39 protein-coding genes and 2 pseudogenes are annotated in these 40,396 nt (G+C 59.3%); 22 read left to right on the plus strand and 19 right to left on the minus strand.

Features of this window, described 5'->3' with window-relative positions:
- From QN399_RS24580 to QN399_RS24590, 3 genes and pseudogenes are all read left to right on the plus strand, one after another.
- Positions 1-777 (plus strand): annotated as a pseudogene (locus QN399_RS24580) (hypothetical protein); the annotation flags it as partial.
- Positions 774-1,160 carry a hypothetical protein gene (locus QN399_RS24585; protein ID WP_322182264.1) on the plus strand — a complete coding sequence of 129 codons (387 nt, stop codon included), beginning with the start codon at positions 774-776 and terminating at the stop codon, positions 1,158-1,160. The pseudogene QN399_RS24580 and the gene QN399_RS24585, both read left to right, overlap by 4 nt.
- Complete coding sequence (locus QN399_RS24590; protein WP_322182266.1) at positions 1,160-1,777, plus strand: hypothetical protein; 618 nt, start codon at positions 1,160-1,162, stop codon at positions 1,775-1,777. The genes QN399_RS24585 and QN399_RS24590 overlap by 1 nt, the downstream gene beginning before the upstream one ends.
- Before the next feature lie 304 nt (positions 1,778-2,081).
- On the opposite strand, the gene QN399_RS24595 is transcribed toward QN399_RS24590, so the two are convergent.
- From QN399_RS24595 to nrdR, 11 genes are all read right to left on the minus strand, one after another.
- A complete protein-coding gene (locus tag QN399_RS24595) occupies positions 2,082-2,894 on the minus strand; it encodes a cobalamin-binding protein (protein WP_330201814.1) in 813 nt (270 codons plus the stop codon).
- Positions 2,894-3,313 carry an MFS transporter gene (locus QN399_RS24600; protein ID WP_322182270.1) on the minus strand — a complete coding sequence of 140 codons (420 nt, stop codon included), beginning with the start codon at positions 3,311-3,313 and terminating at the stop codon, positions 2,894-2,896. Before QN399_RS24600 ends, QN399_RS24595 begins: the two co-directional genes overlap by 1 nt.
- The gene (gene ribA, locus QN399_RS24605; protein WP_322182272.1) at positions 3,310-3,927 is read right to left on the minus strand and encodes a GTP cyclohydrolase II; all 618 of its coding nucleotides are present in this window, start codon (positions 3,925-3,927) and stop codon (positions 3,310-3,312) included. The genes QN399_RS24600 and ribA overlap by 4 nt, the downstream gene beginning before the upstream one ends.
- Positions 3,928-4,067: 140 nt before the next feature.
- Entirely contained in the window at positions 4,068-4,571 is a 504-nt protein-coding gene (locus tag QN399_RS24610) for a phosphatidylglycerophosphatase A (protein ID WP_322182274.1), read from the minus strand.
- Positions 4,568-5,533, minus strand: a complete 966-nt coding sequence (gene thiL, locus QN399_RS24615; RefSeq protein WP_322182276.1) for a thiamine-phosphate kinase — start codon at positions 5,531-5,533, stop codon at positions 4,568-4,570. The genes QN399_RS24610 and thiL overlap by 4 nt, the downstream gene beginning before the upstream one ends.
- A 72-nt stretch (positions 5,534-5,605) precedes the next feature.
- The gene (gene nusB / locus QN399_RS24620; RefSeq protein WP_322182278.1) at positions 5,606-6,103 is read right to left on the minus strand and encodes a transcription antitermination factor NusB; all 498 of its coding nucleotides are present in this window, start codon (positions 6,101-6,103) and stop codon (positions 5,606-5,608) included.
- Entirely contained in the window at positions 6,100-6,576 is a 477-nt protein-coding gene (ribE, locus tag QN399_RS24625) for a 6,7-dimethyl-8-ribityllumazine synthase (protein WP_322182280.1), read from the minus strand. Before ribE ends, nusB begins: the two co-directional genes overlap by 4 nt.
- A gap of 133 nt (positions 6,577-6,709) precedes the next feature.
- Positions 6,710-7,801 (minus strand): bifunctional 3,4-dihydroxy-2-butanone-4-phosphate synthase/GTP cyclohydrolase II, encoded by a 1,092-nt coding sequence (gene ribBA / locus QN399_RS24630; protein WP_322182282.1) that lies wholly within the window; start codon positions 7,799-7,801, stop codon positions 6,710-6,712.
- Between the two features lie 18 nt (positions 7,802-7,819).
- A complete protein-coding gene (locus QN399_RS24635; protein WP_322182284.1) occupies positions 7,820-8,488 on the minus strand; it encodes a riboflavin synthase in 669 nt (222 codons plus the stop codon).
- Positions 8,489-8,534: 46 nt separating this feature from the next.
- A complete protein-coding gene (gene ribD / locus QN399_RS24640) occupies positions 8,535-9,635 on the minus strand; it encodes a bifunctional diaminohydroxyphosphoribosylaminopyrimidine deaminase/5-amino-6-(5-phosphoribosylamino)uracil reductase RibD (protein WP_322182892.1) in 1,101 nt (366 codons plus the stop codon).
- A 41-nt stretch (positions 9,636-9,676) separates the two neighbouring features.
- Positions 9,677-10,141, minus strand: coding sequence for a transcriptional regulator NrdR (nrdR, locus tag QN399_RS24645; protein ID WP_322182286.1), 465 nt, complete (start codon positions 10,139-10,141; stop codon positions 9,677-9,679).
- Positions 10,142-10,368: 227 nt separating this feature from the next.
- Here nrdR and QN399_RS24650 point away from each other — a divergent pair, with 227 nt between their 5' ends.
- The 3 genes from QN399_RS24650 (at position 10,369) to trxA (ending at position 12,420) form a co-directional block, all read left to right on the plus strand.
- Complete coding sequence (locus tag QN399_RS24650) at positions 10,369-10,818, plus strand: hypothetical protein (protein ID WP_330201815.1); 450 nt, start codon at positions 10,369-10,371, stop codon at positions 10,816-10,818.
- The gene (locus tag QN399_RS24655; RefSeq protein WP_330201816.1) at positions 10,815-11,477 is read left to right on the plus strand and encodes a 50S ribosomal protein L11 methyltransferase; all 663 of its coding nucleotides are present in this window, start codon (positions 10,815-10,817) and stop codon (positions 11,475-11,477) included. The genes QN399_RS24650 and QN399_RS24655 overlap by 4 nt, the downstream gene beginning before the upstream one ends.
- Positions 11,478-11,547: 70 nt before the next feature.
- Entirely contained in the window at positions 11,548-12,420 is an 873-nt protein-coding gene (gene trxA, locus QN399_RS24660) for a thioredoxin (RefSeq protein WP_330201817.1), read from the plus strand.
- Here the strand turns inward: trxA and QN399_RS24665 are convergent.
- Entirely contained in the window at positions 12,417-12,758 is a 342-nt protein-coding gene (locus QN399_RS24665) for a hypothetical protein (RefSeq protein ID WP_330201818.1), read from the minus strand. The two genes, trxA and QN399_RS24665, sit on opposite strands and share 4 nt — an antisense overlap.
- Before the next feature lie 143 nt (positions 12,759-12,901).
- Between QN399_RS24665 and QN399_RS24670 the strand changes: the two genes are divergently transcribed.
- The 5 genes from QN399_RS24670 to QN399_RS24690 all read left to right on the plus strand — a co-directional run bounded on the left by QN399_RS24670 (position 12,902) and on the right by QN399_RS24690 (position 16,824).
- A complete protein-coding gene (locus tag QN399_RS24670; protein WP_330201819.1) occupies positions 12,902-13,501 on the plus strand; it encodes a DUF2796 domain-containing protein in 600 nt (199 codons plus the stop codon).
- A gap of 24 nt (positions 13,502-13,525) precedes the next feature.
- On the plus strand, positions 13,526-14,236 hold the full coding sequence (locus QN399_RS24675) for an ABC transporter ATP-binding protein (protein ID WP_322182298.1): 711 nt from the start codon (positions 13,526-13,528) through the stop codon (positions 14,234-14,236).
- Between the two features lies 1 nt (position 14,237).
- Complete coding sequence (locus QN399_RS24680; RefSeq protein ID WP_322182300.1) at positions 14,238-15,503, plus strand: ABC transporter permease; 1,266 nt, start codon at positions 14,238-14,240, stop codon at positions 15,501-15,503.
- An 11-nt stretch (positions 15,504-15,514) separates the two neighbouring features.
- Complete coding sequence (locus QN399_RS24685) at positions 15,515-16,051, plus strand: DUF3299 domain-containing protein (RefSeq protein ID WP_322182302.1); 537 nt, start codon at positions 15,515-15,517, stop codon at positions 16,049-16,051.
- Positions 16,052-16,155: 104 nt separating this feature from the next.
- Positions 16,156-16,824, plus strand: a complete 669-nt coding sequence (locus QN399_RS24690) for an OmpW family outer membrane protein (RefSeq protein ID WP_322182304.1) — start codon at positions 16,156-16,158, stop codon at positions 16,822-16,824.
- A 61-nt stretch (positions 16,825-16,885) separates the two neighbouring features.
- Here the strand turns inward: QN399_RS24690 and QN399_RS24695 are convergent, their stop codons facing one another.
- Together QN399_RS24695 and QN399_RS24700 are read right to left on the minus strand one after the other, a co-directional pair.
- On the minus strand, positions 16,886-17,815 hold the full coding sequence (locus tag QN399_RS24695; RefSeq protein WP_322182307.1) for an NAD-dependent epimerase/dehydratase family protein: 930 nt from the start codon (positions 17,813-17,815) through the stop codon (positions 16,886-16,888).
- Positions 17,808-18,692, minus strand: a complete 885-nt coding sequence (locus tag QN399_RS24700) for a sugar nucleotide-binding protein (RefSeq protein ID WP_322182309.1) — start codon at positions 18,690-18,692, stop codon at positions 17,808-17,810. Before QN399_RS24700 ends, QN399_RS24695 begins: the two co-directional genes overlap by 8 nt.
- A gap of 200 nt (positions 18,693-18,892) precedes the next feature.
- On the opposite strand from QN399_RS24700, the gene QN399_RS24705 reads away from it, so the two are divergent.
- Positions 18,893-23,218 carry a DEAD/DEAH box helicase gene (locus tag QN399_RS24705; protein WP_330201820.1) on the plus strand — a complete coding sequence of 1,442 codons (4,326 nt, stop codon included), beginning with the start codon at positions 18,893-18,895 and terminating at the stop codon, positions 23,216-23,218.
- A gap of 9 nt (positions 23,219-23,227) precedes the next feature.
- Here the strand turns inward: QN399_RS24705 and QN399_RS24710 are convergent, their stop codons facing one another.
- On the minus strand, positions 23,228-25,423 hold the full coding sequence (locus tag QN399_RS24710) for a mechanosensitive ion channel domain-containing protein (protein ID WP_330201821.1): 2,196 nt from the start codon (positions 25,421-25,423) through the stop codon (positions 23,228-23,230).
- A 247-nt stretch (positions 25,424-25,670) separates the two neighbouring features.
- Here QN399_RS24710 and moaA point away from each other — a divergent pair, with 247 nt between their 5' ends.
- The 3 genes from moaA to mobA are packed head-to-tail and all read left to right on the plus strand — an operon-like array spanning position 25,671 to position 28,271.
- Positions 25,671-26,669 carry a GTP 3',8-cyclase MoaA gene (moaA, locus tag QN399_RS24715; protein WP_322182313.1) on the plus strand — a complete coding sequence of 333 codons (999 nt, stop codon included), beginning with the start codon at positions 25,671-25,673 and terminating at the stop codon, positions 26,667-26,669.
- 50 nt (positions 26,670-26,719) lie between these two features.
- On the plus strand, positions 26,720-27,619 hold the full coding sequence (locus tag QN399_RS24720) for a bestrophin family protein (protein WP_322182316.1): 900 nt from the start codon (positions 26,720-26,722) through the stop codon (positions 27,617-27,619).
- A gap of 58 nt (positions 27,620-27,677) precedes the next feature.
- Positions 27,678-28,271 (plus strand): molybdenum cofactor guanylyltransferase MobA, encoded by a 594-nt coding sequence (gene mobA / locus QN399_RS24725; protein ID WP_322182318.1) that lies wholly within the window; start codon positions 27,678-27,680, stop codon positions 28,269-28,271.
- A gap of 20 nt (positions 28,272-28,291) precedes the next feature.
- On the opposite strand, the gene QN399_RS24730 is transcribed toward mobA, so the two are convergent.
- Positions 28,292-29,542, minus strand: coding sequence for an aspartate aminotransferase family protein (locus QN399_RS24730; protein WP_322218231.1), 1,251 nt, complete (start codon positions 29,540-29,542; stop codon positions 28,292-28,294).
- Positions 29,543-29,693: 151 nt separating this feature from the next.
- Positions 29,694-30,524, minus strand: a complete 831-nt coding sequence (locus tag QN399_RS24735) for an IclR family transcriptional regulator (protein ID WP_330201822.1) — start codon at positions 30,522-30,524, stop codon at positions 29,694-29,696.
- A gap of 242 nt (positions 30,525-30,766) precedes the next feature.
- On the opposite strand from QN399_RS24735, the gene QN399_RS24740 reads away from it, so the two are divergent.
- Genes QN399_RS24740 through QN399_RS24770 form a run of 7 tightly spaced genes read left to right on the plus strand, consistent with a single transcriptional unit; the run spans position 30,767 to position 37,346 of the window.
- A complete protein-coding gene (locus QN399_RS24740; RefSeq protein WP_330201823.1) occupies positions 30,767-31,795 on the plus strand; it encodes an ABC transporter ATP-binding protein in 1,029 nt (342 codons plus the stop codon).
- A complete protein-coding gene (locus QN399_RS24745) occupies positions 31,792-32,664 on the plus strand; it encodes an ABC transporter permease (protein ID WP_330201824.1) in 873 nt (290 codons plus the stop codon). The genes QN399_RS24740 and QN399_RS24745 overlap by 4 nt, the downstream gene beginning before the upstream one ends.
- A gap of 3 nt (positions 32,665-32,667) precedes the next feature.
- Positions 32,668-33,462 (plus strand): ABC transporter permease, encoded by a 795-nt coding sequence (locus QN399_RS24750; RefSeq protein ID WP_330201825.1) that lies wholly within the window; start codon positions 32,668-32,670, stop codon positions 33,460-33,462.
- A gap of 14 nt (positions 33,463-33,476) precedes the next feature.
- Entirely contained in the window at positions 33,477-33,767 is a 291-nt protein-coding gene (locus QN399_RS24755) for a (2Fe-2S)-binding protein (protein WP_322182331.1), read from the plus strand.
- On the plus strand, positions 33,764-35,125 hold the full coding sequence (locus QN399_RS24760) for an FAD/NAD(P)-binding oxidoreductase (RefSeq protein WP_322182335.1): 1,362 nt from the start codon (positions 33,764-33,766) through the stop codon (positions 35,123-35,125). Before QN399_RS24755 ends, QN399_RS24760 begins: the two co-directional genes overlap by 4 nt.
- Positions 35,122-36,306: an FAD-dependent oxidoreductase gene (locus QN399_RS24765; RefSeq protein ID WP_322218242.1), complete on the plus strand. Its 1,185-nt coding sequence runs from the start codon at positions 35,122-35,124 to the stop codon at positions 36,304-36,306. The genes QN399_RS24760 and QN399_RS24765 overlap by 4 nt, the downstream gene beginning before the upstream one ends.
- Positions 36,303-37,346: an ABC transporter substrate-binding protein gene (locus QN399_RS24770; protein WP_322182339.1), complete on the plus strand. Its 1,044-nt coding sequence runs from the start codon at positions 36,303-36,305 to the stop codon at positions 37,344-37,346. The genes QN399_RS24765 and QN399_RS24770 overlap by 4 nt, the downstream gene beginning before the upstream one ends.
- A gap of 253 nt (positions 37,347-37,599) precedes the next feature.
- Here QN399_RS24770 and QN399_RS24775 read toward each other — a convergent pair whose 3' ends face one another.
- Together QN399_RS24775 and QN399_RS24780 are read right to left on the minus strand one after the other, a co-directional pair.
- Entirely contained in the window at positions 37,600-38,088 is a 489-nt protein-coding gene (locus QN399_RS24775) for a hypothetical protein (RefSeq protein ID WP_322182341.1), read from the minus strand.
- A 796-nt stretch (positions 38,089-38,884) separates the two neighbouring features.
- A pseudogene (locus QN399_RS24780) lies at positions 38,885-40,396 on the minus strand (IS66 family transposase); the annotation flags it as partial.

Consider the following 40,396-nt stretch of genomic DNA (forward strand, 5'->3'; position numbering starts at 1 on the left):
GCGTTGGCGGACCTTAGCCCGGAAGAGGCCGATTTCATGGCCCGCCACCGTGACGAAATCGAATCCTTCCTCACGCATGGCGCCACTGCGGTCGGCGTAGGAACGGCGGTTTTCGCCAAGAATCTGGACGAAGTGAAACTTCTGCTGAAAAAGATAGAAGCCTTGCATACGCGCACCTTTGAGCAGCATGGACACCTGCGTTCACCCGAGTTTTTTGCCAAGCGCAAGGAGCTGTTTGCTCAGCTCAATACCCAACTCACCTCGCTGACCAAGAAAAGCATCGGCTTCCCCGACCACCCGAAGCTGAAAACTGCTCTGGGTATTTCCAGCCGCAGCCTGGTGCATCGCGCAGGAAGAGCGGGCGGGTTCGGCCAGAACCCCGGCTATGCCACTCGCATTACCGCCGTGGCCAAGGCCTCCAAGTACGTCCAATACGGAGGCTGGGTCGGCACCGCTGTCGGCGGTGGCGCCTCGTACATGAAGGTTCAAGACGTGTGTAGAGCGGGTGATGCCGAGGCTTGTGAAAAGGTGAAATACACCGAAGGTGGGGGCTTTGCAGGTGGGGTCGCGGGTGGTGTTGCCGCTGGTGCGGCTTTAGGCGCTGTTGGGACTGGCGCTATCTGCGCCGCTATCGGGCCGCCCACTGCCGGGGTAGGAACTCTTATGTGTGGCCTTGTGGTCGTCGTAGGAGTCGGCGGAGTTTCTTTTGCAGCAGGTGCTCTTGGAGGGAAGGGCGGTGACGCAATAGGTGAAGTAATCTACGAGGCCACCAAATGAGCGTGAGTACCGCTGACAAAATTTTCCTCTGCGTCGGTTTAATCGATTTTGGAGGGCTTTTCATTTGGATTGGTATAGCGCTGCATCTGGCCTACACCAGGATGGACCTGATGTTGGTTCACCTGAAAAACTGCCCCGCGGTTATGATTCGCGTGTTTTTAATAGATACGGGCCCTTGGGGGCGCCTGCATGTATTTGGGTTAATAATGGGGCTGATGGTCGTGCCTAGTGTTTTTCTCCGCAATGGAGCGGCAAGCGCCGAGGACCTAAAAAATTTCCCGGCTGCCTTAAAACACAAACTGGTTGTTATGCAGTGGGTCAGTTGGGCGCTCCTATTGGTAATGTGTGGACTTGGGGTATACGCCATGTTCGGTCGTGGCTAGTGCTTCAGTCCTTACATACAAGCACCTTTGAGAAGCATGGACATCTGCGTTCACCAGAGTTTTTTGCCAAGCGCAAGGAGCTGTTTGCTCCGCTCAATACCCAACTCACCTCGCTGACCAAAAAAAGCATCGGCTTCCCCGACCACCCGAAGCTAAAAACTGCCTTGGGTATTTCCAGCCGCAGCCTGGTAAATCGCGCGGGGCGAGCGGGCGGATTCGGCCAGAATCCCGGCTACGCCACCCGCATAGGCGCCGTCGCCAAGGCTTCCCAGTACGTCAAATACGGTGGCTGGGTCGGCACCGCCGTCGGCGGCGGCGCCTCGTACATGAAAGTTCAAGACGTGTGCACGGCGGGCAATACCGAGGCCTGCGAAAAAGTGAAATACACCGAAGGCGGAGGTTTTATCGGCGGGGTTACAGGGGGTGCTGCCGTTGGTGCGTATTTAGGCGCTGCTGGGACTGGCGCTATCTGTGTTGCTCTCGGGGTGCCCACTGCTTGGGTAGGAACGCTTGTATGCGGCATTGTGGTAATCGGAGGAGGCTCTTTCGCAGCGGGTGCTATCGGAGGGATGGGAGGTGAACTAATAGGAGAAGCAATTTACGAGGTCATTCAATGAGCGTAAGTACTGCTGACAAAATCTTCCTCCGTGTCGGTTTAATCGATTTTGGAGGGGCTAGCGCGGAGGATCTAAAGAACTGTCCTACCGACCTTAAACGCAAACTGATCATTTTGCATCGGACCGGCTGGGGACTGCTATTGGTGATGTGTGGGCTCGCAGCGGTAGCCAAATCTGGTCTTGTTTAACACTTCGGGTACATGGCTGTTTACCGGCGCTGGGTTCGTTCAACCGAGTCGAGATTGCGGCACTGGTTGGGAACAATGATTGCGGCACAAAAACGGGACGGGATCTCCTGCGGGGATCAGCGCTTGGTTCCGTTGGTGTAGAGCGCCATGCTTTCGCAAAGCTTTTCGATGGCATCGAGCATCTGCCCGCTGGGTCGCTCCAGGCCGTTGTCCGGAATCTGTAACAGTTGCCCATGAGCAACGGCTGCGATCTGCGGCCACACGCGCCAGGCATCGAGCTGTGCGGTGCTGCTTGCCAGGATGACATCGGGATTGCGTTGCAACACCGACTCCAGGCTGATCTGCGGTGCCGCCAGCGGCAGGTCGGCGAACACGTTTTCACCCCCGCACACCTTCAGCGCATCGCTGATGATCTGCCCGCCGCCAACGGTGTACAGCGGGCGATCCCACACTTGGTAGAACACCCGCAACGGCACCTCTCGTCGGTAACGCTGACGCAGTGCGTTCAACCGGGTGCTGAACACCTGAGCCATTCCTTGTCCGGCTTCCGCGCGCCCCAACTGCGCCGCGACGTGCTCAAACTGAGCCGCCAACTGGTCGAGACTTTGCGGTTCGACGGTATAGGTCGGGATACCCAGGTGCGTTAATTGCGTGCGCTGGGCAACCCCGACACTGCCGGGCCAGAGCAACAACAAATCAGGCTTGAGGCTGAGCAGACGCTCCATTTCCAACTGGCCGTAGCGACCGACTGATGGCAGCCCGGCCACCTCGGGCGGACGTTCGCCGCCATCGAGCACGCCGACCAGCAGGTCGCTTGCGCCCAGTTCGACAACGATTTCAGTGAGTGATGGTGCGAGGCTGACCACACGTTCGACAGCCTGTGCCGGACTGACGAACGCCAGCAGCAGGCAAGCGAAGAGCCGGTTCATCAGCCCAATTGGCGGGGGATGCGATAGAGGTACAGCAGCACCACGCTGGAAAACGCCAGCAGGAACAACGGCACCGCCTCCAGCCCGACGAATACTGCCAAGGCGGAGATCCATGCCGGCAGGCCGGCAGCAAGAAATGCGGTGCGACGACGGGCGGCGAGTTCGATCCAGGCAGCAGGTTCTTCAGGGCTATTCAGGGATTTTTCTGTGGCGATCAAGGCGCGTTTGTAGGCGCCAAAGAAGCGCAAACTGACAAACATCGATGCGATGCCGGCAATAAAAATCGGCATTGCCAACACCGGAATAATGGCTTCGTTGCGGCCGAAAAACCCGTTGACCACCACCAGCGGCGCCAGCGTCAGGAACAGTTGCCACCACCAGGCCAGTGCCAGGCGACGACGCACATTACTGCGCGTCACGCGCGATCTGCCTCGTCCAGATGCTCGTTGCCCATCATGTGGCCGAGCTTGCCGGCCTTGGTCGCCAGGTAGACTTTGTTGTGCGGGTTATGCCCGGTGTGCAGCGGCACGCGCTCGGCAACGGTAATCCCCATGTCGGTCAAGGCTTTGACCTTACGCGGGTTGTTCGTCATCAAGCGCAGGGATTTGACACCCATGTGTTCGAGCATCGGCAGGCAGATCGCGTAATCACGCTGATCGGCGGCGAAGCCCAGACGTTCGTTGGCTTCAACGGTGTCGGCGCCGCCGTCCTGCAACTCATAGGCGCGGATTTTGTTCAGCAAACCAATGCCGCGGCCTTCCTGTCGCAGATACAGCAACACGCCGCGACCTTCAGCAGCAATGGCACGCAACGCAGCTTCCAGTTGCGAGCCGCAGTCGCAGCGCTGACTGAACAGGGCATCACCGGTCAGGCACTCGGAATGCAATCGGCCCAGCACTGGCTCGCCATCAGCCACATCACCGAGGCTGAGTACGAGGTGCTCACGCCCGGTTGCCTGCTCGAGAAAACCGTGCATGGTAAATTGCGCAAAAGGGGTGGGTAGCTTGGAAGCGGCAACAAAGACGACGGGCACCGTTGTGCTCCTGATCATATTGAGGACTGGAGATTCGCAGAGACAGCATTGTAACAGCAGCGTCTGACACACGCTTAGGCTGAATTATCACCTATCAAGATCGATAGACTCGATCAGTCATTCGCAGACGCCTGAGACGTTTAAGCGAATGCCCACATGAGCGCCTGCATCCCCAGCCAGGCAAAAACGCCGGCCAGCACATCGTCGAGCATGATTCCCACGCCGCCGTGTACGTTTTGATCGATCCAGCGAATCGGCCACGGCTTGAGAATGTCGAAGAAGCGGAACATCAAAAACCCCGCCAACAACCAGTACCATCCTTCCGGTACCAGCCAAAGGGTTATCCACATTCCGACCATTTCGTCCCAGACGATGCCTTCGTGGTCGTGCACACGCAGGTCATCGGCGACCTTGCCGCACAGCCAGAAGCCGAACAGCATGGTGATGCCCAGCATCAGCCAATAGCCCCAATCGGGCAGCATTTGCCACAGAGGAATGAACGGCAGGGCGACCAGGGAGCCCCAGGTACCTGGCGCCTTGGGCAGCGTACCGGAGCCGAAACCGAACGCCAGAAAATGCCAGGGATTGGTCCACACCGAGGGTGGAACCTGATCCGCAGGGACCTGCTTTGGATGATCTGTCACGGAGTCTCCCGAAAATGTTGATAGCCCCGTGTCGACGGAGTGACGTCCTGCCCAGCGCCATCGATCAAGGCCACACCCTGCCCCGCCACAACCCGACCGACCACATGCACCGAAAATCCGGCGGCGAGCAGCCCGGCCAGTTGCGACGCTGGCAGCGTAAACGCCAGGACATAATCATCGCCCCCGCTAAGCGCCGCGTTCCGAGCTGCTTCCAGCCCAAGAAACGTTGTGAGGGGGGCTGACAGAGGCAACGCATCGCGCTCGACCACCACACGCACGCCGGAGGCCAAGGCAATATGCCCACAATCGGCCAATAGCCCATCGGAGATATCCAGCGCCGCCGTGGCCTTGCCGCGCAAGGCCAGACCCAGCGCCAACTGTGGCTGCGGCGACCAGTATTGCGCCAGCAACGCGTGAGCGATAGAGGCCTCGGCACTGCGCTGGTTCAACACCAATGGCAAAGCTCCCGCCGCATCGCCCAGTGGACCACCGACACACAGTAGATCACCCGGTCGAGCGCCACTGCGGGTCAGCGCCTGACCCGCAGGAACGCGTCCAAACACGGTCATGGTCAGGCTCAATGGCCCACGGGTGGTGTCGCCACCCACCAGGCTCAGCGAGCAGCTCTGCGCCATCAGGTTCAGACCGTGCGCAAAGGCTTGCAGCCAGTCAGGATCGACGTCGGGCAGTGTCAGGGCGAGGGTGAATGCCAGTGGGGTTGCGCCCATGGCGGCCAGATCGCTGGCAGCCACCGCGAGGGCACGTTGACCTAGCAGGAAGGGATCGCAGGCCTCGGGGAAGTGCACCCCGACAACCAGGGTGTCGGTAGAAATCGCTAGCTGTTCGCCGGGCGGCACCGCCAGCAAGGCGCAGTCGTCGCCGATCCCCAATACGACTCCCTCACCCGTCTGCGCACACGGCGCAGCGGCGAAAAAATTGCGGATCAGCTCGAACTCACCCATAGGATGCAGGCGCCGGGGATCTGGAATAGAAAGGTACCAAGCAAGGCTCAGGCACTTCTCATCCAGAGCCTCTTAGCGCTTGTAAGCCTTCACTTCGGCTTCGCGCAAGCGAGGAGCCAGTTTGTCCAGAACGCCATTGACGAATTTGTGGCCGTCAGTGGAGCCGTAGACTTTCGCCAGCTCGATGCCTTCGTTGATCACAACGCGATACGGCACGTCGACACGCTTGAGCAGCTCGTAGGTGGACAGACGCAATATCGCCAGTTCAACCGGGTCAAGCTCTTCGAGGGTGATGTCCAGGCAAGGCACGAGAGCCGTATCGATCTCGGTCTTGTTGGACGGTACACCGTGCAGCAATTCACTGAAATACGTGGCATCGACATTAGTGAAATCGTTATCGACGCGAAACTGCGCCTCGATTTCATTGATCGAATGACCAGCCATGTGCCACTGATACAACGCCTGAGTCGCAAGCTGACGCGCTTCGCGACGCTTGGCGCTTTTGCTCTTGGCGACTGCAGGATCTTTTTCGTCGCGCGGGTTGAACTGGTCGCTTTCGTCGGAAATCATTTGGCCTCCAGCTGAGAAAGCAGGCTGACCATTTCGATAGCACACAGTGCAGCTTCGGCGCCTTTGTTACCGGCCTTGGTGCCGGAACGCTCGATGGCTTGCTCGATGGTGTCAACCGTCAACACGCCGAAAGATACCGGCACGCCAAACTCCATGGAAACCTGAGACAGGCCTTTGACGCATTCGCCTGCCACGTATTCGAAGTGCGGCGTACCGCCACGGATCACAGCGCCCAGGGCGATGATCGCGACGTATTCGCTGCGCTGAGCAACTTTTTGCACTACCAGCGGAATTTCGAAGGCACCCGGCGCGCGGATGATGGTGATGTCGCTTTCGCTCACGCCATGGCGAACCAGTGCATCAACGGCACCGCTCACCAGGCTTTCGACGACGAAGCTGTTGAAACGGCCAACCACCAGGGCGTAGCGGCCTTGGGGAGCGATGAAGGTACCTTCGATGGTCTTCAGGGTCATTCGGGTGAGTCTCGTCTTAAAGAGCAAGCACGCCCAATCGGCGCGCTTTGAGGGATTTTAGGCCACCAATTACAGACTGTCGGACAGAACGAGTGAAAGTCTTTCAGGCTTTCACACAGCGTCCAACCGGTCTTTATTCGGAGGGCACGTATTCTACAACTTCCAGATCGAAACCGGATATCGCATTGAACTTCATTGGCGAACTCATCAGGCGCATTTTACGCACGCCCAGGTCACGAAGAATCTGCGAACCGGCACCGACGATGCTGTACGTGGTCGGGGTTTTCACCGGCACGTTTTCGGCTGTGTCACGAATATGCGCGAGCAAGACGTCACCATTGAGCGGATGACCCAGCAACAGCACCACGCCACTGCCCGCCTCGGCGACCGCGACCATTGCAGCCCGAAGGCTCCAGCGGCCGGGCTGCTTGACCATCAGCAAGTCGCGCAACGGGTCCATGTTGTGCACGCGAACCAGGGTCGGTTCTTCGGCGCAGATGTTGCCCAGGGTCAGCGCCATGTGCACGTCACCTTCGACCGAATCGCGGTAGGTCACCAGATTGAACTGGCCCAATTCGCTGTCCAAAGGCTGCTCGGCAATCCGCTGAACGGTACGTTCGTGGATCATCCGGTAATGAATCAGGTCGGCGATGGTGCCGATCTTGATCCCATGTTCGGCCGCAAAAGTTTCGAGTTCGGCGCGACGGGACATGGTGCCGTCGTCGTTCATCACTTCGCAGATCACGCCGCTCGGTTCGAAACCGGCCATGCGCGCCAGGTCGCAGGCAGCCTCGGTGTGGCCAGCTCGCGAGAGAGTGCCACCGGCCTGAGCCATCAGCGGGAAAATATGACCAGGACTGACGATATCCTCGGCCGTGGCATCTTTCGCGGCAGCAGCCTGCACCGTGCGGGCGCGGTCGGCAGCGGAGATACCCGTGGTAACGCCGGTAGCAGCCTCGATGGAGACCGTGAACTTGGTGCCAAAACCGGAGTTATTACGCGGCGACATCAACGGCAGCTTGAGGAGTTCGCAACGCTCACGGCTCATCGGCATGCAGATCAGGCCACGGGCATGCTTGGCCATGAAGTTGATGTGCTCGGCCTTGCAGCACTCGGCGGCCATGATCAGATCGCCTTCGTTCTCACGGTCTTCGTCATCCATGAGGATGACCATCTTGCCGAGGCGGATGTCTTCAACCAGTTCTTCAATGCTGTTGAGCGCCACAAGGCACCCCCTTTCGGTTCAGGATTTGAGGTAGCCATTGGCGGCTAGAAAGCTTTCGGTGATGCCGCCTGATGAGTCGCTCGGCTCTGCGGCCTTGTCTCCCAGCAACAGACGTTCCAGATAACGCGCCAGCAAGTCCACTTCAAGGTTGACCTTACGACCCGGCCGGTATTCGGCCATGATCGTTTCAGCCAGGGTGTGCGGGACAATCGTCAGTTCAAACTCAGCGCCATTGACCGCATTCACCGTCAGGCTGGTGCCGTCGACGGTGATCGAGCCTTTGTGCGAAATGTACTTGGCCAACTCACGCGGTGCGCGGATACGGAACTGGATAGCGCGCGCATTTTCTTCGCGGGACAGAACTTCACCGACACCGTCGACATGCCCGCTGACCAGGTGACCACCCAGCCGCGTGGTCGGCGTCAGGGCTTTCTCCAGATTGACCGGACTGCCGGTCTTCAGGTCGACGAAAGCGGTGCAATCGAGAGTTTCGCGGCTGACATCGGCCCAGAAGCCGTCACCGGGCAACTCGACGGCGGTCAGGCAGACGCCGTTCACCGCAATACTGTCGCCGAGTTTTACGTCGCTGAGGTCAAGCTTGCCAGTGGCCACATAAACGCGGATATCCCCGCCTTTGGGGGTCAGAGCGCGGATACTGCCGATCGATTCGATAATGCCGGTAAACATGTGGTCCTCCACGAGAACAAGGCCAGCGCTATGCGATGGCCGGAAATTATACGCTGCCAGCGGTCACGGGGATGGCAATCACTCGCCAATCGTCACCCACCGCGCGCATTTCGACGATTTTCAGCGCTGGCGCCTCACTCATCTGCGCCAACGGCAGATCGAGCAGCGGCCGAGCCGTTGAACCGAGGAACTTGCCCGCGATAAAAATCTGATACTCATCGACCAACCCCAGCCGCGTGAACGCGCCAGCCAATCGTGGGCCTGCTTCAACCAGCACTTCATTGACGCCACGAGCGGCCAGTTCGTGCATCAGCTTGCGCAAATCAACATGCCCTTCGCTGTTGGCCAACGCCAGCATTTCATGGCCCTGGTCGTGATAACGCTCACGCGCCTCAGCCGCCGCGCAGGTTACGACGAGCGTGTTGCCAGCCTGAAAGAATGGCGCGTCGAGGGGCACGCGCAAGCGCCCGTCGATCAACACCCGCAGCGGCGGCCGGGTGACGGCCAGCGCAGTCAGTTCGGCACCCAGGCCCAACTCATCCGGACGCACCGTCAGGCGCGCACCGTCTGCCAACACCGTGTCGGCGCCAGTCAGCACCACACTTGATTGCGCACGCAAGCGCTGCACCGCTGAACGCGCGGCAGGGCCGGTGATCCATTGGCTTTCGCCGCTGGCCATCGCCGTGCGCCCGTCGAGGCTCATCGCCATTTTGACCCGCACGTAAGGCAGGCCGTGTTCCATGCGTTTCAAGAAACCTTTGTTCAGCACCCGGGCTTCGCCTTCGAGCACGCCGCTCTGCACGGAAATCCCTGCCGCCATCAACCGCAGCAGGCCTTTGCCTGCAACTTCAGGATTAGGGTCCTGCATGGCCGCAACCACGCGCGCGACCCCGGCATTGACCAATGCATCGGCACACGGCGGAGTCCGCCCCTGATGGCTGCAAGGTTCGAGGGTGACGTAAGCGGTGGCGTCGAGGGCCTTGTCGCCCGCCTGTCGCAGCGCATGCACTTCGGCGTGCGGCTCACCGGCGCGAACATGCCAGCCCTCGCCGACGATCTGTCCATCGCGCACGATCACGCAACCCACGCGAGGGTTGGGGTGCGCGGAGTAAATGCCTTTGCGCGCCAATTCCAGTGCGCGCGCCATGTAATGGTGGTCCAGAGCGCTCTGCTCAGTCGATGGCAGGCTCACTCTTTCACCGGTTCGCGGGCCAGACGGTCGATTTCTTCGCGAAACTCATTGAGGTCCTGGAAGCGCCGGTAAACCGAGGCAAAGCGGATATACGCCACTTCGTCGAGCTTCTGCAGCTCAGACATCACCAGTTCACCGACCACCAGCGATTTGACCTCGCGCTCACCGGTCGCCCGCAGTTTGTGCTTGATCCGCGCCAATGCGGCTTCCAGACGTTCGACGCTGACCGGGCGCTTTTCCAGCGCCCGCTGCATGCCCGCGCGCAGTTTTTCTTCGTCGAAAGGCTGACGACTGCCGTCTTGTTTAATCAGGCGTGGCAGCACCAGTTCGGCGGTTTCGAAGGTGGTGAAACGCTCACCGCAGGCCAGGCATTCGCGACGGCGACGCACTTGCTCGCCCTCGGCGACGAGGCGCGAGTCGATGACCTTGGTGTCGTTGGCACCGCAAAAGGGACAGTGCATGGTGGCAGGCAACAAAAAAAGGGAGGCTCATGGTAGGGCGAGTCGTCATTTATTTCCAGCGCTGCAACTAATTGCGGCGTTCTCCTGGCGCATCCCATTGGCAAGACAATACTCAAGGTTTGCGGTATATAGTCGCGCGGCAGGCGGTGTGAAATTTATACGGCTGGGCAATACTGCACGACGCGCCTCGGTCGCCCCCTGATTTTTTTGTTCTGTTGGAGCTGTTCATGTCGCTACGACCGCTTGTTTTGCTCAGTCTTGTCGGCCTGCTGGTCGCCTGTAGCAGCGAGCCACCCAAACCTGTCGCGGCCAAATCACAACCGACGCAAGTGATTAAAACCGCTGCCAGTCTTGGCCCTTTACTGCCTTATCAACGGGAACTGAGTGGTCAACTGCTCGGCGTACCGGCTGGCGCGGAAGTCGAGCTGGCGCTGCTGTTGATTGATGAGCGCAGCCGCCCGCAACGTTTGCTGGCCAGCACCAAGCTGATCGGCAACAACCAGTCCCTGCCGTTCCAGCTGCGCTTCAACCCGGAATCCTTTCCGGCGGGTGTGCGCGTCGAGTTGCGCGGCCGTGCCAGTCAGTCCGGCCAGTTGACCCTGCACCTGCCCTCGGTGCGTATCAATGAAGCCATCACCCAGGCGATGGGCCCGTTGCAGTTCGTACCGGCGCCATGACCCCTCCGCATGACCTGCAACGGGCGTTGAGCGAACTGCTCGGCGACGCGCAGCTGGTTGCCACTGAGCTGCCGGGCACTGCCTTGAAGCTCTGGCTGATTGATGCCGACAACATGGATCGCGCCTTCAGCCCGGAAGAAACCCGGCGCATTCTTGAAGATCCGCCGTATTGGAGTTTCTGCTGGGCCAGCGGTCTGGCATTGGCCCGTTTTCTCGCCGAACAACCGCAGTGGGTGGCGGGCAAACGCGTTCTGGATTTCGGTTCAGGCTCTGGCGTAGCCGCGATTGCAGCAGTAAAAGCTGGCGCGCTGGAGGTGGTGGCCTGCGACCTTGACCCACTGGCCCTCGCCGCGTGCCAAGCCAATGCCCGGCTGAATGACGTGCACCTGAGCTACTCGGCAGATTTTTTCGCCGAGACCGACCGCTTCGACCTGATCCTGGTCGCCGACGTGCTGTATGACCGCGCCAACCTGCCATTACTGGATCAATTCCTCAGTCGTGGCCGCCAGGCATTAGTGGCCGACTCGCGGGTGCGCGACTTTCAGCACCCCGCTTATCTGCGATTAGCGATGCTTGAAGCCCACACCCTGCCCGACCTGGCCGAGCCTGCGGAGTTTCGTAACGTCAGCCTTTATCACGCGTGCCGCGACCCGGCCTGACGCGCACCGCTTTCGACAAAACGCCGCGACCTTTATAGTTGCCGCCATTGAACGACTTCCGAGACTAGCGATGAGCCAGGACACCCCGTACATCTTCGACGCAACCAGCGCCGACTTCGACCAACTGGTTATCCAGAAGTCATTCCTCACGCCGGTGCTGGTGGATTTTTGGGCTGAATGGTGCGCGCCGTGCAAAGCGATGATGCCGGTCCTCAAGCAAATCACCGAGGGTTACCGGGGTGAGTTGCTGCTGGCCAAGGTCGACTGCGACGCAGAACAGGACATCGTCGCCCGCTTCGGCATCCGCAGCCTACCAACCGTGGTGCTGTTCAAGGACGGCCAGCCGGTAGACGGCTTTTCCGGTGCGCAGCCGGAGTCGGCTATTCGGGCAACCCTGGAACCCCACGTAAACATGCCGCCACCTGCCCCGGCCGACCCGCTCAAACAAGCACAAACGCTGTTCGCTGAAGGCCGGATCGCCGACGCCGAGAGCGTGCTCGTAGCCTTGCTGGGCGAAGACAACACTAATGCGCTGGCGCTGATTCTGTACGCCCGCTGCCTGGCCGAACGCGGCGAACTGGCAGAAGCGCAGAGCGTGCTCGAGGCGGTCAAAGGTGACGCCCATAAAGCCAAGCTCGCTGGCGCACGTGCACAACTGACCTTCCTGCGCGAAGCAGCCGACCTGCCCGACGTCGCCGACCTGAAGACCCGCCTGGCGCAGAATCCTCTGGATGATGAAGCCGCTTATCAACTGGCGATCCAGCAACTGTCCCGCCAGCAATACGATGCGGCACTGGATGGCCTGTTAAAGCTCTTCATCCGCAACCGCAACTACGCCGAAGGCCTGGCGCACAAAACCTTGCTTCAGGTGTTCGACCTGCTGGGCAACGATCACCCGCTGGTCACCACTTACCGTCGCAAGCTGTTTGCTGCACTGTATTAACTGCCCCAACTATAGAGCGGTGCATCTGTGCCGCTCACAACGTTGACCTCGGCACTGTGACGCATGCGCACCATCAGGCGTTTTCCCGCTGCCGTGCTGCCCGTCAGGCCTTCCAACTGGTTGAGTAAGTCCGGCCCGCTCATTTGCCCGGCCTTGCGCAGTAATTCTTTGGCGATTTGCCAGACCGCGTCGTCTTGATTGACGGGCAACGCAGCCGCCTGCTCAGTCGCAGGTTTCATCGTCTGCAATTGCGCACCCAGCCGGGCCCAGTCGCCCTCATCCAATTCCAAGGTCAAGTCCACGGGCCACTCGCCGATGGTTCCACGGATACGCAGCATGGGTGTTGTTCCTCAATGTGTGGTTCGGTGCGAGCATTCGCACGAAGGTGAATTTACCATCGCATGCAATGTGTCAGCGCCTTAAAATTGTTATAAGATCACATAACATCTTTCCACATCCATGCCATGCCCGGAGATTCTTTATGCGCCGCCTGCTGCTCGCCCTGCCTTTTGCCCTGCTTCCACTGGCCATTGCTCATGCCGCCGAAGAAAAGGAGCATGCCAGTCTCGGCGCTCACGAGCACGGTGTCGCGCAGCTGGATATAGCACTCGACGGCAAGACGCTGGAATTCGAGCTGCGCAGTCCTTCGATGAACATCGTTGGCTTCGAACATCCTGCCAGCACCGATGCAGACAAAGCCAAGGTCGCCGAGGCCCGCGAACTGCTGTTGAAGTCGCAGGCGCTGTTCAATCTGCCATTGGCGGCCAAGTGCGCAGTGATGACACAAAAACTGGAAAGCCCGCTGTTCGGCGACAAACCGGATGCCGACGATCATGACGACGACCATGCAGGCCATGATGATCACGCCAAGGGCGAAGGTGAAGAGCACCACCACGAGCACAGCGAGATCCATGCGCATTACCAATTCATGTGCGACACACCGTCCGCACTGAAGAAGCTCGACCTGACGCAACTCTTCAAGACCTTCCCCGCCACCCATAAAATTCAGGTACAACTGATCGCCCCGAGTGGTCAGCAGGGTGTTGAAGCAACGCCAGAAAACGCCACGCTGAAGTTCTGATAACCCCCGGTGGACACACCTCAAATGACCCAAGCACTTATCGAGTTGTCCGATCTTGGCTTTTCCTGGCCCGGTCACGCACCGTTGTTGGATATCCCTGCATTTCGTCTGGAGCCAGGTGAAACCTTGTTCCTGAAAGGCCCCAGTGGCAGTGGCAAAACCACCTTACTGGGGCTGTTGGGCGGCGTGCAGAAACCCAACCGAGGCAGCATTCGCCTGCTGGGTCAGGAGCTGACACAACTATCAGCCGGAGGCCGCGACCGTTTCCGGGTCGATCACACCGGGTATATTTTTCAGCAGTTCAACCTGCTGCCGTTCTTGTCAGTGCGTGAAAACGTCGAGTTGCCCTGCCGCTTTTCTAAGCTGCGCACCGCGCGCGCGACCCAGCGCCATGGCAGTGTCGATCAGGCCGCCGCAACGCTGCTTGCGCATTTGGGTTTGAAAGACCCGGCACTCCTGAGTCGCCGCGCAGACTCGTTATCCATCGGCCAGCAACAACGGGTCGCTGCGGCCCGGGCACTGATTGGCCAACCGGAATTAGTCATCGCCGACGAACCAACGTCCGCACTGGACGCCGATGCCCGCGAGGCGTTTATTCGCCTGCTGTTCGCCGAGTGCCGCGACGCCGGAGCCAGTCTGTTGTTCGTCAGCCATGACCAAAGCCTAGCACCGCTGTTCGACCGTAACCTGTCGCTGTCCGAACTCAATCGCGCCGCCGTCGCCGCAGAGGTCTGAGATGTATTTGTTTCGCCTAGCCATGGCCAGTCTGGCTAACCGCCGATTCACGGCCTTTCTCACTGCATTCGCCATCGCCCTGTCAGTCTGTTTGTTGCTGGCCGTCGAGCGCGTGCGCACTGAAGCACGCGCCAGTTTTGCCAGCACCATCAGTGGCACCGACCTGATCGTCGGCGCCCGGTCTGGCTCGGTCAACCTGCTGCTGTATTCGGTGTTTCGCATCGGCAACGCCACCAACAATATCCGCTGGGACAGCTTCGAGCATTTCGCCAACGACCCTCACGTGAAGTGGGCGATCCCGATTTCCCTCGGTGACTCCCACCGCGGCTATCGTGTCATGGGCACCAACGAGTCCTACTTCGAGCACTACCAGTTCGGCCGCCAGCAACATCTGGAGCTGGCCGACGGTCGTCCGTTTGCCACTGACCCTTTCGAAGTGGTGTTGGGCGCCGAAGTCGCCGACGCCTTGAAGTACAAGCTGGGCGATAAGCTGATACTGGCTCACGGCGTCGCGGTCGTCAGTCTGGTCAAACACGACGACAAGCCGTTCACGGTGGTCGGGATTCTCAAACGCACCGGCACCCCGGTGGACCGCACGCTGCACATCAGCCTCGGCGGCATGGAAGCGATTCATGTCGACTGGCACAACGGCGTACCGGCCCACGGCGCCGGGCGCGTCAGCGCTGATCAGGCACGCAACATGGACCTGACGCCGACAGCGATCACTGCATTCATGCTTGGCCTCAACAGCAAAATCTCGACCTTCGCCGTGCAGCGCGATATCAATGAGTTCCGGGGTGAACCGATGCTGGCGATTCTGCCCGGCGTGGCCCTGCAGGAGCTCTGGAGCCTGATGGGCACCGCCGAAAAAGCGCTGTTCGTGATTTCGCTGTTCGTGGTGCTGACCGGGTTGATCGGGATGCTTACGGCAATCCTGACCAGCCTCAATGAAAGAAGGCGCGAAATGGCGATCCTGCGTTCGGTAGGCGCTCGCCCCTGGCATATCGCAAGCTTGTTGATTCTCGAAGCCTTCGCTCTGGCCTTGACTGGCGTGGTCAGCGGCCTGGTCCTGCTGTACGTTGGAATCGCGGGCGCTCAGGGTTACGTGCAGTCCAATTACGGCCTGTTCTTGCCGCTGTCGCTGCCCACTGAATACGAGTGGACCCTGCTCGGTGGTATCCTCTGCGCCGCGCTGTTGATGGGCACCGTGCCAGCTTGGCGCGCGTACCGCCAATCGTTGGCTGACGGCCTGTCGATTCGTTTATGAGGACATCTATCATGTCGCGCCCACTGCTTGCGCTGTTGCTGCTGATCGCGCCCTTACTGGTCACGACGCCACTCTTGGCTGCGCCGCCAAAGGACTTGACATGGGCGCAGATGATTCCGCCAGACGCCCCGGTGATCGCCCCACAAACGGCGCCGATCCATAACTTGTCCGGCATGGCCGATGCGTTGTCTGCCGAAGCCGCGCCTGCTGCAAAGCAGCAATCGCCGTCCGCACCCGTGGTCAATTCACTGGACGGTCAACAGATCAGGTTGCCAGGTTATATCGTGCCACTGGAAGTCAGCGAAGAAGGTCGGGCCACCGAGTTTTTGCTGGTGCCCTACTTCGGGGCCTGCATCCACGTACCGCCACCGCCCTCTAATCAGATCGTCCATGTCACCAGTAAGGTCGGCGTAAAACTCGATGAGTTGTATCAGCCTTACTGGATCGAAGGCACGATGAAGGTCGAAGCCTCCACCAGCGAACTGGCCGATGCAGGCTACAAAATGGAGGCCGACAAGATTTACGTCTATGAGTTGCCTGAGTCCTGATATTTTTTTGCCTCATGGCAATTTCATTGCGCTGGGTCAAAAGGACCCATCCATGCAGGCCCTATCATTAGCCATCGCCACAACTAATGTCTAATGGAGCAATCATGCACAAGTCACTGCTCAGCGCGTCCCTGTTCGCGCTAGCGCTCAGCGCACCTCTCGTCCACGCCCACGAAGCCGGTGACATCATCGTCCGTGCGGGTGCGGCAAGAGTTTCCCCAGATGACTCTAGCGGAAATCTGAAACTCGACGGTACTAAAATTTCGGGCACGAAAGCGACCGTAGACGGCGATACTCAGCTCGGTCTCGCAGTGGCTTACATGCTCACCAACCACTTCGGCCTTGAGTTGCTGGCGGCTACGCCGTTCAAACACACCGTTGCAGTTAAAGGCCTCGGCGCGCTGGATGGCAAGCTTGCAGACATCAAAGAATTGCCACCGACCTTGTCGTTGCAGTACTACCCTATGGAATCTACATCCAAGTTCCAGCCTTACGCTGGCATCGGCTTGAACTACACCATGTTCTTCGGCTCAGACTTGACCAGCGAACGCAAGGATCAAGGCTTCAGCAACCTGAAACTGAAAAATTCCGTCGGTTTGGCCGGTCAAATTGGCGCGGATTACATGCTGACAGACCACATTATGCTTAACGCCTCGGTCTGGTATATCGATATCAACACCACAGCAACCACAGACCTGGGTGCTAACCGCGTCAAGGTCAATGTTGACGTTGATCCATGGGTTTACATGGTTGGTGTCGGTTACAAGTTCTAACGCGCCCCGAAAGGCACGTATAAAAAAGGCACCTTCGCGGTGCCTTTTTTGCGTCAGCGAATTAACGCCCGAGCAAGCGCGCCAGACCGACGCTGAGTGGCGTTGGCTCAGGGAACTTGAAGCGTTCAAGCAATCGTCGATTGTTGGCCCGTGAATGGCGGATATCACCGGAGCGCGCCGGCAGGTAGGTGATTGCAGGCAATTCACCCAGCACCTGCGACAAAGCCATCAACAACTGATTCAACGTGGTGGCCTGATTGAGGCCAACGTTGATTGCGCCTGCCTCGACATCCGGCAGTTCCAGCGCCTGCACCAGTATCGACGCCAGATCGCCGACATAGACAAAATCCCGGGTCTGTTCACCGTCGCCGAAAATCGCGATCGGCAGCCCTTTTTCAGCACGTTCGCAAAAAATGCTGATCACCCCGGAATAAGGCGAAGACGGATCCTGACGCGGACCAAAGATATTGAAAAAACGGAACACCACCGGTTCCAGACCATGCTGGCGACGGTAGAAATCCAGGTAGTACTCGCTCGACAGCTTGTCCGCCGCATAGGGCGTCAAGGGTGCCTTGGGCGTGTCTTCGAGAATTGACTCACCTTCGCCATTATTGCCATAAACAGCAGCACTGGAGGCGAACAACACACGTTTGATCCCCGCCTGCCGCATGGCCTCGCAAACGTTCAGGGTGCCGACAAAGTTACTTTGGTGCGTGCGCACCGGGTCGTCCACCGACGCTTGCACCGATGCCACCGCCGCGAGGTGCGCAACAGCCTGGCAGCCTATGGCAGCGCGCGCGACCAATGCCGCATCGGCGACATCGCCTTCGATCAATTCAACGCGCGGATTATCCAGCGGCAGATTACTGCGTTTGCCGGTGGACAGGTCGTCCAGAACACGTACCGCATAACCCTTGTCGAGCAAGGCATCAACTAGGTGCGAGCCAATGAAGCCGGCGCCGCCGGTGACTAAGACAGGTGCATCAACCATGACGATAATAACGGTCCAGTAGGCTTGGCAGACCCGCACGCCAAGCACGAGGCTTGATGCCAAAGGTATGAAGGATTTTCTTGCAGGCCAGCACCCCGTGTTGCGGCTCTTCGCTGGCATCGGGACTCGCGGCGTGAGCCCGCGCGGTCGGAGCTTCGATGGCCAGTGGGTGCAACAACCTCGCTTCGGTCAGGATCGCCTGCCCCAACGCCAGTGGCGTGGTCGCTTCGTGGCCTGCGTAGTGATAGGTGCCCCACAGCGGCGCCGCACAATCGAGTTGTTTGAGCACGGAAATAATTACCCGCGCCGCATCATCGACCGGTGTCGGATTACCGCGACGGTCATCGGCCATCGGTATTTCTTCAGTCAACTCAGCCCGTGCAAGGAAACGTCCGAGCACACCATCCCGGCTGTCATCGAGCAACCAACCGAAACGCAGCAGCACATGTTGCGGGCAGGTCGCGCGCACGCTTTGTTCGATGCGCCACAACGCCTGACCGCGCTGACCCAATGGTATCGGTTCGTCTTTTTCGCTGTAGGCGGTTGCTCGCGAGCCATCGAATACTCGATAGCTGGACGGTTGCAACAGCACGATATTGTGGTGCTGGCACAGTTCGGCAAGGCGCTCGACAGAGCGTTCCTGGACAGCCAAACGTGCCTCGCTCACTGTCTCCGCCTGAAACCAGTCGAAGTAGTAAGCAAGATTGATCAAGGCATCGGGGCGGGTGTCGTCGAGCAGTTGCGTCAGGCTCGCAGCGTCCCAACCGGCTTCCGGTGGACGTGGCGCGAGGAAACCAATGTCTTCCTCGGCACCCAGACGAATCAGCGCCTGCCCGAGGGCATTCCCGCCGCCCAACAGCATAAGGCGCATTCGCATAGAGTCAGCAGGCTCGGTGTCAGAATCAGTTCAAAAAGAGTCAAAAAACGTCTGCAAACATAACACGTTGGAACCTATCCCCCAAGAGGTGCAAGGCCTGCCGGGGTTTGCAGCCGTGCCAGCCCAGACAAGTGATCCCGCAGATCGGGCCAATCCTGCGCCCTCTTGCATCTTGATCACACCGCCCGCATAAATCACTGATGACTCTTCTCAGCCTTCCGGACCCGGTTCTGGGCGCGTTCCACCCCGCCGTCAGTGCCTGGTTTCACAGCACATTCCCGGCGGTGACGGCCGCGCAGGCGCAGGCGTGGCCGCTGATCAAGGCGCGGCGTTCGACCTTGATCGCCGCGCCCACCGGCTCCGGCAAAACCCTGACCGCCTTCCTTGCGGTACTCGACGATCTGGTGCATCAGGGCCTGAAGCATGGCGGCGAGCTGCCAGACCAGACGTTTGTGGTCTACGTGTCGCCGCTCAAGGCGTTGTCCAATGACATCCAGATCAACCTGCAGAATCCGCTGACCGGCATCACCGAACAATTGGCGCGCATGGGCCTTCCCGAACTGCGCATCAGCACGGCCGTGCGCACCGGTGATACGCATCAAAAAGAACGCACGGCGATGCGCAAAACCGCGCCGCATATTCTGGTGACCACCCCCGAATCCCTGTATGTGTTGCTCGGTTCGGACTCAGGTCGGCGCATGCTCGCCAGCACCCGTACAGTGATCGTCGATGAAATCCACGCAATTGCCTCAAGCAAACGCGGCAGTCATCTGGCGTTGAGCCTGGAGCGATTACAGGCGCTGTGCCCCGAGCCGTTGCTGCGCATCGGTCTGTCCGCCACGCAAAAACCCATCGAACGCGTCTCACGCTTTCTAGTGGGCAGCGATCCAGTCGAACGGCCCTGCGCAATTATCGATATCGGTCACGCCCGCCCACGCGATTTGGGGATCGAGGTGCCACCTGTGCCACTGGGCGCGGTCATGGCCAACGATGTCTGGGAGTTGGTGTACGACCGCCTGGCGCAACTGGCCCGCGAGCATCGGACCACGCTAATTTTCGTCAACACCCGGCGCATGGCCGAGCGCATGGCCCGGCACTTGAGTGAGCGTCTTAGCAAACACGCCGTCGCCGCACACCACGGGAGCATGGCGAAAGAACATCGACTGGACGCCGAACAACGCCTCAAGCGTGGCGACTTGCAGGTGCTGATTGCCACTGCATCGCTGGAGTTGGGCATCGATATCGGTGACGTCGATCTGGTCTGCCAGATTGCATCGCCACGCTCCATCTCGGGGTTCCTGCAACGGGTCGGCCGCTCCGGGCATCAGGTCGGCGGCACGCCAAAAGGCCGCTTGTTCGCCACGTCACGCGACGACTTGATCGAATGCACCGCACTGCTCGATTGCGTGCGGCGTGGCGAACTCGACACCGTGATCATCCCCCACGCGCCACTGGATGTGTTGGCGCAGCAGATCATCGCCGAAGTCAGTTGCCAGGAATGGCAGGAGCAAGCGCTGCTGGACATGATCCGCAAGGCCTCGCCCTACGCCACCCTTGATGACCAACATTATCAGGCGCTGCTGCGCATGCTCGCCGAAGGTTACAGCGGCCGTCAGGGCGTACGCAGTGCCTACCTGCACCGCGACGCGTTGACTCGCACCCTGCGCGGGCGACGTGGCAGCAAACTGACCGCTATCACCAGCGGCGGCACGATTCCGGACAACGCCGATTACAGCGTCATACTGGAACCGCAAGCCCTGAACATTGGCACGGTGAACGAAGACTTTGCCGTGGAAAGCATCGCTGGCGATATCTTCCAGCTGGGCAATACCTCATACCGCATCCTGCGCATTGAAACCGGTCGGGTGCGGGTCGAGGATGCGCAGGGCCAGCCACCGAACATCCCGTTCTGGCTCGGTGAAGCACCGGGGCGCAGTGCCGAGCTGTCGTTTGCCGTGGCGCGCCTGCAAGCGCAGATCGATGAGCTACTCAGCGCCAGCCCCGGCGATCTACAGCCGTGCATCGACTGGCTGATCGGTACCCTCGGACTCGATCTGGCCAGCGCCGGGCAAGTGGTCGATTACCTGGCGCGAGCCCGCCTGGCGTTGGGCGCCTTGCCGTCGCAAGACACCCTGATCATGGAGCGTTTCTTCGATGAGTCGGGAGGCACGCAACTGATCATCCACACGCCGTACGGCAGCCGCGTCAATCGCGCGTGGGGCCTGGCGTTGCGCAAACGCTTTTGCCGCACCTTCAATTTCGAGCTGCAAGCCGCCGCCAGCGAAGACGCTATCGTGCTGTCGTTATCGACCAGCCACAGCTTCGAGCTGGATGAGGTTTGGCGTTATCTGAACGCCAACAGTGCCGAGCATCTGCTGATTCAGGCCGTACTCGATGCGCCATTGTTTGGCGTGCGCTGGCGCTGGAACGCCAGCACCGCGCTGGCCCTGCCGCGCTACGTCGGAGGACACAAGGTCGCGCCGCAAATACAACGGATGAAAAGTGAAGACCTGATCGCGACCGTGTTTCCCGATCAGATCGCGTGCCTGGAGAATGTGGTCGGTGAACGTGAAATCCCCGATCACCCACTGATCGAACAAACCCTCGACGACTGCCTGCACGAGGCCATGGACTGCGAAGGCTGGCTGGCGCTGCTGCGGCGCATGGAACAGGGCCAGGTGCGGTTGATCAGCCTTGACCTCCCCGCGCCCTCGCCCCTCGCGGCGGAAATTCTCAGTGCTCGACCTTACGCCTTTCTTGACGATGCACCCTTGGAGGAGCGCCGCACGCAGGCGGTGCTCAACCGGCGCTGGAGCGACCCGCAATCAACCGATGACTTGGGCGCACTGGACGCTGACGCGATTGTTGCAGTGTGTGAGGAAGCATGGCCGCAGCCGCAAAACATTGATGAGATGCACGAGGCGTTGATGAGCCTGAGTTGCATCAGCGGTGCCGAAGCACGTCAACATCCACACTGGCTGGCGTGGCTGGAAACCCTGGCAACTTCCGGGCGCGCAACACGCCTGCAGGTCAGCCCCGAGCATGCGTTGTGGCTGACACTGGAACGTTTGACGTGCCTGCGCGCGGTTTATCCACAGGCAGAAATGCATCCGTCGTTGCAGGCGCTGCCCGGTTTCGATGACCGCTGGAACGAAGACGAGGCCACGCTGGAAGTCGTTCGGGCGCGCCTCGGTGGCTTAGGCCCGTTACCGCTGCATGAGATCGCCGAGCCCCTGGCCTTGCCCATCGCCAACGTGGCACAGGCGCTGGCTCGACTGGAAGGCGAAGGGTACGTGCTGCGCGGACGATTCAGCCCCGGCGCGACCGAGGATCAATGGTGCGAACGCCATCTACTGGCGCGCATTCATCGCTATACCGTCAAACGCTTGCGCCGGGAAATCGAACCGGTGTCGCTACAGGATTTTATGCGCTTTTTATTCGACTGGCAGCACCTGTCCAGCACCACCCGCAGCCAGGGAAAAGCCGCATTGCCCGAGATCGTGAATCAACTCGAAGGCTATTCGGCGGCTGCCAGCACCTGGGACAGTGACATTCTTCCGGCCCGACTCAAGGACTATTCGCTGACCTGGCTCGACGAGTTGTGCCGCTCGGGCAAAGTGGTGTGGACGCGATTGGCGCCGCGCAATAAAGCTGGCGCTGCAGCATTGCGCAGTACGCCTATCGTGCTGCTGCCCCGAAACCAGGTGAATCTGTGGAGTGAGCTGACCGAGCAGCCTTCGCCTGCAGCGTTATCCCTGCGAGCGCAGAAAGTTCACGCAGCATTGGTCAGTCATGGCGCACTGTTCTTCGATGAGCTGCTGCACGAAGCCCATCTACTGCGCACCGAACTGGAAACCGCATTACAGGAGTTAGTCGGTGCCGGGCTGGTGAACGCCGACAGCTTTGCCGGCCTGCGCGCCTTGATCACTCCCGCCAGCAAACGCTCTGCACACACCAGCCGCCGCAACCGTGGCGCGTTTATTGGGGGCATGGACGATGCCGGTCGCTGGGCCTTGCTCCGCCGTTCACCTACGCCAGCCCCCAGTGATAATAGCCCTCGACCGCAACAGACTGCCGCGCCGACCCTGGAACATATCGCCATGACCCTACTGCGCCGATACGGCGTGGTGTTCTGGCGCTTGCTGGAGCGCGAGGCCGATTGGTTGCCCAGCTGGCGCGAACTCTTGCGCACCTTCCATCGACTGGAAGCACGTGGCGAGATTCGAGGGGGGCGATTTGTCAGTGGCCTGGCGGGCGAGCAGTTCGCCTTGCCTGAAGCCATTCCGCTGCTACGGGAAATCCGCAAACGCCCGCTCGACGGTAGCCTGATAAGCCTGTGCGGGGCCGACCCACTGAATCTGGTCGGCACACTGTTACCCGGCAGCAAAGTCCCGACACTGGCCGGTAACCGCCTGATCTACCGCGATGGCATCCCGGCAGCAGCGATCATTTCCGGTAAACCACAGTATTGGTTGGAGCTGGATTCGGTGACGGCGGCACAGATAAGGGATCGGTTGTTGCACTAACCCAAGCGTCTAGGTCACCGCCGGACTCTCCGAGCCATCACCGTTGGTCACTGTCGGTTTGGGCGGCACAGGCGGTTCATCCGCATTGGCTTCAGCATGCGGGCTCATCACCACCTGTGGAAACGTCTGGGCGAAGCGCACATCTGGGGTTTTATCCACAAGCTTTTTCAACCGTTCGTTGAAGGCGCGACTCACGCTGTATTGGCCGCCCGACACAGTGCGAAATTGCGCGGTCAGCACAACGCCATTGAGGTCCATCCGATCCAGGCCAAACACTTCCAGCGGCCCTTGCAGATTGCCCTTGAGTAACAGGTCGTCGCTGATCGAACCCCCTGCCTCGCGAATCAACGCGGTGGCAGAGTCGATGTCGGAATCGTAGGTGAACTGGATGGCAAAAAAGGCATACGCAAACTGACGCGATTGGTTGGTCACGGCTTTGATCTGACCGAACGGCACCGAGTGCACGAATCCTTTGCCGTCGCGCAGGCGCAGGGTGCGGATGGTCAGGCTTTCCACCGTGCCGGAGTGGCCTGAGTCGAGCACCACCCAATCGCCGATGGAAATAGTGTCCTCAATGATGATGAACAGCCCAGTGATCACGTCCTGCACCAACTGCTGCGAACCGAAACCGATGGCCAGGCCAACCACCCCGGCACCGGCCAACAGCGGCGCGACGTTGATCCCTAGATTGGCCATCGTGGTGATCGAGCAAATCACCACCAGGATAATTTTTATCGCGTTGCGCAGCATTGGCAGAATGGTTTTTATCCGGGTGCTGGGCTGGTGCGCAGAGCGTTTGTTGAGCGGTGGTTTCAGGGCTTCCTGAATCGCCGTGTCGAGGACTACCCACAACAACCAGGTCACCAACAGAATCAGGCCAATGCTGCTGAGCGAGTCACTGATCACCCGGCCGACCGTGTTGCGTTGGGCGAACTCGAACAGCGAAAAACCCCAGATCCGCCCGAGCACCTCAATGAACGCGACCGCGAGCGCAATCCGCAGCACGGCATGACACAGACTCAGCAAGCGCTCTTTGTAGACATGCCCACCACGCTCGGCGGCATCGGCCGGTTTGAACAGGTGCTGGAACACCGTGCTCAAAAATACCGTGGCAATCAGCAATACAGTGGTCAGCAGGGCACAGCGCAGGGCTTTCTGGCTGTCTTCGCCAGCACCGATCAGATGGATCGCCGAAACCAGAATCATCAGCAGGATCGGCAAGTACCAGAGGCCGGAAAAAATCTTCAGCGATTCTTGCAGCGCCGGTTGGTGCAGGCGGCCACTCAAGGATCGATTACAAATCAGATGCGCCACCGGCCGACGCAGCTTGATCACCAGCATGCAGAACACCACCGAGGCGAACAGTCCGGTAAATACCGCAATGCTGCTGGTGACGTTACTGCCTAACTGCCGGGAAATCTGCGGGCTGGTCAACGCGTCGCTCAGGGCCGCGAGAAAACCGATCAGAAACAAAGGCCGTGGGCTGTATTGGCGAATGATCTGTACCGCAGCGCGTTTGTGCCCGGAATTGAACATCACGATCACGCACAACAACACCGAGGTCGAAACAATCCCGCTGCTGGTCGCATAGGCAAAACACAGCGCCAACGCACGCCCCACCGACGCCGACATGAAGTGACTGACATACAACGTCAGCGGCAGGCTGATCACCGCCGGAAGGGTGTAGGGCACCAAGTAGTTCAACAGCGCCTGGACCCGGTAGCGCTCAATAAGAACCCGATGCCGATTGAGGCGCGAGGCTATAAAGCGGCCCAGTGAAAACAGAATCGCGAACGCACCTATCCACACCGCCGACAACATCAGGAAGTCCCCGGCGATACTGACGTTCGAACGTGAGGAACGCTGATTGACCAGATTGTCTATCTCGTCGGCGGCTCGGCCCGCCCGCAAACGCCAGGAGTCGACCAGATCGTTATTCAGATCAAGTTGGCCTTGGACGTTATCAATACTGGAACTGATGGCGCCGAGCAAACCGCCTTGCACCAGAATTTCCGGAGGTATCGGGGCTGCAGGAGCCGGCGCGATGCTGGCAGGCGCCGCAGGGGCCACGGTCGCCGCAGGGGCAGGGGCAGGGGCAGGGGCAGCCGAGGCCGGCGCTACGGCAGGCGCATCAGCGGCCTGGAGGTTGAAAGTGCCCGCGCAAAACAGGATGCACAACAGCGTCACAGTCTTGAACTTCAACAAAGCGCGGCTCCCCCTTCCATTTGATTATCCAGTGAGTATGAAGCTTCTAGACACTGATCGACATTTACCCTGCAAGTTCGTTTTACTCGCAAAGTGAATCCACCTGCCGATAGAGCCGGTCGATCATGCAGTCACCAATAGCTATTGGATAAAAAATGGCCAGCCTTCTAGGCTCTGGATACTCAGACCCTGCACGACGAAGGTCAATCCAACATCGCGCTCTTGAGCCCAGAGCAACGAGGTGCAATTGTCAGACCGGATCTTGATGGACAGCTTTTCTCGCAAGGTCGATTACCTGCGAATATCAGTGACCGACCGTTGCGATTTTCGCTGCGTCTATTGCATGGCCGAAGACATGGAGTTCCTGCCGCGCCAACGCATTCTCACCCTCGAAGAGATATACCAACTGGCCGAGCGCTTCGTTGCGCTGGGCACGCGCAAGATTCGCCTGACCGGCGGCGAGCCATTGGTGCGACGCGGGGTGGTCGACTTGTGTCGGCAAATCGCCGCACTGCCCGACTTGCGCGAGCTGTGCATGACCACCAACGGCTCGCAACTGAGCGCGCTGGCGGGCCCCCTGTTCGACGCCGGGGTCAACCGGCTGAATATCAGCCTCGACAGTTTGAACCCCGAACGCTTTCGTGAGCTGACCCGCACCGGCGATCTGACAAAGGTCATTGCCGGAATCGACGCAGCGAACGCGGCGGGCTTTCGGCGCACCAAGCTCAACTGCGTGGTCATGAAAGGCCGCAACGATCACGAGATCAACGACCTGGTCAGCTTTGCCATCGACCGTCAGCTCGATATCAGCTTCATCGAAGAAATGCCGCTGGGCACCATCCTTGAGCACAGCCGCGCAGAATCGTTCTTTTCCAGTGATCAGGTCCGCGAACTCATCGCCGAACGCTACACCTTGATCGACTCGACGGAATCGACCCAAGGCCCTTCGCGTTATTGGCGCCTGGCTGAAGCACCTGATATTCGTCTGGGCTTCATCTCGCCACACAGTCATAATTTCTGCGCGACCTGCAACCGTGTGCGCTTGACCGTGGAAGGCCGCTTGCTGCTGTGCCTGGGTAACGAACACTCGGTCGACCTCAAGGCCGTGTTGCGCGCTCATCCGGGGCAGCCGGAGAAGCTGGAAAAGGCCATTATCGACTCGATGCAGATCAAGCCCTACCGCCACAACTTCGACATCAATGACGAAGTTCAAGTTGTGCGTTTCATGAACATGACCGGAGGCTAGCGGGTCCTGTCTGTTCTCAATCGCTTCAATTGCTCCAGGACCCTCAGTCCATGATTGTCAGACCCAAACCGAACCTGCTGCAGATCCTGACGTCACTTAAAGGGTCCATCGCAAAGCACATCGTTGTTCGCAGCTTGCTGGTCACCCTGTTGGCCTCGGCCATCGTATGGGTCGAAACGCTGCACCCCGCCTATTTTTCCCGCGTCAGTGCCACGCCCTTCACGCTGCTCGGGCTCTCGCTGTCGATTTTCATGAGTTTCCGCAACACCATGTGCTACGACCGCTGGTACGAGGGGCGCAAGTTGTGGGGGGAAATGATCATGGACATGCGCTCAATGATCCGCGAAACCCAGGTCATTAAGGACCTCGCCGAACGCGGGAGTATTCTGCGTAATCTGTGCGGCTTCTCCCATGCCCTGAACGCCCACCTGCGCGGGGAAGACGAGTTGGCTGAGGCCCGCCCCTGGCTGGACTTCGCGCCAGCGCCCAGCACCCCGAATATCAGTGAACGCATCCTGCGTCACGTTGGCCAACAATGTTCTGATCTGGCCGTGGCTGGCAACATCAGTGAATGGCGCTACACCCTGATGGAAACCCGCCTGAGCAACCTGACACGCACCCTCACCGCGTGTGACCGGATCAAAACCACACCGCTGCCCTTTCCCTACACACTGCTCCTGCACCGGACGATTTATCTGTTCTGCATCCTGCTGCCCTTCGCCATGGCCGAGCCTCTGGGCTGGATGACACCTGTTTTCACCGCGATCGTCAGCTACACCTTCTTCGGGCTCGACGCCATTGGCGATGAACTGGAGGACCCATTTGGTCGCAACGAACACAACCTGCCTACCGATTTTATTGTGCGAACCATTGAGCGTGAAGTGCTGGACGCGCTGGGTGAGACCGATCTACCGCCCGTGCTCGAACCTGTGGATTACGTACTGAGCTGACTGGCGCCTTGGCACTGTCCATGGGATCGTCGCCGTATCAATTTTTTGAGTGCTGCGCATGAACGCTTCATCGAATGACCACGCAGAGCAAGGTGTGCCCTGCTCGATTCTGCTGCTGGCCGGTGGACGCGGGCAGCGCATGGGCGGGCAGGATAAAGGGCTTATCCTGTGGAACGACCGGCCCTTGATCGCTTATGTGCACGACGTTGTCAGGCCGCTGACCGATGACTTGATCATCTCCTGCAACCGCAATCAGGATCGCTATCAGGCATTTGCGGATCAGTTAGTGGGCGATGAACAGCACGACTTTCCAGGACCGCTGGCCGGGGTCCTGGCGGGGCTTTCGGTGGCGCACCATGCCTGGGTGCTGGTTCTGGCGTGTGATGCGCCGAGGATTGATCGCCCGCTGATCGAGCAGCTATTGAGCCGTGCAGGCCTGACGTCTTCACCGTTGATGGTGCGACAGGCCGGGCAATGGCAACCTATGTTCAGTGTGATCCCCACGTCCTTGCTGCCTGAGTTGCGCAAGCGCTGGGACCAAGGGGAACGTAGTTTGATGCGGGTGTTATTGGCACATGATTTACAGGCGCTTGACTGTGCGCCCGATGATCTGCGGCTGACCAACTTTAACACCCCGGACTTGCTGACCTGACCGCCTGCGGGCAGCGAACATCAACCCAGCTCGGCCAAACACTTTTCCAAGATATCCAACCCTTCATTGAGCACATCAAGCTCGGTGGTCAGCGGCGGGAGCAGGCGGATGATATGCCGGGCCTTGCCGCTGGGCATCAGCAGCAGTCCATTGTTTCTGGCGGTTTCAAGGAGCGTGGCCAACTGGGCTGTTGCGGGCTTTCCTTCCGGTGTGATCAGCTCGATCCCGCGCATGGCGCCGACCCCGGTCAGACGCCCAAGGAAGGGCGACAATTTGCTGTCAAGCCAACCCTGATAACGACTCATGATCGCGTGTTCTTGTGCTTCGCCCCACGAGGACAGATTGGCGTCAGTCATCTGGTCCAGGGTGGCCAGGCCCGCAGCACACGCCATTGGATTGCCCGAATACGTGCCGCCCAACCCGCCTTTGGGCAATGCATCCATCAAAGCCTTTTTACCAACTACCGCGCCGAGCGGCATACCGCCAGCGATGCTTTTCCCCAACAGAAGCAAGTCTGGCTCGATGCCCAGCCGGGAGAATGCAAAGCGCTGGCCGGTGCGTCCAAACCCTGACTGGATCTCATCGATGATCAGCAGAATGCCTTTTTCATCGCAGAACGCACGCAAGGCTTTGGCAAACTCGACGTCCAACGCAAGGAAGCCGCCTTCGCCCTGGACCGGCTCCAGAATGAAACAGGCTACCTCTTCAACGTCGATTTCGACGCTGAACAATCGATCCATGGCGCTCAACGCTTCTGCGGCGGTGACCCCGTTATCCTTGCTCGGGTAAGGCAAGTGATACACCGGCCCCGGCAGCACGCCGACCTTTTGTTTGTAAGGTGCTACTTTGCCGTTGAGGTTCAGGGTCGCCAGCGTTCGCCCATGAAATCCGCCATCGAAGGCGATAACCGCCGTGCGTCCTGTGTAAGCACGAACAATCTTCAGCGCATTTTCTGCAGCCTCGGCACCGCTGTTGGTCAGCATGCCGACGACCGGATAACTGACTGGAATGAACGCCGCGAGCCGTACCATGAATTGTTTGTAAGGCGCGTGGGGTACAGCGTTGAAGCAGTAATGCGTCAGCTTGGTCGCTTGCTCGCGGATGGCGTCGACGATACGCGCGTTGCAATGCCCCAGGTTCAACACACCAATGCCACCGACAAAGTCGATGTAGCGCTTGCCGTCGTCATCCCACACCTCGGCGTTCTTGCCGTGATCCAGGGTGATGGGGTGGACCCTGGATATCGAACCGCTGATTGATGCGCTGCTCATACAGAAAATGCCCCGTAGAAAATTCCTCGGCCATATAAGCGAGGAATGCTTACGCGTCACAAGCGAAATAAAATCGCGGGGTTATTCCTGATTTTCGGGATGTGCCGTGGCGACCCAAGACCTGCGGCCTTCACGAGGATCCGCGAACGGGTCAGCCACCGAATACTTGCGAAGGACTGCGCAGGGTCGGGTCGAACGGGTTGATCTTCGGCCCGATGGCTGCTGCCTCGCGCTTGAGCAACTCCACGACCGTTGGCAACCGGTCCGGCCCCAACCGCTCGCTGAGTGTCGCCACGCTGAGCGCGGCCACGGCATGCCCATCGCGGTTCAGAATGGGCACGGCCAGACCGGCCATGCCGGGCAACGCCCCGGTGTTGCGAGCCGCATAACCCAGGCGACGAACACTCTCCACCTCCGAACGCAGGAACACCTCGTCATACAGGTGGAAGTCCTTGAGCCTGGGCAGGTTGTAGCGGATCACAGTCTCGCGCTCTTCTTCAGGCAGATACGCCAGAATCGCCAGGCTGCCCTGACCCACTCCCAAGGCCACGCGCCCGCCAATGTCACCGGTAAACGTGCGAATCGGATACGGCCCTTCGCTGCGATCCAGACAGATCGCATCGAAGCCACTGCGCGCCAGCAAAAATAGCGAATCGCCCAACGAAGCACTGAGCCGGAGCATGGAGGGCCTGACCAGATCACGCAGGTTGCCGGTATTCCCCGCGCGGGCGGCCAAGGCAAAGAACTCCAAGCTCAGGCGGTAGCGCTTGCTGCGCCCATCCTGCTCGACCATGCCTTCTTCCATAAGGCTGCGCAGCAGACGATGCGTGGTCGGTTGCGACAAGCCGACCTGCTGCGCCAATTGGGTCACCCTCTCACCACCGTCGGGGGCCGTGCCGAGCATTCGCAGCACGGCGAAGAGCCTTGAGACGCCACCGACGCCCACTTCTTTCACCTCTTTATTCCGATCAGTGGAATTCATTTATCAAAATCCTTCATGGAAATTTGCTGACTGAATGAAAGTGAAAAAATACTCCTTTCAGTGAAATTCGCGCTTTCGTCCATCCTAGGCTTCGTCCTAATCTGAGTCCACAGGGGCGAATCGAACAATATTTGGCAGCCGACTCAGATCGAGCGCCAGCGCACCCGCAGCACCCCTTCGCATCTGCCCATTACAAAAAAGCGTGTTTCGACGCGCCCTATAAATACAGGTGGAACGCAGGCATGGCTTTTCTCCAGCTCGAAGGTCTCAGCAAACGCTACGGTGCAATCGACGCCGTCGTCGCCACACATCTGGCGGTGGAAAAAGGCGAGTTCGTTTCTCTGCTCGGCCCTTCCGGTTGCGGCAAGACCACCACCCTGCAAATGATCGCGGGTTTCGTCGACGCCACCGCCGGACGCATCATCCTGGACGGCCGCGACATCACCGACGCCAAACCGAGCAGCCGTGGCCTGGGGGTCGTGTTCCAGAGCTATGCACTGTTCCCGCACATGACCGTGCGCGACAACGTTGCATTCGGCCTGCGCATGCGCAAGGTCCCGGCAGCCGATATCGCCCGGCGAGTGGCCACGGTGCTGGATCTTGTGCGCCTGGCACCGCATACCGACCGCTATCCCCGCGAGCTGTCCGGTGGTCAGCGCCAGCGCGTGGCCCTGGCTCGCGCCCTGGTGATTGAGCCGCCGGTGTTGTTGCTCGATGAACCGCTGTCCAACCTCGACGCCAATCTGCGCGAAGAAATGCAGTTCGAAATCCGCCGCATCCAGTGCGAAGTCGGGATCACCACCTTGATGGTGACCCATGATCAAGCCGAAGCGCTGTCGATCAGTGATCGCGTGGTGGTGATGCAGGCGGGGCGCGTGACCCAGATCGACGAGCCGTACAAGCTCTACGAACACCCACGCACGCGTTTCATTTCCGGCTTTGTCGGCAAGGCCAACATGCTCGCAGGCGACTTCGATGACGCCGGTTGCCCGCAAGTACGCCATAGCAGCGGCGACGGCGAGCTGACCCTGAGCCTACGCCCGGAAAAAATCGACATGCTGGACACCGGCAGCGGCCGTCTGCAGGGGCGCATCCTGGTCCGCTACTTTCTGGGCAGCCAATGGCTGTATCGCATTGCAACCGACTTGGGCGAATTGACCGTGGTGCGCCGCAACGACGGCAGCGCGCCGCTGGTCGAAGGCACCGCAGTCGGGCTCGACTGGCAGGCCGAACTGTTGCGCGTACTGGCTGCCGACGAGGTGCATGCATGAGCGCCCTTGCGGCGATGCGTCGGGGCGGACGCGGCTACTTATTGTCGACGCCAGCGATGGCGTTGTTCGTGTGCCTGTTGATCCTGCCGCTGTGCCTGACACTCGCACTGTCATTCAACGTCTTTGATTACCAGCTCGGCGTGAAGAACGACGCCTACACGCTCTCCCACTACATCGATCTGTTCAGCGATTCGTACTTCTACGAGATTTTCTTTCGCACGTTCTGGATCAGCGCGCTGGTGACCCTGCTGTGTGTGCTGATCGGCGTGCCCGAGGCCTACATTCTCAGTCGCATGGGCACACCGTGGCGCTCGATTTTTCTGATCCTGATCCTGACCCCGCTTCTGATTTCAGTGGTGGTACGGGCTTTTGGCTGGAGCCTGTTGCTCGGTGCCGACGGCTTGATCAACCAGGCGATTCAAGCGCTCGGCGGGCGCCCGGTAAAACTGCTCTATACGCCGTTCGCGGTGGTCATCGCCCTGGTGCATGTGATGCTGCCGTTCATGATCATTCCGATCTGGACCTCGCTGCAAAAACTCGACCCGGCCGCCGAACAGGCCGCGCTGTCCCTCGGTGCCAGTCAGGCCAAGGTCATGCGTTTGGTGGTGTTGCCCCAGGTGATGCCCGGCGTGCTTTCGGGGACCCTGATCGTGTTCGGCCTGTCAGCCAGCTCATTCGCCATCCCCGGCCTGCTCGGCGGGCGACGTCTGAAAATGGTCGCCACGGTGGTCTATGACCAATACCTCTCGGAGCTGAACTGGCCCATGGGCGCGACCCTCGCCGTGGTGCTGCTGTTAGCCAACCTGCTGATCATGCTGAGCTGGAACCGCATGGTCGAAGGTCGCTATAAAAAAACGTTGGGGGAATAAGGCATGTCTAAAAACGGTCCTCTGTCGCTGGGATTTCATACGCTGGTGGTGCTGTTCATGATGGCGCCATTGGTGGTGGTGTGCCTGGTGGCCTTCACCCCGGAGAACACCTTGAGCTTGCCGACTTCCGGTTTCTCTCTGCGCTGGTTCAGGGCGGTATTCGAACGCGCAGACTTTATCCACGCGTTCTACAACAGCTTGATCCTGGCCTTCGTCGCCGCAACCCTCGCGACCTTGATTGCAGTGCCTGCCGCGCTGGCGATTACCCGCCACACATTTCCCGGCCGTGACTTTTTCAACGGCCTGTTCCTGTCGCCGATCATCATTCCGCACCTGGTACTGGGCGTGGCGATGTTGCGCCTGTTCGCGCTGATGGGCGTCAACGGCAGCTTCTTCTGGCTGATGCTGGCCCACGTAGTGATCATCACCCCGTACGTGTTGCGCCTGGTGATCGCCGCAGCCATCGGGATTGATCGCAGCGCCGAGCAGGCCGCCGAATCCCTTGGCGCCAGCCGTTTTACCCTGTTTCGTCAGATCACCTTGCCGATGATTCTGCCGGGGGTAGCTGGTGGCTGGCTGCTGGCGTTCATCAACAGTTTCGACGAGGTCACCCTGTCGATCTTCGTCAGCTCACCCGCGACCCAAACGCTGCCGGTGCGCATGTATGTGTACGCCACCGAATCCATCGACCCAATGATGGCAGCTGTCTCGGCGCTGGTCATCGCCCTGACCGCAGGCACCATGATTCTGCTCGACAGGGTCTATGGCCTGGACCGGGTTCTGGTCGGTAAACATTGAGGGGGGGCACTGAGATGGCGTTGTTCAAACGACTGGCCGAACTTGATCGTCCACGCCTGGCTTTTACCCTCGACGGTCAGCCGGCCAATGGCTTGCAGGGAGACACCCTGTTGACCGCCGTATTGACCTGTGCCGAGCACGTGCGCGGCAGCGACTTCAGTGCCGAACCGCGCGCGGGCTTCTGCATGATGGGTGCGTGCCAGGATTGCTGGGTACGCCTGGGCGACGGCCGCCGCGTGCGCGCCTGCTCAACCTTGCTCGAAGCAGGCCAAGACGTCAGCCGTGAACCAGGGCGCAGGCCATGAGCGAACATAAGGTGGTCATTGTCGGTGCCGGCCCGGCAGGGATTCGGGCCGCGCAAACCCTGCTGGCCCATGGGGTCAAGCCTTGCCTGGTGGACGAAGCCCCGCGCGGTGGCGGGCAGATTTATCGGCGCCAACCCGCGAATTTTCAGCGTTCGGCACAGCAAGTGTACGGCTTCGAGGCCTCGAAAGCCGACGCGGTCCATCGCACCATGGATGAGCTGGCAGCGCAGATCGACTACCGCCCTGAAACACTGGTGTGGAATGCCGAAAACGGCCGCCTGGATACCCTGCACAATGGACACGCCAGCGGATTGGAGTACTCACGAATCATCGTCGCCACTGGCGCCACCGACCGCGTTCTACCGGTGCCGGGCTGGACCTTGCCGGGGGTATACACCCTGGGCGCCGCACAGATCGCCTTGAAATATCAGGGCTGCGCCATCGGTGAGCGAGTGGCCTTTTGTGGCAGCGGCCCCCTGCTGTATCTGGTCGCGTATCAATACGCCAAGGCTGGCGCCAAGGTCGTGGCAGTGCTCGACAGCGCCCCCTTCAGCGCCCAATGCCAAGCATTGCCTGCTTTGATCGGTCAGCCCGGCACCTTGGCCAAGGGCCTGTATTACCGCAGTTGGTTGACCGCTCACGGTATCCCGGTGCATCAGGGCGCAACACTTGAACGCATTGACGGCGAACAACGGGTCAGTGCTGCGCTCTGGCACAAAGGTAAGCGCCAACAACGCCTGGAGTGTGATGCCATCGCGTTCGCCCACGCGTTGCGCAGCGAGACGCAACTGGCCGATCTACTGGCCTGCGAATTCCTCTGGAGCGCATTGAACCGTGCCTGGTTGCCACGTCGCGACAGTGCCGGGCGCAGCAGTGTTGAAGGGGTATACCTGGCGGGCGACGGTGCCGGCATCATGGGCGCTGACGCCGCAGAAATGGCCGGAGAGCGTGCCGCCCTGGCGCTGCTCGAAGACAGCGGACACAACGTCGACAGCGCGCGCGGTACACATCTGGAACACAAACTCGCGGCCATCGAACGCTTTCGGCATGGTCTGGAAACAGCGTTCCCCTTCCCAACACATTGGGCCGCTGAAGCGCCCGATGAATTGATCCTGTGTCGCTGCGAAGAGGTCTCGGTCGGCGACGTGCGGACAGTGGTCGATGAGGGTCATTGGGAACTCAACCGGGTCAAGGCCCATTGCAGGGTTGGTATGGGCCGGTGTCAGGGCCGAATGTGCGGCGCGGCAGCGGCAGAAATCGTCGCCCAACGCAGCGGCCGGGCGCTGGACAGTATCGGTCGGCTGCGCGGTCAGGCACCGATCAAGCCGTTACCGTTCGGCGTGGAGATCGAGCCATGAGCGCAGTGATCGAAACCGATGTGGTGATTCTCGGCGGCGGCATTGTCGGTGCGTCGGCAGCCTTGATGCTCGTCCGCATGGGCAAGCGCGTGGCACTGCTGGAGCGTGACTTTTGTGGCTCACATTCCAGTGGTGTGAACTACGGCGGTGTGCGCCGTCAGGGTCGACCGCTGAGCCAATTGCCATTGTCCCAACGCGCCCACCAGATCTGGGGCCGCTTGCATGAACTGATCGGCATCGACGGGGAGTACGTGCGCTCAGGGCATCTCAAGCTCGCCCGCAGCCATGAAGACATGGCCGCGCTGCAGGCCTACGCCGAGGACAGCCAAGGCTTTGGCCTCGGCCTGCAACTGCTCGACCGTGCCGAGTTGCGAGCACGCTTCCCCTGGGTCGGCGATGTGGCAGTCGGTGCCTCGCTGTGCCCCGATGACGGCCACGCCAACCCACGACTCGTCTCTCCGGCCTTTGCCCGCGCCGCGCAACGCTTGGGCGCGCAAGTGTTCGAGCAGGCCAACGTCATCGACGTCGCGCACGATGGGCAGATGTTTCAGGTGCGTAGCGCCAAGGGTTTAACGGTCCGCGCACCATGGCTGCTCAACTGTGCGGGTGCGTGGGCTGGCACCCTCGCCGCCAAGTTCGGCGAACCGGTGTCGATGCAGTCAGGGCATCCGGCGATGCTCGTCACCGAGCCATTGCCCATGGTCATGGATGTGAGTACCGGCGTGGAAGGCGGCGGGATTTATGCGCGCCAGGTCGCACGCGGGAATTGCGTACTGGGCGGCGGCCAGGGGTTCGCGTTAGGCCCGGAGTCGGCTCGCCCTGGACAGGCCGCCGTGCTGGATATCCTGCGCAACGCCGCCGAGCTGTACCCCTTTTTGACAGGCGCTCAGGCGATTCGTACCTGGAGTGGCACCGAAGGTTATCTGCCCGATCGCGAACCGGTGATCGGCGCCAGCACCACTCAACCCGGCTTGCTGCATGGCTTCGGCTTTGCCGGTGCCGGTTTCCAAATCGGCCCGGCAGTGGGTGAAGCCTTGGCCGAGTTGGTCTGTACCGGCGGCACAACACAACCCATCACAGCGTTTTCCATCAGCCGCTTTCAACCCGCCGCGTTTACGCCAAACCGGTCGCTGCACGCGGGGACCGTCATTCAATTGCCTAGAGGAAGGTCACTTCAATGAAGAACGTCAAACGTATCGCCCTGTCTTGTCTACCCTTGGCCAGCCTGCTGCTCACGGCACCGGCGCATGCCGAACCGACGCTGTATCTGGGCATGAACGGCGGCACCATGGAACGCGTCTATGCCGACAAGGTTTTGCCGGCTTTTGAGAAGGCCAATAACGTCAAGGTGGTGATCGTACCCGGCACCTCTTCTGACATTCTGGCCAAGGTCCAGGCCAGCAAGGACAACCCGCAACTACACGTCATGTTCCTCGACGACGGCATCATGTACCGCGCCATCTCCATGGGCCTGTGCGGCAAGCTGCAGCCAAGCGCGGCGCTGGCAGACATTCCGGCCAAGGCTCGGATCAAGGAAGAAGCCGCAGCAGTAACCCTGGGCGTCACCGGCCTCGCCTACAACACACGAATGTTCAAGGAGAAAGGCTGGAGCGCTCCCACCTCGTGGATGGACATGGCCGACAGTCGTTACAAGGACAAAGTAGTCTTCCAGTCCCTGGCTTCGTCGACCTATGGCCTGCACGGCTTCTTGATGTTCAACCGTATCCAGGGCGGCAGCGAAACCAACGTCGAACCGGGCTTCAAGGCCTGGCCGAAAACCGTCGGCCCCAACGTACTGGAATACATCGCCAGCTCAGCGAAGATTTCCGAAATGGTGCAAACCGACGAAGCCGCCCTCTTCCCCCTGACACCGACCCAGGTCTCCACCCTGAAACTGCTCGGCGTGCCGGTTGAATACGCACAACCCAAAGAAGGTGCGGTGGTACTCAACGTCGCCGAATGCACCATCGCCAACAACAACCAGCCCGAGCTCGCGCAAAAACTCGCCGCCTACCTCCTGAGCCCGGAAGCGCAGGCCCCGGCACTGGAAGAAGGCGACCAAATCCCCTCCAACCCAAAAACCCCAACCACCGATAAAACCCGCAGCCAGGTCGCAGCGATGAACGCATACCTGGAGACGGCCATCTCGATTGATTGGGATCAGGTTAATCAGCAACGCCCGGAATGGAATGCGCGCTGGAGCCGGACGATCGAGCGGTAGAGAGCAACACCATGTAAGAGCGCGCTTGCAACTATGCGTCCCGCCGCGATCGGCTAACAGAGTCGGAAAAGTAGTGGATTCACTATCGCACCGGGCAGAGCCGATTTATCACGAGCAAGCGCGCGCCTACACGTCACTAAGTTCTATATAACCTCACTTCCGATGACAGCGGGATCATCCTCACCTAATAACTCAACATACTCATAGAACACTCAGCCGGAGAAAAACCATTACTCATCACTGCGCCTCGTATTCAACCCGCTCCTTGTACGGCACGTATAGCCGCCTTGAGTTCCCGTTCTGAACATACGTAGAATCTGTCACCCTTCTGATAAAGTATTTTTGTCGTCAACACGGCAACTGATGTGTCAGACATCTCAAGCCGATAATGTTTGTCGAAGTATAATTTTGGTGAAAGCAGACTCTGGTTGGCCCATTCGTCCAGCAGGGCGGCACACACCATACATAGAATGCCAGCCTCAATCATGGACCCACGATTGAGGCTGATCAGATGCGAAATCATTGTGCTGAGCTTTGAATCAAAAATGATAGCGGTAGGGCTTACAAAGAAGCCTGTCAAACCAAAAGCAATAATTACAAAGCCGATAGCGTACAAAAAACGCCACGGACAACAGGCACGATCAAAATAGTCAAGGTAGTTCCGTTCAAAACCCTTTACTTCAAAATATCCTGGAAACTCAGAAACACGAACCTTAATTAGGCCACCTCTTGCCCACTCCATTTCCAACCGCCGCCTAAAAAAAGAAAATCATAGCAAATGGCTGGTTTATAGCGACACATCTAATTATTAAAAATAATTTCCAGGAGTATTCCCACATGAACCAATCCATCAATCCATGTTGACATAATTAGCAATTAACAACTTGCGCAGTAAGTGGCGCAGTACTTTAAGTAACCGTATAACTCAGTCATCCAGAAAACCAAACCGAAACCTATTCGAGTAGGGCGGCTCCCACCGGTAGATGGAGGTCAATGAATCGCAGACATGGGCTACGCACAAACCAAAAGGCCCGTAGCGTTGGACGCTACGGGCCTTTTTTACAGCTGAGGAGCTATATCCTAAAATGGTAGTAGATATAAGATTGTTAACAACAAAGAAAAAACAACAAAAAACCATTAACTATCAATAGATTACAGGTTACAAGCTTCGCTAAAATCAGAAAAATGTAAAGTTAGCGTCAGCGTGACGAAGATCTTCGGCAATTACATCCAGATGAATGGTTGCACCGTCCGTAACGGACTTCATAAATCTTAAAACTGGAAGCCCACCTCTCAGCTTTGGCGAACCTATGAATAGATAGTTTACCTTTGCGTGAAAAGTAGCAGATGCCCTTTACTATGGGCGTCATACTAGTCGTAGGTCACCGATGAAGAGGTTAAGGCTCTACTCCTATGATCACCCAGGCAAGTGGGATTAGGCCATCGACCTAGAAATTGGCGATGCAACTCCCGTATGTTCACGTCGACAGTACGTAAGCGACCCATAAACCCCACATACCGTTAGATGGGCTTTACGTTTACCTTGGCATCTCTGGCGAGCAGTTCCATGGCAATAGCGCTTCGTAGTCGGCCACCGACTGCGCATGCGGCAGTCGTTCCAGTACGTGGCGCAGCCACGTATAGGGCTCTTGGCCGTTGACCTTGGCGGTCTCGACCAAGCTGTAGATCTGGGCACTCGCGTTGGCGCCCTTGGGTGTGTCGCTGAAAAGCCATGCTTTGCGGCCTATTACAAACGGTTTTATTGCGCGCTCAGCCCTGTTGTTGTCTATCGGTAAAAAACCAGCCTCCACGTAACGTTCCAGCCGGCTCCAGTTGCTGGCCAGATAACTGACGGCTCGGCCCAGCACGCTCTGCGGCGTAATCTGGGGATGTGTTTTCTCCAGCCAGCTTTTCAGTTGCGCCAGGACCGGCAAACTCTTTTCCTGCCGACCTGCCAAGCGGTGCTCATCGCTCACGTCTTTCAGCTCACGCTCGATGCCGTACAGCTTGTTGATCATCGTCAGCGCTATATCGGCACGGCCAGTTTTGCCTTTGGGTTGCACTTTTTGCGCTTCGACGAACTTGCGTCGAGCGTGCGCCAGACAAGCCAGCCGCGTAACGCCCGGTTGCGCGGCCAAGGCGTTATAGCCTGCGTAATCGTCCGTCATCACGTAGCCGCGATAACCTTCGAGCAGGCGTAAAGGCACCTCCTGCGCACGGCTGGTCGTGTAGTCAAACAGCACCACTTTTCGATCCGGCGGACCACTCGCCTGCACCCACATCCAGGATTGGCTGGTCGGGTCTCGACCTGGCTCTTTCAGCACTTGCACCCGCGTTTCATCGCAGTGGATGACGGGACTTTCCAGCAACCGAACCCGCATCAAATTGAGCAAAGGCTGCAAGTGTTCGCCGCATTGAATAACCCAGCGCGCCAATGTCTGTCGCGGGATATCCACGCCGTGCCGACTCAGCACCGTCTCGAAGCGATGTAACGGAAGACCGTCGACATACTTGGTGGTCAGCAGCATCGCAAGGACACTGGGGCTGGCCATGCTCTTTTCAATCAACTGCGCCGGTTTGTCGGCAGTGACCGGGGTGGTTTCACAGCCACGACACCCGTAAATTTTGCGGATGTGTTTGATAACGCGGATCTGCATCGGCACGATCTCCAGCTGTTCGCTGGTTTCTTCACCGATGGTGTGTTTGCGGCAACCGCAGACACAGGTCAGTTCGTGTTCGGGCAGTTCGTGGATGATTTCAATGCGCGGCAGGTCGGCAGGCAGTGGTTTACGTTTGCCACGGCGTTTGGTTGGGGCAACGACTTCTTCGTCAGACTCTTCGCTGACCGGAACCACGATGCTTTCGGGCTCATTGAAGAGCGCGAGTTGCGGCGCCTGCGGATCGACTGTTTACTCGGACTTTCGACCGAACAATCGGTCGCGCAACAACTTGATCTGTTCTTTCAGATCGACAATCTGGCCCTTGTCTACTTGACGCTCACCGAGCATTTGCACAAGCATTTGCTTGAGCAGAACCGGATCATCAGGAAG

It is taken from the genome of Pseudomonas sp. 10C3 (assembly GCF_036346185.1).
Lineage (GTDB): Bacteria > Pseudomonadota > Gammaproteobacteria > Pseudomonadales > Pseudomonadaceae > Aquipseudomonas.

Bases quoted from the DNA above. Each gene is read 5' to 3' on its own strand.
- QN399_RS24695 (WP_322182307.1), bottom strand. From the start codon at position 17,815: ATGGTTGATGCACCTGTCTTAGTCACCGGCGGCGCCGGCTTCATTGGC.
- QN399_RS24635 (WP_322182284.1), bottom strand. From the start codon at position 8,488: ATGTTTACCGGCATTATCGAATCGATCGGCAGTATCCGCGCTCTGACC.
- QN399_RS24775 (WP_322182341.1), bottom strand. From the start codon at position 38,088: ATGGAGTGGGCAAGAGGTGGCCTAATTAAGGTTCGTGTTTCTGAGTTT.
- QN399_RS24700 (WP_322182309.1), bottom strand. From the start codon at position 18,692: ATGCGAATGCGCCTTATGCTGTTGGGCGGCGGGAATGCCCTCGGGCAG.
- QN399_RS24740 (WP_330201823.1), top strand. From the start codon at position 30,767: ATGGCTTTTCTCCAGCTCGAAGGTCTCAGCAAACGCTACGGTGCAATC.
- QN399_RS24755 (WP_322182331.1), top strand. From the start codon at position 33,477: ATGGCGTTGTTCAAACGACTGGCCGAACTTGATCGTCCACGCCTGGCT.
- QN399_RS24750 (WP_330201825.1), top strand. From the start codon at position 32,668: ATGTCTAAAAACGGTCCTCTGTCGCTGGGATTTCATACGCTGGTGGTG.
- thiL (WP_322182276.1), bottom strand. From the start codon at position 5,533: ATGGGTGAGTTCGAGCTGATCCGCAATTTTTTCGCCGCTGCGCCGTGT.
- QN399_RS24680 (WP_322182300.1), top strand. From the start codon at position 14,238: ATGTATTTGTTTCGCCTAGCCATGGCCAGTCTGGCTAACCGCCGATTC.
- QN399_RS24730 (WP_322218231.1), bottom strand. From the start codon at position 29,542: ATGAGCAGCGCATCAATCAGCGGTTCGATATCCAGGGTCCACCCCATC.
- QN399_RS24670 (WP_330201819.1), top strand. From the start codon at position 12,902: ATGCGCCGCCTGCTGCTCGCCCTGCCTTTTGCCCTGCTTCCACTGGCC.
- QN399_RS24735 (WP_330201822.1), bottom strand. From the start codon at position 30,524: ATGAATTCCACTGATCGGAATAAAGAGGTGAAAGAAGTGGGCGTCGGT.
- ribE (WP_322182280.1), bottom strand. From the start codon at position 6,576: ATGACCCTGAAGACCATCGAAGGTACCTTCATCGCTCCCCAAGGCCGC.
- ribD (WP_322182892.1), bottom strand. From the start codon at position 9,635: ATGGCGCGCGCACTGGAATTGGCGCGCAAAGGCATTTACTCCGCGCAC.
- QN399_RS24765 (WP_322218242.1), top strand. From the start codon at position 35,122: ATGAGCGCAGTGATCGAAACCGATGTGGTGATTCTCGGCGGCGGCATT.
- QN399_RS24760 (WP_322182335.1), top strand. From the start codon at position 33,764: ATGAGCGAACATAAGGTGGTCATTGTCGGTGCCGGCCCGGCAGGGATT.
- QN399_RS24585 (WP_322182264.1), top strand. From the start codon at position 774: ATGAGCGTGAGTACCGCTGACAAAATTTTCCTCTGCGTCGGTTTAATC.
- QN399_RS24650 (WP_330201815.1), top strand. From the start codon at position 10,369: ATGTCGCTACGACCGCTTGTTTTGCTCAGTCTTGTCGGCCTGCTGGTC.
- QN399_RS24685 (WP_322182302.1), top strand. From the start codon at position 15,515: ATGTCGCGCCCACTGCTTGCGCTGTTGCTGCTGATCGCGCCCTTACTG.
- QN399_RS24720 (WP_322182316.1), top strand. From the start codon at position 26,720: ATGATTGTCAGACCCAAACCGAACCTGCTGCAGATCCTGACGTCACTT.
- QN399_RS24745 (WP_330201824.1), top strand. From the start codon at position 31,792: ATGAGCGCCCTTGCGGCGATGCGTCGGGGCGGACGCGGCTACTTATTG.
- QN399_RS24770 (WP_322182339.1), top strand. From the start codon at position 36,303: ATGAAGAACGTCAAACGTATCGCCCTGTCTTGTCTACCCTTGGCCAGC.
- QN399_RS24595 (WP_330201814.1), bottom strand. From the start codon at position 2,894: ATGAACCGGCTCTTCGCTTGCCTGCTGCTGGCGTTCGTCAGTCCGGCA.
- QN399_RS24655 (WP_330201816.1), top strand. From the start codon at position 10,815: ATGACCCCTCCGCATGACCTGCAACGGGCGTTGAGCGAACTGCTCGGC.
- QN399_RS24665 (WP_330201818.1), bottom strand. From the start codon at position 12,758: ATGCTGCGTATCCGTGGAACCATCGGCGAGTGGCCCGTGGACTTGACC.
- QN399_RS24690 (WP_322182304.1), top strand. From the start codon at position 16,156: ATGCACAAGTCACTGCTCAGCGCGTCCCTGTTCGCGCTAGCGCTCAGC.
- QN399_RS24705 (WP_330201820.1), top strand. From the start codon at position 18,893: ATGACTCTTCTCAGCCTTCCGGACCCGGTTCTGGGCGCGTTCCACCCC.
- nusB (WP_322182278.1), bottom strand. From the start codon at position 6,103: ATGATTTCCGACGAAAGCGACCAGTTCAACCCGCGCGACGAAAAAGAT.
- nrdR (WP_322182286.1), bottom strand. From the start codon at position 10,141: ATGCACTGTCCCTTTTGCGGTGCCAACGACACCAAGGTCATCGACTCG.
- trxA (WP_330201817.1), top strand. From the start codon at position 11,548: ATGAGCCAGGACACCCCGTACATCTTCGACGCAACCAGCGCCGACTTC.
- QN399_RS24675 (WP_322182298.1), top strand. From the start codon at position 13,526: ATGACCCAAGCACTTATCGAGTTGTCCGATCTTGGCTTTTCCTGGCCC.
- mobA (WP_322182318.1), top strand. From the start codon at position 27,678: ATGAACGCTTCATCGAATGACCACGCAGAGCAAGGTGTGCCCTGCTCG.